The sequence below is a fragment of the Mycolicibacterium novocastrense genome (genome assembly GCF_001499835.1).
Lineage (GTDB): Bacteria > Actinomycetota > Actinomycetes > Mycobacteriales > Mycobacteriaceae > Mycobacterium > Mycobacterium novocastrense.
In genome coordinates, this window is record NZ_LQIH01000018.1 from 1 (window position 1) to 57,095 (window position 57,095).

Consider the following 57,095-nt stretch of genomic DNA (forward strand, 5'->3'; position numbering starts at 1 on the left):
CGAACCCGGAAGCTAAGCCTGCCAGCGCCAATGATACTGCCCAACCCGGGCGGAAAAGTAGGACACCGCCGAACACACATTAGGATTACCCCCCACAATTGCGTGGGGGGTAATTCTATTTCGCGGCAATTCATTTCGTATTATCGCGAGGCTCCTCCATCGGGTAGAAAGGCATACGTGGCTGAAGAAAGAAGGGGCGGCGGCACCGGGGGCCGCCCGCAGCGGTCGGCTCCGCGCAGCTCCGGCCCGAACCGAGCCCGCAGGGCGCAGCCCAAGCCCGACGGCGAGGCTCGTCAGCCGTTGGGCCCGCCGATACCGGAGGGTATCGAGCCCCGCCAGCTCGCGCCTGATGTGCGTGGCGAACTCACAACGCTCGACCGCTCGACTGCCGACTTCGTCGCCCGCCATCTGGTGGCCGCCGGACAACTCATCGATGACGATCCACAGACGGCGCTCGAACACGCGCGCGCCGCGCGCAACCGCGCTGCCCGAATCCCCGCGGTGCGCGAAGCGGTCGGTATCGCCGCGTACCACTGCGGCGACTGGGCGCAGGCACTCGCCGAACTGCGCGCCGCCAGGCGGATGGGTAGCAGATCCTCGCTGCTGGCGTTGATCGCCGACTGCGAACGCGGTCTGGGACGTCCGGAACGCGCGATCGAACTGGCGCGCAGCCCGGAGGCCGCTCAGCTCACCAGTGACGATGCCGACGAACTCAAAATCGTGCTGGCCGGCGCCCGCTCCGATCTCGGGCAGCACGAGCAGGCGTTGGCACTTCTGTCGACGCCGCAGCTGGATCCCAACCGCAAGGGGCAGACCGCGGCACGCCTGTTCTACGTGTACGCCGAAACGCTTCTGGCCCTTGGCCGCACCGAGGATGCGTTGCAGTGGTTCATCAACGCCGCCGCCGCCGACCTCGAGGGCGTGACCGACGCCGAAGAGCGCATCACGGAGCTCTCCTGAGGTGAACACCCTCGCCCACGAGCACGACTGCCTTCTGCTCGATCTCGACGGCACCGTTTTTCGCGGACACGAAGCCACCGTCGGAGCGGTCGACACGCTGGCCGCGATCAGCGCACGCACCCTCTACGTCACCAACAACGCCTCGCGTGAGCCCGCCGACGTCGCGGCGCATCTTCACGCTTTGGGCTTTCGCGCCGCTCCCGAGGACGTCGTCACCAGCGCGCAGAGCGCCGCTCGGCTGCTGGCCGCCCAACTGCCTTCTGGGGCAGTCGTTCTCGTCGTCGGAACCGATGCGCTGGCCAACGAGGTCGTTCGCGTTGGACTCAAACCGGTCCGACAGTGGTCGGATGGGCCGATCGCCGTCGTGCAGGGACACTCACCGCAGACCGGTTGGCCCGATCTGGCCGAGGCGGCTTTGGCCATCCGGGCCGGCGCACTGTGGGTGGCGGCCAATGTCGACCGGACCCTGCCGTCGGAACGAGGACTGTTGCCCGGCAACGGATCCATGGTGGCGGCGCTGCGCGCGGCGACCGACCGCGAACCCCAGGTGGCGGGCAAGCCGCAGCCGACTCTCCTCACCGATGCCTTGGCCCGGGGCAGCTTCCAGACCCCGCTGGTGGTCGGCGATCGCCTCGACACCGACATCGCCGGGGCCAACGCCGCCGGACTGCCCAGCCTGCTCGTGCTCACCGGCGTCAGCACTGCCGTCGACCTCGTCCGGGCACAAACCTCGGAGCGGCCGACCTATCTGGCCGCCGATCTGCGGTCGCTCAGCGAGCCTGCGCACACGCTGCGCATCGGGGCCCATCCGGCCTGGTGCGTCGACGCCGCTGCCTCGACGGTGACGGTGCGCTCCACGGGCCACGATCCCGGCGAGACGCTGTCGGTGGTGCGCGCCCTCGCCGACGCGGTGTGGAACGCCGGCCTCGACGGCCGCTCGGTCAGGATCACCGCCGGAGACGACACCGCCCGACAGGCGCTGCAACGCTGGTCCCTGCTTCCCGAGTCGAATCAGCTAGCGTGAACCTCGATATGAGTACCGATCCCGAACAGATCCGCGCCCGGATCGCGGAGTTGCTGGCCGACCTGCCCGACCCCGCGCAGGAGGGCTCGGGTTTCGCGGAGCTGGCCGATGCCGACGTGGAGCTGCTCGCGGCACGGCTGGAAGAGGCGCACGACGTGCTCGTGCAGGCGCTCGAGTCGGTCGAGAAGGGCTGAGCGCCGTGGCACGGCGCGCGCGAGTGGACGCCGAGTTGGTGCGACGGGGGTTGGCCCGGTCCCGCCAGCAGGCCGCCGAGCTCATCGGCGCGGGACGGGTGAGCATCGATGGTATGCCGGCCGCCAAACCCGCCACCGCCGTCTCGGTCACGGCCCACCTCACCATCGAGGGTGCCGACGAGCGCACCTGGGTGTCGCGGGGCGCGCACAAGCTGATGGGCGCACTGGACGCCTTCGGTCTCCCGGTGGACGGTAAGCGATGCCTGGATGCCGGCGCGTCGACGGGCGGCTTCACCGAAGTGCTCCTCGACCGCGGCGCCCGCCAGGTGATCGCCGCCGACGTCGGCTACGGACAGTTGGCCTGGTCGCTGCGTAACGATCCGCGGGTGAGCGTGCTGGAACGCACCAATGTGCGCGAGCTGACCGCCGACGCGATCGGCGGACCCGTCGACCTGATCGTCGCCGACCTGTCGTTCATCTCACTGTCCACAGTCCTGCCCGCGCTGACGTCGTGCGCGTCACCGGGCGCCGATATCGTTCCCATGGTGAAACCGCAATTCGAGGTCGGCAAGGACCGAGTCGGTGCCGGCGGCGTGGTCACGGATCCGGCCTTGCGCGCCGAGGCGGTCCTCTCGGTGGCCCGCCGCGCGGCCGAACTGCGCTGGCATCCGGTTGCCGTGACCGCCAGTCCGCTTCCCGGGCCCTCCGGCAACGTCGAGTACTTCCTGCACTTGCGCACCGACGGGGGACTGGAAGGGCACGACCTCGAGGGCGCCGTACGCACCGCCGTCGCGGAGGGCCCACAGTGAACACCGACCGCGCGATTCTGATGGTGGTGCACACCGGCCGCGACGAAGTCACCGAGGTCGCCCGACGCGTACAGAAGGTTCTCGGCGACAACGGGATTGGACTCAAGGTCCTGTCGGCCGAAGCGGTCGACCGCGGGCCCGTTCCGCTCTCACCCGACGACATGCGTGCGCTCGGCGCAGAGATCGAAGTGGTTGACGCCGACGAGCGCGCCGCCGAGGGTTGCGAACTCGTCCTCGTCCTCGGCGGCGACGGAACCTTCCTGCGCGCTGCCGAACTCGCTCGCAACGTCGAAATCCCGGTGCTGGGAGTGAATCTCGGCCGCATCGGCTTTCTGGCCGAGGCGGAGGCCGACTCCATCGACACAGTGCTCGACCGGATCGTCAAACGTGACTACCGCGTCGAGGAGCGGATGACACTCGACGTCGTGGTGAGGGTGGACGGCAGGATCGTCGACCGGGGTTGGGCGCTCAACGAAGCCAGCCTCGAAAAGGGGCCCCGGCTCGGAGTCCTCGGAGCCGTGCTGGAAGTCGACGGCCGACCGGTATCGTCGTTCGGCTGCGACGGCGTGCTGGTGGCGACGCCGACCGGGTCGACGGCGTGGGCCTTCTCCGCCGGCGGGCCGATCGTGTGGCCTGAACTCGAGGCAATCCTGGTGGTGCCGAACAACGCTCACGCATTGTTCGCCCGGCCGATGGTCACCAGCCCGGAGGCGGCCATCGCGATCGAGGTCGAGGCGGGAGGCCACGACGCGCTGGTGTTCTGCGATGGACGCCGCGAGATGGTGGTGCCCGCCGGGGGACGCCTGGAAGTGACCCGGTGCGGAACCCCGGTGAAGTGGGTGCGCCTGGACAGCGCACCGTTCACCGACCGCCTGGTGCGCAAGTTCCGGTTGCCGGTCACGGGGTGGCGCGGACAGTAGTGCTATCCGAAATCCGTATCGAGTCGCTGGGTGCGATCAGCGCTGCGACCGCTGAATTCGATCGCGGTTTCACCGTGCTGACCGGCGAGACCGGCACCGGCAAGACGATGGTGGTCACTGGTCTGCACCTGCTCGGCGGCGCACGCGCCGACGCCACCCGGGTTCGCTCCGGGGACAACCGGGCGGTTGTCGAAGGGCGTTTCACGACAACCGAACTCGGTGACGGCGTGGCTTCGCTGGTGGATGAGATCCTCGACAGCTCGGGTGCGGAACGCGACGACGACGGCAGCGTGATCGCTGCCCGCTCGGTCAGCCGCGACGGCCCGTCACGCGCCTATCTCGGCGGCCGCAGCGTGCCGGCCAAATCGCTGAGCAGCTTCACCACCGAACTGCTCACGCTGCACGGGCAGAACGACCAGCTGCGGCTGATGCGTCCCGATGAACAACGCGCCGCGCTCGACCGGTTCGCCGAGGTCGAGACGCAGCTGAAGAAGTACCGCCGCGTGCGCGAGGAGTGGCTGGCGGCCAGGCGCGATCTCTTGGACCGCACGCAGCGGGCGCGGGAACTGGCGCTCGAAGCCGACCGGCTGAAGTTCGGGCTCAATGAAATCGACGCTGCGGCACCGCAACCGGGCGAGGATGCCGCGCTCGTCGACGACATCCGGCGGCTCTCCGAACTCGACTCCTTACGCGAAGCCGCCCAGATCGCTCGGGCCGCGCTCGCGGGGCCCGACGACCCCACGCCCGACGTGGTGTCCGCGACGCACGGTGTAGCACAGGCCAAATCGGCACTGGAGGCCACCGGCGACACCACGTTGACCGCGCTGGCCGAGCAGCTCAGCGAAGCCATCGCGGTGATCACCAATGTCAGCGGGGAACTCGGCAGTTATCTGTCCGGGTTGCCGACCGACACCAGTGCCCTGGAAACCAAGCTGGCTCGGCAGGCCGAACTGCGTTCCCTCACCCGCAAGTACGCCGCCGACATCGATGGTGTGCTCGAGTGGGCCCGGGAGTCCCGGGAACGGCTCGAGCAACTCGACGTGTCCGAGGAAGCGCTCGCCGGTCTGCAGCGCCGGGTCGACGAACTCGAGGAGAAGACCGTCGCCGCGGCCGCCGACCTGACCAAGGCCAGAACCAAGGCGGCCAAAGGTCTCGCCAAGGCGGTGACCGCCGAACTGTCCGGTCTGGCCATGGCGGGTGCCGTGTTCACGGTGTCGGTGGGCCCGCTGCTCGCGCGCGCGGACGACTCCGCGCCGGTCGTGTTGCCGTCGGGTGAGACGGTGCATGCCGGTCGTGACGGCGTCGACAACGTCGAATTCGGCTTCGCCACCAGCGGTACCGATGTGCTCCCGCTGCACAAGAGCGCATCGGGCGGTGAGCTCTCTCGGGTCATGCTGGCACTCGAGGTCGTGCTGTCCTCGTCGGCGGAGGGAACCACGATGGTGTTCGACGAGGTCGATGCCGGGGTCGGGGGCCGGGCCGCGGTGCAGATCGGCCGCCGGTTGGGCCGTTTGGCTCGCACTCATCAGGTCATCGTCGTCACGCACCTGCCGCAGGTCGCCGCTTATGCCGACGTGCATCTCGTCGTCGGGGGCGAGAGCGGGAAAGCCACCGCCGGCGGTGGCGGGAAGAAACCCAGTGGCGTTCGCCGCCTCGAGGACGAGGAGCGGGTGGCCGAGCTGGCGCGCATGCTGGCGGGTCTCGGTGAATCCGACAGCGGCCGGGCCCACGCCCGCGAGCTGCTCGAGGCGGCGCAGAAAGAGCGTGCCGAAGGCGATTAGGCGCCCAGGACCGTGTCGATCAGCGCGGTCAGAAATTCGGAGTCGGCCGGCTCGGTCGTCGCGAGGCGCCGGTAGAACAGCGCGCCCGACATCGCCACCGATGCGGCCTCGGGATCGATGCGCGCCGGGAACTGTCCATCGCCGACACCGGAGGCGATCGTGGCGGTGAGCCGTTGTCGTCGTTGTGCCGAATACGCGTGGAAGAACCGGCGGATGTCCGGTTCGGTCTCCGCAGCGTGTACGAGCGCGGGGATGCATGCGGAGACCGCCGAATCGCTCAGGGCGCGGGCGAGGTGCTTCAGAAGGATCTCGACCTGCCTGCGTGCCGTTCCCGTGGGCGCTTCGCGCTCGGGGTCCGGTTGGACATTGAGGGTCTCGAGTGCATCGGCGATCAGGGCGGCCTTGTCCGGCCAGTGCCGATACAGCGTGCTGCGGCCCACGCGCGCGCGGGCGGCGACGGAGTCCATCCGGAAGCCCGCGTAGCCGGCGTCGGCGAATTCGTCGAGGGCTGCGCGAAGGATCGTCCGACGGGAGTGCTGGACGCGCGGATCATGATGACTTTTCTGGGACACTTATGTATCATAACTGTCAGGAGGTGCAATTATGACGAGCACCAGTGTTCGCTACATCGTGGACGACGTCGATGCCGCCGTCCAGTACTACACCGGCCAGCTGCGCTTCGACGTGGCCATGCGGCCCGGACCCGGATTCGCCATGCTCCGTCGCGACGAGTTGCGGCTGCTGCTGAACTCGCCCGGCGGTGGAGGCGGGGCGGGGGAGTCGCTCAGCGACGGAAGCCGGCCCACCCCCGGCGGCTGGAATCGAATCCAGTTGGAGGTCAACGACCTTGACGAGACCGTCGCCCGACTCGCCGACGCCGGCGTGCCCCTGCGCGGAGACGTCATCACCGGGCGCGGCGGGCGTCAGGCCTTGGTCTCGGATCCGTCCGGCAACCTCGTCGAGCTGTTCGAGCCATACCGCTAAGGTGTTACCTGTGTGACAAAAGGGACAGATGATACGGCGCGCCTCCGACAGATAGCGCGCTAGTCTCGACAAAATCGGCGCATGAAGATGTCAGCGCTGCTATCTCGTAATGCCAGCTCACGTCCGGGCATCACCGGCACCGCCAGAGTCGACCGCGACATCGATCGACTGCTGCGGCGTGTCACCCCCGGCGACATCGTCGTCATCGACGCCCTCGACCTCGACCGCATCACCGCCGATGCGCTCGTCGAGGCCGGCGTAACCGGCGTGGTCAACGCCTCACCCTCCATCTCCGGGAGGTATCCCAACCTCGGGCCCGAGGTTCTGGTCGCCAACGGAATCACCCTGATCGACGACACCGGCGACGACGTCTTCAAGAAGGTCAAAGACGGCGCGCGGGTGCGACTGCACGAGGGCGGCGTCTACACCGGTGACCGTCGCCTGGTGCTGGGCGTCGAGCGCACCGACCACGAGATCCACGAGCTGATGCACGAGGCCAAGAGCGGGTTGGTGGCCCATCTCGAGGCCTTTGCGGGCAACACCATCGAGTTCATCCGCAGCGAGAGCCCGCTGCTGATCGACGGCATCGGCATCCCCGACATCGACGTCGACCTCAACCGGCGCCACGTGGTCATCGTCGCCGAAGACGTCGACGCCGCCATCGACCTCAAGGCGCTCAAACCCTTCATCAAGGAATACCAACCGGTGCTCGTGGGTGTCGGCACCGGCGCCGACGTACTACGCAAGGCGGGCTACCGGCCGCAGCTCATCGTCGGGGACCCCGACAAGATGAGCGCCGAGGTGCTGCGGTCCGGGGCGCAGGTGGTGTTGCCCGCCGACGCCGACGGACACGCCGCCGGTCTCGAACGAATCCAGGACCTCGGGGTGGGGGCGATGACGTTCCCGGCCGCGGGGTCGGCAGCCGATTTGGCCTTGTTGCTGTGCGACCACCACGGCGCGTCGCTGATCGTCACCGCCGGCCACACCGCCAGCATCGAGGAGTTCTTCGACCGGGCCCGCCAGCAGAGCAACCCATCGACGTTTCTGACCCGGCTCAAGGTCGGGGAGAAACTCGTCGACGCCAAAGCCGTTGCCACGCTGTACCGCAGCCGCGTGTCGGGCGGCGCGATCGCGCTGCTGGTGCTCGCGGTGTTGGTCGCGGTGATCGTCGCCCTGTGGGTGGCCCGCGTCGATGCCGCGCTGCTGGACTGGGTCGTGGACTACTGGAACCGCTTCTCGCTGTGGGTCCAGGGCTGGGTCACCTAGGAGCGCGCGATGATATCGCTACGTACACATGCGATTTCGCTTGCGGCGGTGTTCCTTGCGCTTGCCATCGGCGTCGCGCTCGGGTCGGGGATGCTGTCCAACACCGTGCTGTCGGGACTGCGCGATGACAAGCACGAACTGCAGGAGCGGATCAACGCCCTAACCGACGAGCGTAATGCGCTCAATGAAAAGCTCAGCGCGGCAGGGGAATTCGATGCGCAGATGTCACCGCGCATTCTGCGGGAGACACTTGTCGACAAGTCGGTGGTGCTGTTTCGCACTCCCGATGCCGCCGACGACGACGTCGACGCGGTGACACGGCTCGTCGGTCAGGCCGGGGGAACGGTCAGCGGAACGGTCGGGCTGACACCCCAGTTCGTCGAGGCCAACGCCGCCGAGAAGCTGTTGTCGGTCGTCAACTCGCCGATCGTGCCTGCGGGCAGACAGCTCAGCACCACGTCGGTGGACCAGGGCTCCCAAGCCGGCGACCTGCTGGGCATCGCGCTGTTGATCAACCGCGACCCCAAGGTGCAGACCGTCGACGACACCCAACGTGAGACGGTGCTCGCCACGCTGCGCGACACCGGTTTCATCACCTACACCGATCGGGTGGGTGCGGCGAACACCGCGGTGATCGTGACCGGTGGACCGCTGGGCGACGACGCCGGTAACCGAGGCGCCACCGTCGCCCGATTCGCCGGCGGGTTGGCCCCGCACGGTTCGGGCACCGTACTGGTGGGCCGCGACGGCTCGGCATCGGGAACCGCGGCGATCGCCGTCACTCGCTCGGATCCCGCGCTGACAGCGGCTGTGAGCACGGTCGACGACGTGGGCACCGAATCCGGCCGCATCACCTCGGTGCTGGCGCTGGGCGATCTGGCCAACGGTGGCGGGCCCGGCCAGTACGGCATCGGTCAGGGTGCGACGTCGGTCACCGTGCCGCAGTAAGCTCCGCGCCCGCGGAATCCACGACGGCGCGTCACCGACGTTCCAGCCCTCGGCGCGTCACCGACGCTCCAGCCCTCGGCGCGTCACCGACGCGGTGTCGCCCTCGGTGTTAAGGTGGGGTTCCGTGGGTCGGCAGGCCCCAAACTAGGAATCAGCCTAGAAACGCAAGCCCTGCCCGTCGTCACGGAGGTCGTTCTTGCCAGCGTTACGCAAACATCCGCAGACGGCCACCAAGCACCTCTTCGTCACCGGTGGCGTCGTCTCCTCACTCGGCAAGGGACTCACCGCTTCGAGCCTCGGGCAGCTGCTGACCGCGCGCGGCCTGCAGGTGACGATGCAGAAGCTCGACCCGTACCTCAACGTCGACCCCGGCACGATGAACCCGTTCCAGCACGGTGAGGTGTTCGTCACCGAGGACGGCGCCGAAACCGATCTCGACGTGGGCCACTACGAGCGCTTCCTCGATCGCAACCTGTCGGGATCGGCGAACGTGACCACCGGACAGGTGTATTCGACCGTCATCGCCAAGGAACGCCGCGGCGAGTACCTCGGCGACACCGTGCAGGTGATCCCGCACATCACCGACGAGATCAAGGCGCGAATCCTGGAGATGGCCGCGCCGGACGTCGACGGCCGGCGCCCCGATGTGGTGATCACCGAGATCGGCGGCACGGTCGGCGACATCGAATCGCTGCCGTTCCTGGAGGCGGCGCGCCAGGTCCGCCACGAGGTGGGCCGGGAGAACTGCTTCTTCCTGCACTGCTCGCTGGTGCCCTACATGGCGCCGTCGGGTGAACTGAAGACCAAGCCGACTCAGCATTCGGTGGCCGCTCTGCGCAGCATCGGTATCACCCCGGACGCGCTGATCCTGCGCTGCGACCGGGACGTGCCCGAACCGTTGAAGAACAAGATCGCGCTGATGTGTGACGTCGACATCGACGGCGTCATCTCGACCCCGGACGCCCCGTCGATCTACGACATCCCGAAGGTGCTGCACCGCGAGGAACTCGACGCCTACGTCGTGCGCCGGCTGAACCTGCCGTTCCGCGACGTCGACTGGACGCAGTGGAACGATCTGCTTCAGCGGGTACATGAACCGCACGAGACGGTGCGAATCGCGTTGGTGGGCAAGTACATCGACCTGTCGGATGCGTATCTGTCGGTGGCCGAGGCGCTGCGAGCGGGTGGGTTCGCGCACCGGGCGAAGGTGGAGATGCGCTGGGTGGCCTCCGACGACTGCGAGGTCGACGGCGACGCCGCCGCGGCGCTGGCCGACGTGCACGCCGTGCTGATACCCGGCGGCTTCGGCATCCGTGGTATCGAGGGCAAGATCGGCGCGATCCAGTACGCCCGCAAGCGTGGTCTGCCCGTGTTGGGGCTGTGCCTCGGGCTGCAGTGCATCGTGATCGAGGCGGCCCGTTCGGTCGGCATCACCGAGGCCAACTCCGCGGAGTTCGACCCGGCGACCCCGCATCCGGTGATCTCCACCATGGCCGATCAGCGCGATGCCGTTGCGGGGGACGCCGACCTCGGCGGCACCATGCGTCTAGGCGCATATCCGGCTGTGCTGGAACCGGATTCGATCGTGGCACGGGCCTACGACGCCACCGAGGTGTCGGAGCGGCACCGTCACCGTTATGAGGTGAACAACCAGTACCGTGACCGTATCGCCGAGAGCGGACTGCGGTTCTCGGGAACGTCTCCCGACGGTCACCTCGTCGAGTTCGTCGAGTACCCGCGCGAAACGCACCGCTTCATCGTCGGCACCCAGGCGCACCCCGAGCTCAAGAGCAGGCCGACCCGGCCGCATCCGCTGTTCGTCGCGTTCGTGGGAGCGGCCCTCGACTACAAGGCCGAGGAGCGCCTGCCCGGTATGGACATCCCCGAGCAGCGGTCCAACGGCGTCGAGCACGGTGCCGAGGTCGGTGCCCTGCTGCAAGAGCCCGCGACCCGTGGCTGACCACGTCTTCGAGACGGTCTCCTCTGAAACTCTCTACGTCGGAAACATTTTCGCGTTGCGTGCCGACGAGGTACGCATGCCCGGCGGCCACACCGCCCGCCGTGAGGTCGTGGAGCACTACGGCGCCGTCGCCGTGCTGGCGATGGACGAGAACCGCAACATCGCGATGGTCTACCAGTACCGGCACCCGCTGGGGCGTCGCCTCTGGGAGTTACCCGCCGGGCTGCTCGATCTCGGTGGCGAACCGCCGCACGTCACCGCCGCACGCGAACTCGAGGAGGAGGCCGGGCTGACGGCCGCCGATTGGCGCGTGCTGGTCGACCTCGACTCGGCGCCGGGTTTCAGCGACGAGAGCGTGCGGGTGTATCTGGCCACTGGGCTCACCGACGTGGGACGTCCCGAAGCCCGCGACGAGGAAGCGGACCTGACGCTGCGGTGGTATGCGCTCGACGAAGCGGTGCGCATGGTGTTCGCCGGTGACATCGTGAATTCCATTGCGGTGAGCGGGGTTCTGGCCGCTCACGCCGTCACGGACCCCGGCGCGCTGAGGGACGTCGACGCACCGTGGACCGATCGGCCCTCCGCCTTCCGTCGCCGTCAGGGGCACCCGTGACCACTTTCACGTCCGCGCTCGGAGGTCAGGTCCAGGGTTATCTCGACCACCTGGCCATCGAACGCGGGGCGGCCGCCAACACCCTGAGTTCCTATCGCCGCGATCTGCGTCGCTACACCGAATACCTGACCGCGCGCGGCGTCGACGACCTGACCAAGGTGAGCGAATCCGACGTCAGTGAATTCCTGGTCGCGTTGCGCCGGGGGGATGCCGAGGCTGGAACCGCCCCGCTGTCGGCGGTTTCGGCGGCGCGAGCACTGATCGCCGTGCGGGGCCTGCACCGGTTCGCCGCCGCCGAGGGGCTCACCGAGCTGGACGTGGCCTCGCAGGTCAAGCCGCCGACCCCGAGCAGGCGGCTGCCCAAGAGTCTGTCGATCGACGAGGTGTTGGCCCTGCTCGAGGCGGCCGGCGGCGACAGCGACGCCGACAGCCCACTCACGCTGCGCAACCGGGCGCTGCTGGAACTGCTGTACTCGACCGGAGCGCGGATCTCAGAGGCGGTGGGGCTCGACATCGACGACGTCGACACCCATGCGCGCTCGGTGCTGCTTTGCGGCAAGGGCGGCAAGCACCGGCTGGTCCCGATCGGCAGGCCTGCGGTGACCGCGCTCGACGCCTATTTCGTGCGCGGGCGTCCCGATCTTGCGCGCCGCGGACGGGGCACGCCGGCGATCTTCCTCAACGCCCGCGGTGGGCGGCTGTCGCGGCAGAGCGCATGGCAGGTGCTGCAGGACGCCGCCGAACGCGCCGGGATCACCTCCGCGGTGTCACCCCACGTGCTGCGGCACTCGTTCGCCACGCATCTGCTCGACGGCGGCGCCGACGTCCGTGTCGTGCAGGAGTTGCTCGGCCACGCCTCGGTGACGACCACGCAGATCTACACCATGGTCACCGTCAACGCTTTGCGCGAGGTCTGGGCCGGTGCCCATCCGCGGGCGCGCTAGCCGCCGGATGGCGCGTTAACGGGTATATCTCACGTACCGGCTGCATGCGATCCACCGGTTAAGGCACGAAGACAGTCACCGGCCGCCCAGATACTCGGACTCGAGGACCAGGTCGGCCAGCAGCGACTGATACTCCGCGTGGGTCTTGTGCTCGACGGTGTCGAACAACGTGCCCTGCTGTCGGCGCATGTACTCGCGGTACTTCGGCGCGCCGGGAATCTTCACGTTGTCGGCGACGACGACGGAGCCTCGGTGCAGCCAGCCACGGTCGAGGATGCTCTGCAGATCGGACAGGTAGGCGGCCTTGTCGTGGTCGATGAACACCATGTCGAGTGAGCCCGCGCCGAACCCGTGCTCGGAGGCCAGCGTGTCGAGGGTCCGCCCGCCGTCGCCGAGTGTGCCGACCACACAGGTGATGCGGTCCGCGACGCCGGCGTGCGCCCAGACATCCCGGGCGATGTCGGCGTTGGCCTCGGCGAGTTCCACCGAGTAGATCCGCGCCGACGGCGCCGCCCTGGCCAGTCGCAGCGCCCCGTATCCGCAGTAGGTCCCGAGTTCGAGCACCAGGCTCGGATTGCTGCGGCGCACCGCGGCGTCGAGAATCTCGCCCTTCTCGTCGCCGACATTGATCAGGAAGGACTTCTCGTACGCGAACCGGTCGATGGTGGCGAGGACGTCGTCGATGTCACCGCGCCGCGCGTTGGCCACCACATAGTCGCGAAGCGCGGCCTCGCGCCCGTCGCCGACCTGACCAGTGGTGGAGATGTTGCGCACACCGATGGCCAACCGCAGAAATGACCACCTCAGCAGCGGGATCCGTTGCTTCAAGCCCATCTCGCCAGCCTATGACGCGGTGCGGCTCAATCGGCCCCCAACTTGCCCGCGGGTCTGGCTGACCTGGCACGTTCCTGCCGTTAAACTTGCCCGGATGTCCGCCATGCCCGTGAAGTGCCTGACCAGCGACGGTCTGGTATGAGCGACGACGGGGCAGCGGTGGAAGTGGGCCTGACCGGCCGTCCACCGCGGGACATCCCCGAACCGCCGCCGAAGACCGCGCACGGTCCGGCCAAGGTCATCGCGATGTGCAACCAGAAGGGCGGGGTCGGCAAGACCACGTCGACGATCAACCTCGGCGCCAGCCTCGCCGAGTACGGCCGCCGGGTGCTGCTCGTCGACCTCGACCCGCAGGGCGCGCTGTCGGCGGGCCTGGGGGTGCCGCACTACGAACTCGAGCACACGGTGCACAACCTGCTGGTCGAACCGCGGGTGTCGATCGACGATGTGCTGATCCACACGCGGGTCAAGAATCTCGACCTGGTGCCCAGCAACATCGACCTGTCGGCCGCCGAGATCCAGCTGGTGAACGAGGTCGGCCGGGAGCAGTCGCTGGCGCGTGCGCTGTACCCGGTGCTGGACCGCTACGACTACGTCCTGATCGACTGCCAGCCCTCGCTCGGGCTGCTCACCGTCAACGGCCTGGCGTGCAGCGACGGTGTGATCATCCCGACCGAGTGCGAGTTCTTCTCGCTGCGCGGCCTGGCTCTGCTGACCGACACCGTCGACAAGGTCCACGACCGGCTGAACCCGAAACTGTCGATCAGCGGCATCCTGATCACCCGCTACGACCCGCGCACCGTAAACTCTCGCGAAGTCATGGCCCGGGTAGTGGAGCGTTTCGGTGATCTCGTGTTCGACACCGTCATCACCCGCACGGTGCGCTTCCCAGAAACCAGCGTCGCCGGGGAACCGATCACCACATGGGCGCCGAAATCCGGTGGGGCGCAATCGTATCGATCTCTGGCTCGCGAGGTCATCCACCGGTTCGGCGCGTGAATGACCCGGTGACGGAGACCGAAGCCGCGACGACCCCGGATTCGGACGATGCTCCGCAGTCGGGCTTCCAGGTTCGGCTGAGCAATTTCGAGGGCCCGTTCGACCTGCTGTTGCAGCTGATCTTCGCGCACCGCCTCGACGTCACGGAGGTGGCGTTGCACCAGGTGACCGACGAGTTCATCGCCTACACCAAGGCGATCGGCCCGCAGCTCGAACTCGACGAGACCACCGCGTTCCTCGTGATCGCCGCGACCCTGCTCGATCTGAAGGCGGCGCGGCTGCTGCCCGCCGGCGAGGTGCACGACGAAGAGGATCTCGCCCTGCTCGAGGTGCGTGACCTGCTGTTCGCCCGCCTGCTGCAGTACCGCGCGTTCAAGCACGTCGCCGAGATGTTCGCCGAACTGGAGGCCGCGGCGCTGCGCAGCTATCCGCGCGCGGTCGCGCTGGAGGAGCGCTACTCCGAGTTGCTGCCCGAAGTGATGATCGGCGTGGACGCCGAGGCTTTCGCACAGATCGCCGCGGCCGCCTTCACGCCGCGGCCTGTGCCGACGGTGAGCACCGAGCATCTGCACCACGCGGCGGTGTCGGTGCCCGAGCAGATCGGTAATCTGATGGCACTGCTGGAGAGCCGCGGGATCGGCCAGTGGGCGTCCTTCCGAGATCTGGTCGCCGACTGTGAAGCGCCGATCGAGATCGTCGGGCGGTTCCTGGCGCTGCTCGAGCTCTACCGCGCTCGGGCGGTAGCATTCGAACAACCTGAAGCGCTTGGTGTGCTGCAGATTTCGTGGACCGGCGAGCGGCCGACACACCAACACCTGGCGGTGGAAGAAGATCAGTATGGATAGCGAAGACCACGACAACCTCGACGGGGTCGCGACGGACCTCGACCACGAGGGCGTCGCGGCCGACGCCACCGATCTCGGGATCGACGTCGCCGAACCGCCCGAACTGGAGGACGGTGAACTCGGTTCGGTGCTCGAGGCGCTGCTGTTGGTGGTCGACACCCCGGCGACCGTGGAGCAACTGGCGCTGGCGATCGAGCAGCCGCCGTACCGCGTCGCGGCCAAGCTGCAGGCGATGGCGCAGGAGTACACCGCCCGCGACAGCGGTATCGACCTACGCGAGGCCGGCGGCGGGTGGCGGATGTACACGCGCTCGCGCTACGCCCCGTACGTGGAACGGCTGCTGCTCGACGGGGCCCGCTCCAAGCTGACGCGCGCGGCGCTGGAGACGCTGGCCGTGGTGGCCTACCGGCAACCGGTGACTCGAGCCCGGGTGAGCGCGGTGCGCGGTGTCAACGTCGACGCGGTGATACGCACCCTGGTGGCCCGCGGCCTGATAACCGAGGCGGGCGCCGATCCCGACACCGGCGCGGTGACGTTCGCCACCACCGAACTCTTCCTGGAACGGTTGGGCCTGACGTCGCTGGCCGACCTCCCCGACATCGCGCCGCTGCTACCCGACGTCGACGTCATCGACGACCTCAGCGAAACCCTCGACGAGGACCCGCGTTTCATGAAACTCAGCGGCGCTCCGGCGCCCGAACAACCGCTGTCGTTCGACGTGGACACCGATGCACATGGCTGAACCCGAAGGCGTGCGACTACAGAAAGTGTTGTCGCAGGCGGGAATTGCGTCGCGCCGGGTCGCCGAGAAGATGATCAGAGACGGTCGTGTCGAGGTCGACGACCGCGTCGTCACCGAGCTGGGCACCCGCGTCGACCCCGACGTTTCGGTGATCCGGGTCGACGGCGCCCGGGTGACGCTCGACGACACCCTAGTGCACCTGGCGATCAACAAACCCAGGGGCATGCATTCGACGATGTCCGACGACCGGGGCCGCCCATGCATCGGTGACCTCGTCGAGCACCGGGTTCGGGGTAACAAGAAGCTGTTTCACGTCGGCCGCCTCGACGCCGACACCGAGGGGCTGATGCTGCTCACCAACGACGGGGAGCTGGCTCACCGGCTGATGCACCCGTCGTTCGAGGTGCCCAAGACCTACCTGGCGACCGTGCTGGGCGCGGTGCCGCGCGGAGTGGGCCGCGAACTGCGCAACGGCGTCGAACTCGACGACGGGCCGGCGCGGGTCGACGATTTCGCTGTCGTCGACAAGGTTCCCGGCAAGACGCTCGTGCGGGTCACCCTGCACGAAGGCCGCAAGCGGATCGTGCGTCGAATGCTCGCGGCGGTCGGCCATCCGGTGCAGGAACTGGTACGAACCGACATCGGCACCGTCACTCTCGGCGATCAGCGTCCCGGCAGCATCCGGGTGCTGACGCAGAAAGAGCTCGGCGAGTTGTACAAGGCGGTCGGCCTGTGACGTCACTGGTCATCGCCGTCGACGGTCCAGCGGGTACCGGAAAGTCAACGGTGTCAAGGGGTTTGGCGCGTGAGCTGAACGCGCGCTACCTCGATACCGGGGCAATGTACCGGATCGTCACGCTGGCCGTGCTGCGTGCAGGTGTCGATTTGACCGACACCGAAGCCGTCGCGGCAACGGCCGCGGACGCCGAGCTGGCGGTCGGGTACGACCCTGATGAAGACCGCTCTTACCTTGCCGGAGAAGATGTTTCGACCGAGATTCGCGGCGCCGCGGTGACCACGGCGGTGTCCGCGGTCTCGGCGGTGCCCGCCGTGCGCACCCGACTCGTCGACCTGCAGCGCAAGCTGGCCTCCGGCCAGGATTGCGTCGTCGTCGAGGGCCGCGACATCGGGACGGTGGTGCTGCCGGACGCCGACCTCAAGATCTTCTTGACCGCATCGGCCGAAGAGCGTGCGCGACGCCGCAACGACCAGAACAAGGCGACCGGTCTGGACGACGACTACGAAGCGGTGCTGGCCGATGTCAAGCGACGCGACCACCTCGACTCGACGCGGGCGGTGTCGCCCCTGCGGCCCGCCGACGACGCCGTCATCGTCGACACCAGTGCGATGACGCAGCCCGAGGTGATCGAGCATCTGACGCACCTGGTGCGGGAGCGGGCAGGAGCGCAGCGATGAGCGAGGACGGCACCTGGGTTGACGAAAGCGATTGGGAGATCGCAGAAGATGTCGCCGAAGCCATCGAGGAGGCCGCGGCAGCGCCGCCCGTCGTTGCCGTCGTCGGACGACCGAACGTCGGCAAGTCGACGTTGGTGAATCGCATCCTGGGCCGGCGCGAAGCCGTCGTGCAGGACGTGCCCGGGGTGACCCGCGACCGAGTGTCCTACGACGCGTTGTGGTCGGGCCGCAGGTTCATTCTGCAGGACACCGGCGGCTGGGAGCCCGACGCCAAGGGTCTGCAACAGCTGGTGGCCGAGCAGGCGTCGGTGGCGATGCGAACCGCCGACGCGATCATCTTCGTCGTCGACGCGGTCGTGGGCGCCACCACCGCGGACGAGGCGGCAGCGAAACTGCTGCAGCGCTCCGGCAAGCCGGTGTTCCTGGCGGCCAACAAGGTCGACAGCGAGCGCGGGGAGGCCGATGCCGCGATGCTGTGGTCGCTTGGGCTTGGAGAGCCGCACCCGATCAGCGCCATACACGGCCGGGGAGTGGCCGATCTGCTCGACACCGTGATCGACGCTCTGCCTGCGGTGTCGGAGATGGCAGGCGGCGGGGGCGGACCGCGCCGCGTCGCGCTGGTGGGCAAGCCGAACGTGGGAAAGAGCTCGCTGCTGAACCGGCTGGCAGGTGATCAGCGTTCCGTCGTCCACGACGTCGCGGGCACCACGGTCGATCCGGTCGACTCGTTGATCGAGATGGACGGCAAGCTGTGGCGGTTCGTCGACACCGCGGGTCTGCGCCGCAAGGTCGGACAGGCGAGCGGGCACGAGTTCTACGCGTCGGTGCGCACGCACGGCGCGATCGACGCCGCCGAGGTGGCGATCGTGCTGATCGACGCCTCTCAACCGCTGACCGAGCAGGATCAACGCGTGCTGTCGATGGTGATCGAGGCGGGCCGGGCGCTGGTGCTGGCGTTCAACAAGTGGGACCTGGTCGACGAGGACCGGCGCTACCTGCTGGACCGTGAGATCGACCGCGAGCTCGTGCAGCTGCAGTGGGCGCCGCGGGTGAACATCTCGGCCAAGACGGGCCGCGCGGTGCAGAAACTGGTGCCCGCGCTCGAGAAGTCACTCGAGTCGTGGGACACCCGCGTCCCGACGGGCCGGTTGAACACGTTCCTCAAGGAAGTGGTGGCGGCGCATCCGCCGCCGGTGCGCGGAGGTAAGCAACCCCGGATCTTGTTTGCCACCCAGGCGACCGCACGCCCGCCGACGTTCGTGCTGTTCACCTCGGGATTTTTGGAGGCCGGATACCGGCGTTTCCTGGAACGGCGACTGCGCGAGACATTCGGCTTCGAGGGCAGCCCGATCCGGATCAACGTGCGGATGCGCGAGAAGCGCGGCCCCCGCTCCCGGTGATTCATGGAGTCGCACCGGCGGTAGGCGCCGCTGCCGCTCCACAAATCGACGATTAGCCTTGCCCAAGTGCCCGTCGTCGACATGGTTCTCATCGCGTTGGCGGGCCTGGGAGCGGGTGCAATCAACACGCTCGTCGGCTCCGGCACGCTGATCACGTTCCCGACGCTGGTGACGCTCGGGTTTCCTCCCGTGACGGCCACGATGTCGAATGCGATCGGGCTGGTGGCCGGGAGTGTCTCAGGTACCTGGGGCTATCGCCGCGAACTGCGCGGACAGTGGGATCGACTGCGGTGGCAGCTCCCCGCCTCGTTCGTAGGAGCGGGGCTGGGTGCGTGGCTGCTGTTGCACCTGCCGGAGACGGTGTTCGATCGGGTCGTGCCGGTGCTGCTGATCGCCGCGCTGGTGTTGGTGGTGATCGGTCCGCGGATCCAGTCCTATGCGCGGGCGCGCGCCGAGGCGGCCGGGCAGTCCGCAGAGCATGTGTCACGTACGCGGATGGCCGCGGTGGTGTTCGCAACCTTCGCGATCGGGGTCTACGGCGGGTACTTCACCGCCGCGCAGGGGATCATGCTGATGGCCGCGATGGGTGCGCTGCTGCCCGAGGACATGCAGCGGATGAACGCCGCCAAGAACTTGCTGTCGTTGGTGGTCAACGTGGTCGCGGCGGTGGCATACACAATGGTCGCGTTCGAGCGGATCAGCTGGGTGGCGGCGGGCCTCATCGCGGCCGGTTCGTTGGTCGGCGGCTTCCTCGGCGCCCACTATGGACGGCGGCTGTCGCCGAACGCGTTGCGCGCCGTGATCGTGATCGTGGGAATGATCGGGTTGTATCGATTGCTGAGCGTCTAGACGGCTTGGGTATGGTTACGGAAACCGCTGACCAGGAAAGGGGAGACGGGTGGCCGAACGCCAATTCCACACCGCGCCGTCTGCCCTTTGCGCGCTGGAGCCGTTCTGGCCGTCGCGCCGGGTCATCGCCTTCGACGAGTGGTGTCGCGCGCGCATCTGATCCGCGCCCACCTGTCCGTCCGGTCGGCCGCCCCGCCGCGCTGACCACTTCCGAAAGCAGTCGAACCTGTGCGTTCGCTTCTGATCTTCGCGCTCGTCGGTGTCGGAGCGCAGCTGGTGGACGGCGCGCTGGGCATGGCCTTCGGCGTGACCGCCTCGACGCTGCTGGTGCTCAGTGGCCTCGGAGCCGCCCAAGCGAGCGCCGCGGTGCACCTGGCGGAGGTCGGCACGACGCTGGCTTCGGGTCTGTCGCACTGGCGGTTCAAGAACCTCGACTGGTCGATCGTGTTGAAGCTGGGCGTGCCCGGTGCGATCGGCGCATTCGCGGGTGCGACCGTGCTGTCGTCGCTGTCGACCGAGCATGCCGCGCCGCTGATGGCGGCGATCCTGGTGGCCATCGGGGTTTACGTGTTGCTGCGGTTCTCGCTGCGCAACCCTCCGGTGTTGCGGCACGGCGAGACGCCGCATACGGCGAAGTTCCTCAGCCCGCTCGGATTGTTCGGCGGATTCATCGACGCGTCCGGAGGCGGCGGCTGGGGTCCGGTGACCACGAGCACGCTGCTGTCCCGCGGTAAGACGGCGCCGCGCACGGTGATCGGGTCGGTCAGCGCCTCGGAGTTCCTGGTGGCGGCGTCGGCGTCGGTCGGTTTCGGTGTGGGGCTGCGCGAGGAGTTCGTCGAGAACCTGCCGGTGGTGCTCGGTCTCGCGGTGGGTGGGGTGATCGCCGCCCCGTTCGCGGCCTGGCTCGTCAGCCGGATCCGCCCCGCCCTACTGGGAACCGCGGTCGGCGGTGTCATCGTGTTGACCAACAGCCAGAAGCTGGTGCACTACTTCGGTATTGAATGGCCGTGGTCGACAGGCGTCTACACGCTGATCGTGATCGGCTGGGCCGCAGCGCTTTACGTGGCTTGGCGGTACCGGCGGTCGGTGGAGCCGGTGCCTGCCGCCGACGAGGCGGCAAGCGTCGCGGTCGGCAGGTGAGCGGACCCGCTCTCGGCGAGATCGCGCCGGGTGGCGGTTGGGATTGCAGGGCGCGCCTGCGGTAGCATTTCGACCTGCTGCCGGCGATCCCGGCGGCACCGCGGGCTGTGGCGCAGTTTGGTAGCGCACTTGACTGGGGGTCAAGTGGTCGCAGGTTCAAATCCTGTCAGCCCGACTTTCGAATCACACTGTGACCTGGGGTGATGCCCCCTCAAGCGGAAGCATTCGCGCGTCGTGATCTAAGGCCAGTGTCGCCCAGCGGGACCACACCGAACCTCCTGCCTGAGCCAGCCTCGCGCGTACTTACCCTTGATGAAGGGTTGCGTTCACACAGACCGCCGCTGGCGGCTCGGCAACGGAGGGTGCGATGCCGAAGGATCTCGAGGTCGATCCGATCGATCTCCACATGTCCGCTGATCACATGGACATGCATCATTCGGACCTGCTTGCCGCGCACAGCGCTGCCAACAGCGCGATCGAGGGGGCTCAAGTGGGCTGGGTCGGCGCCTCGGCATCGGCTCTGCAGGCGAAGTTCGCGGAGTGGCACGAGGCCACCGAAACGATGGCGGACGACATCGCCGCGCACGGCGCAGCGTTCCGATCGGCCGCCTCCGAGTATCAGATCCGCGATGCGGAGGGCGCGGCGGCGCTCAACGACCAACTCTGATGACGCTGACCCTCGCCGACGTCGAACGATGGGATGCGGGCGCGGTACGAGAAGTGTCATCGGCGCTGGCCAAGCGTGGCGCGAGCGCCGAGGAGGTCCGATCCGGTTTGACCAAGTTGCCCATGGTCGGCACCTGGCAGGGATCTGGCGGCGATGCGGCTCGAGCCTCGCTCGACAAGCTCTCGGCGTATCTCGCCGGCCACGGCCTGGAGATGGCGCGCCTGTCGTCGGCCACCGGAGAGGCCGCCGACGAGATCGAGCGGATCAAGGCCGGCCTGCAACGACTCAAAGACGATGCGCAACGCCTCGGTTTCGCGATCGATACGTCCACCGGCGAGGTGACGCCACTGCATCCGGACATGGTCGGCGACCCGATCTACGCACTACAGCAAGCCGACCTCGAAGTCCGGGTCACCGAGTTGCTGACCGCGGCCGAAACGGCCGACTCCGACCTGGCCCGCGCCATCACCACCGCCGGTGAAGCACCGGCCGACCAGCCTCCGATTCCCGATCCGCTGTCTACACCCTTGCCGGACGATCCGGAGCAGTTCCACGACTTCTGGCAGCGGCTCACCCCCGAGCAGAAAGACCTGCTGTATCGGCGCGACCACACGATCGGCAACCGCGACGGGATGCCCGCTGTCGACCGCGACTACTTCAACCGACTGGCGCTCGCCGATGAGCTGAAGCAGGCCCAGTCGGCGCAGACCACCGCGGACACACTGCGCAACGAACACCCCGACTGGGCAGCTGGACAGAACATCCCGCCACCGAACAAACCGGGCGCGATCTTCGACGAACGGCTGAGATACGAAGCGTGGCAACGCCGGTACGACGCGGCGCGAGCCGGCGCCGACGCGCTCCCGGATCTGGCCGCCGTCGACCGGGCGATCGAGGAACCCGGCCGCAAACTACTCCTGCTCGACACCAAGTCCGGCGAGATGGTTCACGCCGCGGTAGCCATCGGCGACCCGGATACCGCCGACAAGGTCGCGGTGACCGCCCCCGGGCTCAACACGACCGTGCGCGACAGCCTGGTGGGCATGACCGAAGAGGCGGTCAACCTCCAACGCGAAACCTACCGACAGCTCAGCCTGTCACCGGGTCACGAACTCGATTCGGTGTCGACGATCGCCTGGATCGGGTACGACACCCCGCAGATCCCCGGATTCGACGACACGGGCGCATCGCTGACCGGCGCCTGGGACGTCAGCCACGGCCAGCTCGCACAGGCCGGTGCCAGGGATCTCGCCGGTTTCTACGACGGCCTCACCGCCAGCCACGAGGGCGTGCCGGCCCAACTCACCGCGATCGGCCACTCGTATGGGTCGTTGACCACCGGACTCGCTCTGCAAGAGCCCGGCGACCACGGCGTGACCGATGCGATCTTCTACGGTTCGCCAGGCATCATGGCGACAACTCCCGGTGAGCTGCAGCTCCCCGACGGCCACGTCTTCACCATGCAGGCGCCGGACGACCCCATTCGGCATGTCTTCGACGCGCCCTGGCTGCACGCGGCCACGCCGCTGCTACCCGAGCCGTTCGAGACCCTCGCCGAATCAACGCTTCGGACAATGGAACTCACCGGGGCCGGGCAGTTCGGTCCGGACCCGGCCGCCAATCCGAACTTCACACACCTCGAAACCGGTGCGGTGAGCGTCCCCGACGGCAGCGGCGGGACGTTCAGCCTCGGTGCGGCACAAGGCCACAGCGAGTACCCCCGGTTCGGCGACGACGGGATGCCACGCACGACCAACTACAACATCGCCGCGGTGGTCGCGGGCCTACAAGACGACGCCATCCGGCAGAAGTGAGGCGGACGAGATGCACCGATCCTTGGGCGCTGGCATCAGCGTGGTGACGACAGGCCTTCTACTACTAGCGACAGGATGCGACGTGTCAGACCGAGATCCCGCCCCCTCGCCGACCTCGTCCGTCGAGGCGCGCGACCAACTCAACGCGTTGCCGTCCCTGGAGGAAACCCAGGCTCAGATAGTGGCCGTCATCGACGAGATCAAGGCGACCGCGTCCGCGCAGCAAGCCGGCCTCAGCTGGCAGTCCCTGCACGGTGAGACCCGGGGTAATTGCGAGGGACCGTTCGCGAACACCGATGGCAAGCGTCTGTTCCTGCCCGATGCCGTCGCCTCGGCCCAGCTCTCGGACACCCAGTGGGCGGCGGTTCTGGAAACCGCGCGGCAGTCGGCGGCACGGCTCGGCGCCACCGATGAACAGGTCATGCAGGACAGCCCGCGACATCACGACGTGTGGTTCACCGGGCCGGCGGGCCTGTCTGTCAAGGTCGCCTACAAGGGCAACCTGGTGATCTCCGGCTTCACCGGTTGCCGACTGCCCGAAGAGAAGCGGACGGCCACCTAACCCGAGACGCGCTCACCAGCGAGCGGCCACCTTCTCCGCGATCTGTGTGGCGATCCGCACGGCTGAGTCGCCCGGATTGGCGCTGCACGTGTTCACGTCGATGATGACGTTGTTCTCCAGCGCGACGGCATGCCCGCAGGCCCACCCCGGCGCAGCGGCCTCCTGCAGGGTGGCGACGGTGCTCAGCACGTCGTCGGCGTGGGTGATCGGCCCGACCGTCCACTTCGTCCCGCTCTGCAGATGGGTGTAGTCGTGGCAGGCCGGCCACTGCTGCGCGGACGCGTCGAGAAAGCCTTGCGCCTGCTTCACGAGCGGATACAGCACGACGGCCTGCTTCACATAGTGCGCGAACTTGTCGCCGTCGTTCAGGCTCTGGTCCCGCGACGCTTGGAACCCGCTGTCAGCGTAGACCGGAGCCTCCGCCGCCCCGTCGATGCCGAGGCATTCCTGCGGTTCCATCGTCGCGCTGTTGTCCGACATCGAACTCTGAGCGCTGGTGACCTCCAGGGTCTGCGAGCCCATCGCGGCGTTCAACTCAGCGGGATTGAGCAGCAGTTCATCTAACTCGCGCTCCACGAGAGGGCGCGGAATCAACGTACGGGTGGGCGTGGTCGTGACCGCATTGCCGACCGAGCTGGCACACCCGGCGACCAGAAGACAGACCATCGTGGCACCGAATGCCGTCACTGGTTGGCGCATGTGTTCCTCCCCACGGCAGCCGTCTCCAACCGATCAACGCGCGGCGATGTCCCCAACAACGCCGCTCGTGGAGCAATGGTGCAGCAGGGCGGCCGCCGACCGTACGAAGTATCACGGCGTTTCTGATAACGATGGGCGCTGCTTCTGATAACGATTGATGCGTCGCATGCAGCGCCGGAGCGCGACCGGAGAACGACACAGCCTGGGGGAACGCACCGCACCCGTTGCGCGAGAGCGGGATTCGCCAACCGTCGGGCAACCTCAGTCGGACTTTTTGTCGTCGTCGTCGTCGTCAGAGCCCTCGTCGTCGGAGCCCTCGTCATCATCGGAGTCGTCGTCATCGTCATCCGAGCCGTCGTCATCGTCATCCGAGTCGTCAGACTCGTCCTCGTCGTCGGATCGGGGGGAGTCGTCGAGTTTGTCTGCGAATTTCGTCAGCGCCCGTGCCAGCTGGCGCGCTTCGTGCGGCTCGAGAGAATCCCCGAACAACACCTCGCCATCGTCATTGGTGCGTTCGATGTAGACCCTGTTCTCCTTGGCCGCAACATTCCACTGACCGGACTCGGGCTCTGCCATCATTGCCGCCTCTCGCAAGTGAACAGTTTGGCCTCGTATACCCACCCAGATTCGCTGTCACGCAACTCACGACGCAGGCGGCACGCGTTAGCTTCTTTCGCAAGCAGTTGATCCCCCGGCCTTACCGCGGAGATAGAAAAACCTCCCCACACACGGACGGAATCTGACCTCGCGGCGATTACGGAGCCCCCCGCCGACTCGCAATCATTTCTCTCAACACCCCGCACCACCCCCGAGAGGACCCGACATGACCACCACACACGCTCGACGGACCCGACTCCAGTACGCCGCCACGCTCGTCGGCGCCTTGGCCGTCTTCGTCTTCGCCCCGGCGACCGCTTTCGCCGTCGACAATGAGCCCACGCCCGGCAGCGGCGGATGCACCTACACCGACGCCGACGGTTACGACATCCCGATCGACGATGGGCAGGACGTCTTCGTCGACGGCAAGATCGTCTCCTGCCGCGGCGGCAAGATCGTGATCACCACTGCGCCTCAGCGCAATCCAGTCAACGTGCGCCCGGCGTTGCCCGCCGGCAAGCTGCCGGTGCTCACCCGGCTGCCCTGAAACCCCTCCCCACAATCGGCCCGTCACCTCACGGTGGCGGGCCGATTCAGTACGCGATCGGCGTGGCCGGGGGAAGATCCGCAGTACATTCGCCGCATGCCGAATTGTGGCGGCACGCTTCCGCCGGGAAAGCCAAGTGGCCGGTGACGTAGCGGTCATCGGTGCGGGCCCCGGCGGGCTCGTCGCAGCACGCTGGCTCATCGCTCAGGGATTCGAGCCGACGATCTACGAGCGCGGCGCCGCCTTGGGCGGTCAGTGGACCGGGGAGCAAGGCCGCAGCGGCGTGTGGCCGACCATGCACACCAACACAAGTCGCGTCCTCACCGCGTTCAGCGACCTCGATCCCGGGGCAGGTCCCGTCTTTCCACCCGCGGTCGAGATCCTTCGTTACCTCCACCGGTACGCCGAGATGTTCGACCTGTCACGACGAATCCGGTTCCTCACGCCGGTGGCCGGCATCCGCCGCGACGACGGCCGGTGGCTGGTCGGCAGTGCGGGCGGTGAGGAAAGCTACGAGCGCGTCGTCGTGGCCACCGGGCGGTTCCAGTCACCCCTCGTTCCGGCTGTCGACGGGTTGGACGGCTTCACCGGTCCACTTGGCGCGGTACCGACCTTCGACTATCGGGATCCGACGCCCTACTGCGACAAGCGTGTCCTGGTGGCCGGATGCGCCGTCAGCGCGTTGGAGATCGCCGCCGAATTGGCCCAGCGCGGGGCCGCGCGCGTTGTGGTCACCCAGCGCCGTCAGCGCTACGTGCTGCCGAAGTTTGCCGCGGGTGTGCCGTCCGACCACCGAATCTTCACCCGGTACCTGGCGCTGGCCGACGAGCAACTGCCTTTCGCCGAGGTCGACCGTCAGCTCAAGGAGATCGTCGTCGAAGCCGGGGGAATGCCGCAGCAGTATGGTGCACCGGCACCCGATGCCTCACTGGTTTCCGCAGGAGTCACGCTGAGCCAGCATTACCTACCACTGGTGGGGGAGGGCCGGATCGAGGTGCGCCCGTGGATGAGGTCGGTGGCCGGTGCGACGGTGACGTTCGCCGACGGGCATGCCGAGCAGTTCGACGGCATCCTGCTCGGCACCGGTTTCGGTCTCTCGATGCCGTTCCTGCACAACGAGATCCACGCAGCCCTCGATACAGACGACGTCCACCTCGACACCGATCGCCACACCTTCCATCCCGACCTGCCCGGCTTGGCGTTCATGGGGATGTGGGATCAGTCCGGCGGGTACTTCGTGCCGCTGGAGTTGCAGGCCCGCTGGATCGCCTACGCGTGGGGCGGCACGATCCCGGCTCCGAGTGCTGCCGGCCAACGAAGTGCGATCGAGGTGTACCGGTTGCGCCGTGGCCTGCCTCAGAAGACCCGGATGAATCTCGTGGCGTTGACCTTCGCTCGGGCCGCAGGCGTCGAACCGGCGATCCAGAACTGGCCCGAGCTTCACCGCGCCCTGTTGTTCGGCCCGCTGGCCCCGAGCTGCTTCCGCCTCGAGGGTCCCGACGCGTTGGAGGATGCGCCTGCGCGGTTCGCCCGTGATGCCGCGGCGTTCGGCGCGATCACCTCGCCTGCTCTGACAGACCGCGAACGCGCCTACTGCGCGTTGTTCGGGGCGCCCGCGTCACGTAGTACTACTCAAGCCGAGCCGCGGCCGGCCGGGGCATCCTGAACTCATGCCGCTCACCAAGCCCCTGTCCGGCGCCGACGAACTGGCCGCCGACACCCCGCCGACCCGCGACCGCGCCGTCGACGTCGCCCGTCTGGCCGCGCTCATCGTGGTCATGTTCGGCCACTGCGCGCTGCTGCTGGCCACCATCGACTCCGGCGGGGTGCGGATCGGCAACATCCTCGGAGAGATCCCCGCTCTCGCCCCGGTGACGTGGATCGTGCAGGTCATGCCCCTGTTCTTCCTCGCCGGAGGCGCCGCGGGGGCATACGGCTGGCACGCGGGCAAGTCGTGGGGGACCTGGCTGGTCGCCCGTGCGCAGCGATTGTGCCGGCCGGTCTTCTGGTACCTGGCGGCCTGGACGGTCGGACTTCTCGCGGTGCGACTGACCCTCGGCCCGGACTCCGCCGCGGACCTCGGCCGCGAGTCCGTCGCGCTGTTGTGGTTTTTGGGCGTGTACCTGGTCGTGCTCGCGTTCGTCCCCGCCCTGACGCGGCTGACGACGGGCCGCGACGTCGCGGTGGTGGTGGCCGGCCTGCTGGCCGCCACCGCGGTCGTCGACACCATCCGGCTTTCGGTCGGTGCTCCGATGGCCGGAGTCGCGAACTTCGTCATCGTCTGGCTCATCCCGGTCGTGCTGGGCGTCGGATATGCGCGACGGTTGATCGGCCCGCGTGTCGCGCTCGCGGTGGCGGCCGGTGCGCTCCTCGCACAGACGGTCTTGGCGATGGTCGGGCCCTACGAGGTCTCGCTCGTCGTCACCGGAACCGAGCAGCTGTCGAACGTCTCGCCGCCCACCCTGCTTCTCGCGTTGCACTGCACGTGGGTGTCCGCAGCGTTCATCGCGTGCGCGGGGGCGATCCAGCGGTGGGCTCAGCGGCCACGGGTCTGGTACGTCGTCGCGGTCGGCAATCGGGGAGCGATGACGCTGTACCTGTGGCACATCGTGGCCATCGCCATCGCCGCGTTCTCACTGCACGCCGTCGGCCTCGACGCGTATGACGTTGACGCACCGTACTTTTGGGCACTGCTCGCTCTTCGCGCCGCGGTGTTCGCCGTCGTGATGTTCGCTCTGTTCCGGCTGCTCTCGCCGCTGGAGCATCGCCGCCTGCCGTGGTGGGACGCGCCGGTCGGCGCCACCGGTGCACGGTCGCTCGTCGCCGGTGTGCTGATCGTGCTGGCCGGCGTGGCGCTGGTGCTGCTGGCCAAGAACGGGCTCACCGGGGCCTTCGGGTGGACGATGCTGGGTTGCTTTACGGCGTCGACTGCTTCGGCGCGGGCCATGGCACGGGCTTCGGCCGAGGCCTGACCTGCTGGGGCCACCAGAACCATCGGCCGAGCAGCGCGGCGATCGAAGGCGTCATGAACGCGCGGATCACCAGTGTGTCGAAGAGCAGTCCCATGCCGATCGTCGTGCCCATCTGCGCCACCACGGTCAGTTCGCTGACCATCATCGACATCATCGTGAACGCGAACACCAGACCCGCCGCTGTCACGACCGACCCGCTGCCGCCCATGGCCCGGATGATCCCGGTGTTGATGCCTGCGGGCAGTTCCTCCTTCAACCGCGCGACCAACAGCAGGTTGTAGTCCGCGCCGACCGCCAACAGGATGATCACCGCCATGGCCATGACCATGAACTGCAGTTCGATGCCGAGAATGTGCTGCCACACCAGGATCGACAAGCCGAAGGACGCACCGAGGGACAACACGACGGTGCCCACGATCACCGCGGCCGCGATGACGCTGCGCGTGATGATCAGCATGATCGTGAAGATCAGCGCCAGCGCGAGGATGCCCGCGATCATCAGGTCGTAGTTGTTGCCTTCCTGCATGTCCTTGAACGCCGCGGCGGTCCCGCCGACGTAGATCGTCGACCCTTCCAGGGGCGTGCCTTTGATGGCTTCCTTCGCGGCCTGCTTGATCGCATCGATTCGTTCGATGCCGTCGGCGCTTAGCGGGTCACCCTCGTGCTGGACGATCATCCGCACGGCACGACCGTTGGGCGAGATGAAGTTCTCCATGCCGCGCCTGAATTCCTCGTTGTCGAAGATCTCAGGCGGCAGATAGAACGTGTCGTCGTTCCACGAGTCGTTGAAGGCGTCGCCCATCGCCGACTGGTTCTCGCTCATGGCGGCCTGCTGATCCTGCAGGCCCCCTTGCGAGGCGTGCATCGTCAGCATCATCGTGCGCATCGTGCGCATCGACTCGATCTGCTCGGGCATCAGCGCCAGCAGCTGCGGCATCAGCGCATCGAGACGCTCCAGGTCCGGAACCAGGTCCTGGACATTGTCGGTCAGCTTGTTCGTGCCGTCGATGACGTCGAAGATCGACCGTATCGTCGAGCAGACCGGGATGTTGAAACAGTGCGGTTCCCAGTAGAAGTAGCTCCGGATCGGGCGCATGAAGTCGTCGAGATTGGCGATGTAATCCCGCAATTCGGCGGTGTCGGCGGCCATCGTCTTGGTCTTCTCCACCATGCTGTGGGTGGTCGCGTTCATCTCGCCCATCAACGCCATCATCCGCGTCATGGTGTCGATGGTCTTCTGCATCTCATCGGCCTGCACGAGCATGTCGGCCATGCGGTCCTGGGTGTACTTGCGGTTCAAGTCCTGGCCGACGCCGCCGAGGCTCATTTGCGCTGGGATGGTGCTGAATTCGATCGGTTTACCGTTGGGGCGGGTGATGGTCTGGACCCGCGAGATGCCCGGCACCCGAAAGACCGCCTTGGCGATCTTGTCGATCACCAGGAAGTCGGCCGAGTTGCGCAGGTCGTGATCGGTCTCGATGAGCAGCAACTCGGGATTCATGGTGGCCGGGGAAAAGTGCCGTTCGGCAGCGGCGAAGCCCTGGTTGGCCGGCAGATCGGCCGGCAGATACAGGCGGTCGTTGTAGTTGGGTTGATACCCGGGCAACGTCAACAACCCGACCAGTGACAACGCGACGGTCGCCAGCAACACCGGCCCGGGCCAGCGGACGATCGCGGCGCCGATCTTGCGCCAACCGCGGATACGCATGGCGCGCTTGGGTTCCAGCAGGCCGAAACGGGTCGCGATCGTGATGATCGCCGGGCCGAGCGTCAGCGCCACCAACACCGCGGTGGTCATTCCCACCGCGAGCGGAACACCCAGCGACTGGAAGTACGGCAGGCGGGTGAACGACAGGCAGAAGGTGGCGCCCGCGATCGTCATACCCGAGCCCAACACCACATGGGCGGTGCCGCGGAACATGGTGTGGAACGCCGTTTCTCGGTCCTGACCGAGCGTGCGGGCTTCCTGGTATCGCCCGATGAGGAAGATCGCGTAGTCGGTGGACGCCGCGATCGCCAGCGTCACGAGTAGGTTCGTCGCGAACGTCGACAGGCCGATCAGGTCGTGGTACCCGAGGAAAGCCACCACTCCACGCGTGGCCGCCAGCGCCAGGAACACCATCACCAGCGTGATGAGCATGGTCCCGATCGACCGGTAGACCAGCAACAGCATCGTGATGATGACCGCGAATGTGGCGTATTCGATGATGCGAATGCTGCGGTCGCTGGCGATCTGCTGGTCGGCGACCAGGGCCGACCCGCCGGTGACGAAGACCTTCACCCCCTGGGGAGGGGGAATGCTGTCGACGATGCTCTTGACGGCTTCGACGGACTCGTTGGACAGGGCCTCGCCCATGTTGCCGGCCAGGTAGGCCTGGACGTAGACGGCCTTGCCGTCGGCGCTGACGGCCGCGGCCTCCGTCAGCGGGTCGCCCCAGAAGTCCTGGACGTGCTCGACGTGCTTGTTGTCGGCTTCGAGCCTGTCGACGAGTTCGTCGTAGTACCGGCGTGCGTCGTCGCCCAAGGGCTGCTCGCCTTCGAGGACGATCATCGCCGAGCTGTCGGATTTGAACTCTTCGAACACGTGGCCGACGCGTTGCATCGCGATCACCGACGGGGCCTCCGCCGGGCTCATCGACACCGAGCGCATCTGGCCGACGACCTCGAGCTGCGGCACGGTCACGTTGAGCAGTGCGATCAGCGCGATCCAGCCGACGATGATGGGAAGGGCCAGCCGCCGGATCCACTTGGCGAGTTGAGACCGTTCGGAGTGCGCGGCGTGTTCGGTTGAAGGCGCGGTGGGAGCGCTCACCAGGAATTCACCTCGGCGGAGCTCCTCCCTAGAGTGTTAGGACCGCCTTAGTTCCTACCAGATAAGAGCCTGGGACCGGTAGTCAGATCCGCCCCGCAGCGAACTCCGCAGCTTGGTTAACCAATCCGGCCTGGACATAGGCGACGTGTGCGCCCATGTCGCGTCCCCCTTCGAAACAGATCGGGTCGTTCGGCACACACAGGTCGATCGTCTTGGCCGCGTAGTCGGGCCCCACAGACGGCAGCGGCCCGGGTGACAGCCGATCGGCAAAGCTGCTGCGCGGCCCGCCGAACAGGGCGACAGCGGCGACGTGCGGAGCGACCGTCGGGGGCATCTCCGCGGTGGCGACATCCATCACCGCGGCACCCTGGGAGTAGCCACCGAGCACCATCCTTGTCGCGGGGCAGCCTGCGGCCATCGATTGCACGTGGGCGCGGGTGTCCTCTGCGCCTGCGCGGGTGCTCACCGCAAAGTCGCGAGTGGCGGGGTAGTCGACGGCGTACACACCGACGGACCGGTCACCCAACCTCGACCGCACGGTGTCGACGAAGGCTTGTCCGATGCCGCCCACTCCCGGCGGCTCGGTGGTCCCGCGCGCGAAGACGATCTCGACCTCTGGACACGGGGCGGCCTCGGCAGCGGGCACACCGATCAGTGCGGACAACATGACCGCGGCGGGAAGAAGTGCCGCGCGACTGGTGAATGCGCTCATACGGGTATTTCGCCGCGCGGGTCGCGGATGTGACACCACGGCGGACACGGCTAATGAGCGGTTAACAGAGCCGGCGGCGGGCAAAGGTAGTCCGACGGGCCGGTCGCCAGTCGCTCGCGCAGCTTTCGAGATGCCGCGCACCGCGAAGCAACTTATGCTCGCTTCGCTGATCCCGGCTGAACAGTGAAGCTGCGGCGGGATCCAGGCGGGAAGGGAGGCGGCGTGGACACGGTGCTCGGGCTGTCGATGACATCGACCGGTATCGCGTGGGTCCTGCTCGAAGGCCAGGATGCCGATGCCAAGACGGTGGACCACGACCACTTCGCCGTCGTCGCCGACGTGGCGACCGACGGGGACATCTCCACCCACCAAGCAGCGGTGCGGGGCGCGCGGGCGATCGCCTCGGCCAGTGGCCATCGGGTGGACACGGTCTACATGACATGGAGCGCCGATGTCGGCGCGAAGGCCGAACTGCTCCGAAAGTCGTTGCTCGACATGGGATTTGCAAGGGTAACCACGGTACGGATGGCGGATGCCGCTCGAACCTGGGCCCGGGAGACCGGGCCCGACGACGAATTCGACGGGTGCGCGGTGTGCGTGGTGGAGTCCTCTGCCGTCACGGTGGTGTCGGTGCTGGGTGACAACGTCGGTACCGCGATGACGCACATGCGCGAAAGCGCGGACGGCCTGGCCCGGTGGCTCACCGGCTTCTTCGACGACGAGGAGATGCAGCCGCGGCGGCTCTACCTGATCGGCGCCCGCGGGGACCTGGAGCTGATATCCGGGCCTTTGGATCAGGCCCTCGGTGTCCCGGTCGTCTCATCCGACGACGTCCAACTCGCACTCGCCCGCGGCGCCGCACTGTCGGGCCCGGCAATCAGCGTCGCGGCGCCGCCCCCACCAGCGGGGGAGTCAAGGCAGCTGCGTTCGCGTCGGCGATTGAGTCCGCACGGCCGGGCTGCGATGTTGCTCGGGGCGGGCGTGATCGCCCTGTTCGCCTTCGGCCCGGAGCTCGCCCGCTGGGACTCGCCGGAAGCCAGGGTCGACCCGTCGGCAGAAACGTCGGCTGTGGAACCCGCTGCCGCGGTGACGGACGTCGGCCCGTCGATGAGCGTGCACGCCGTGCCGTCGCGGCCCGTCGTCCCGATCGTGGTCAAGGAGGTGATCGCCAAACCGGTGGCGGCACCGGCCATGTCGACCCCGCTACCGTCGACGAGCGACGTCGCAGAGGGGACCGCCGTCGCGCCGGAGGTCGCGGCGCAGCAGGTCACCGAAACGGTGGAGCCGCAGGTTGAAGCCGTTCAGGAGCCGCCTGCAGCCGTGGCTATCGCGCAGGCAGAACCCGCGTCCCCGCAGCCCGCTCCGCAAAACCCGGTGGCGCCGCCGCCGGCCTTCGTGCCGGCTCCCGACCCCGTCCAGCTGGCGCTGAGCCCGCTGTTCGGCGGGCTGCCCTGAGCCGGGCGGCTACGGCGTCGTGGTCCAGTTCCAGATCTCAGGCTGGCTCGGCGGGTAGTTCATGCACACGTCGGTCGCATGCGCGACGACACCCTTGTTGTTGAAGAACAGCTTGGCCCAGTTACCCCACCGGGTGGCCATCTGCTCGTAGAACACGTTGGTCGCGGTGTTCTCCGCGTACTGCCGGCGGCCCGCGTAGTCCAGCGAGAAGAACCAGTAGATCCGGTCGCGGGCACCCTTTTGCACGTCCGCGGGCCGGTTCCGGTAGTCGATCATGTAGCGCTCGAAGTAGAACGGGTCCTCATCGCGAACGGCGGCCATGTACTGGTCGACCGTGCAGGGGGTCCTCATGATCCGGTTCGGGATCGGGTAGTCGTCGGTGGCGTCGGCGGCCGCGGTGGCCGGGAAGATCATCGCCGCGCAGCCGAAGGAGGCCAGCGCAATGGTGGCTTTACGGAACACTTTCGGACTCCTAGCTCTGCCGGTTACGGGCTTGGTCGAGGGTCGGAAGCAGGTCGGGGCAGTAGAAGCGCAGCGCTCCGGCCAGGAACTTCCACGACTGGTCGGTGCTGTTCTGACCCCGTGCCAGCTGCTTCTGGACGAACTGTGCCGAGGCGAACGCATCGCGGTCGACACCCTTGCGTATGCGCTTGCAGGTGATCTTGCCGATCCAGGCGTTGTAGTCCTTCTGCCCGTAGATGCCGTATGTGTGCAACTCGTTGCTGAAGTCGGTGTCGATGTCCTGCGCTTGGGCGGGTGCGGCCAGCACCAGCGCCGCCGCTGCGGCAGCAACCCCACTGATCAGTCGTTTCATGACTGTGCTCCTTCCCCCCCTGACGGCGTCAGTTCCCTCGGTTTCGGCCACGGTACAGGCACTGGACGTTCTCGCACCCGCTGTGGCCACCAGAACCACTTACCCATGAGCGCCGCGATGGACGGCGTCATGAATGCCCGGATGACAAGAGTATCGAACAACAGGCCGAGTCCGATGGTCGTTCCGACCTGTCCGATGACTGTCAATTCGCTGACGGCCATCGACATCATCGTGAAGGCGAACACCAACCCGGCCGAGGTCACGACCGAACCGCTGCCGCCCATCGCCCGGATGATCCCGGTCTTGATTCCGGCGTGTAGTTCTTCTTTCAACCGGGAGACCAGGAGCAGGTTGTAGTCGGCGCCGACCGCCAACAGGATGATGATCGCCATCGCCATCACCATCCAGTGCAGCTCGATGCCCAGGATGTGCTGCCAGATCAGGATCGACAGACCGAACGACGCGCCGAGCGAGATCACGACCGTGCCGACGATCACCGCGGCGGCGACGACTGCGCGGGTCAGGATGAGCATGATCGTGAAGATCAGTGCGAGCGCGAGGATGGCCGCGATCATCAGGTCATAGCTGTTGCCGTCCGACATGTCCTTGTAGACCGCGGCGGTGCCGGCCAGATAGATCGTGGAGCCCTCCAGCGGCGTGCCTTTGATGGCCTCCTTGGCCGCCTGCTTGATCGCGTCGATGCGCGCGATGCCCTCGGGGGTCATCGGGTCACCGTCGTGGGCGATGATGAAGCGCACCGACTTGCCGTCCGGGGAGATGAAGTTCTCCATGCCCTTCTTGAACTCTTCGTTGTCGAAGACCTCCGGCGGCAGGTAGAAGGAGTCGTCGTTCATCGACGCATCGAAGGCATCACCCATGGCAGTCGAGTTCTCCTGCATGGCTGCCATCTGGTCCTGCAGACCCTTTTGCGACGAGTACATCGTCAGCATCATCGTCCGCATCGTCTTCATCGTTTCAATCATCGGCGGCATCAGCGTGACCATCTGCGGCATCAGCTGATCCAGCCGCTCCATATCGGGCAGCAGGGCCTGGATGTCGTCGGTCATCGTGTTGATGCCGTCGAGGGTGTCGAAGACCGATCGGAACGCCCAGCAGATCGGGATGTTGAAGCAGTGCGGTTCCCAGTAGAAGTAGCTGCGGATCGGCCGGAAGAAGTCGTCGAAGTTGGCGATGTTGTCGCGCAACTCGGCCACGTCGACCGTCATGTCCTTCATCTTCGTGACCATGCTGTGCGTGGTCGCGGCCATCTCCTCGGTGAGCTTGGACATCCGCTCCATGTTCGCGATGGTCTTGGACATCTCGTCGGCCTGCACCAACATGTCAGCCATCCGGTCCTGCAGGTACTTCTGGTTCATCTGCTGGGTGGTGCCCTGCATGCTGATCTGGAACGGGATCGACGTGTGCTCGATGGGTTTACCGTCGGGCCGGGTGATGGCCTGCACGCGGGAGATCCCGGGCACGCGGAAGATCTGCTTGGCGATCTTGTCGATGACCAGGAAGTCGGCGGAGTTGCGCAGGTCGTGGTCGCTCTCGATCATCAGCAACTCGGGGTTCATCCGCGCCGGCGAGAAGTGCCTGTCCGCGGCGGCGTAGCCCTCGTTGGCCGGCAGGTCGGCGGGCAGGTAGTTGCGGTCGTTGTAGTTGGTCCGGTACCCCGGCAGCGCCAGGAGGCCCACCAGCGACAGGGCCACCGTCGCGACCAGGATCGGTCCGGGCCACCGCACGACGGCCGCGCCGACCTTGCGCCAGCCCCGCACCCGCATCGCCCGCCTGGGTTCGAGCACCTTGCCGAACCGGCTGGCGAGGCTGATGATCGCCGGACCCAACGTCAGCGACGCCACCACCGAGGTCACCATGCCGACCGCCAGCGGCACGCCCATCGTCTGGAAGTACGGCAGCCGGGTGAAACTCAAGCAGAACAGCGCGCCCGCAATCGTCAGACCGGAGCCCAACACCACGTGCGCCGTGCCGTGGAACATCGTGTAGTACGCGGTTTCTCGGTCTTCTCCGGCTCCGCGCGCCTCCTGGTAGCGGCCGGTGAGGAAGATCGCGTAGTCGGTTCCCGCGGCGATCGCCAACGTCACCAACAAGTTGGTCGCGAACGGGGACAGCCCGATGATCTCGTGGTAGCCGAGGAACGCCACCACGCCGCGGGCCGCGGTCAACTGCAGGACGACCATCACCAACGTCAGAAGGACGGTGACGATCGACCGGTACACCAGCAGCAGCATCGTGATGATCACGGTGAACGTGAGGGCCTCGATGACCCGCATGCTGCGGTCGCTGGCGATGTGTTGGTCGGCGGCAAGGGCGGCGGGTCCGGTCACGTAGACCTTCACGCCGGGCGGTGGCTGCATGCCCGCGACCAGGTCCTGGACCGCCTCGACCGATTCGTTGGCCAGCGCCTCGCCCTGGTTGCCGGACAGGTACACCTGCACGTAGGCGGCTTTACCGTCGCTGCTCTGCGCGCCGGAGGCGGTGAGTGGATCGCTCCAGAAGTCCTGAACGCTCTGGACGTGCTTCTTGTCGGCTTCGAGCTTGGCGACCATCTCGCCGTAGAAGGCGCGGGTGTCCTCACCGAGGGGCTGCTCGCCCTCGAGCACGATCATCGCCGAGCTGTCGGAGTCGTACTCCTGGAAGACGTGGCCGACGCGCTTCATCGCGATCATCGACGGCGCGAAATCCGGGCTCATCGAGACGGCGCGCTCCTGGCCGACTGTTTCCAGTTGCGGCACAGTCACATTGAGCAGCGCGATCAGTGCGACCCAAACCAGGATGATCGGAACCGCGAAGGTGCGGATCGTCCGTGCGATGAAGGGGCGCTTGGCGCGCCGAAGGGGAGGGAAGGCGTCCGTCGGGGCCTCGTTCGTCGGTGAGGTCATGCGGATTTCACAAAGCAGAAGGTTTGGGCGTTCACGCCGGTGGAGGTTCTTTCGTCCTTGATTTCGTCATCGACGGTGATTCGGCAGGTGATGGTCTGGCCGTCTCCCTGGGCGACGATGTTGGGCGCGGCCGACGGCGCCGTGGTCTGCAGCGTCAGCGTCCAGGGCAGCGACGCGCCGTCGATCCGTTGCGGCCGGGCGTCGAGGTCCAAATAGTTGATGTCCGCATACGATCCGCTGCCGAAGATCTCGTACTTGATGACCTTCGGGTCGAACGGTTCGGGGTCCTCGGCGAACACCCGGGGGGTGACGATGATGCCTTCGGCGCCGAAGAAGGTCCGGATGCGGCTGACCGTGAAACCCGCGATGGCCACCACGACGATGATGACGATGGGCAGCCAGACCTTTCTCGCCTTCCGGAGCATTACTGCGCCCGCCCGATGCAACCCATATCCGCCCTCAAATCTTATTCGTCGTTGTGCATGCGTCTCTGCGTAACTTAGCCCGTATAAGTTCTCATTTGGCCCTAGGTTAACTCAAGTCGGAGTGCTGCTGGTCACCCGTGCGTTCGCAGTGTGGGCCAGCTCACGATCACTTGATTTCGAAGCGGTCCAGGTAGCGTCCGATGAACGCTTGCGCCTCGGCATGACCTCGGGTTATGCCCAGCCCCCGTTCGAGAAGGACGATGCGGGCCAAGCTGGTGATGATCATAGACATGACTACGGGCGGGAATGCCTCGACGTCTGCGCCGTGCGCCGTCATCGCCGCGGCCACGACGCTTTCTTCGACGCCTCCGAACCGCTCTGCGTAGGCCGCAATCTCACTGCGGATGGCCTTGCGATGGTTCGCCAGGGCCATGAACTCCATGAACAGCCGCGCCCCGTGGGTGCTGTTGAGGCGCCACAGCGCGTGCAGGGGTTCGTCCGCACCGGCCGCTTCACGCTGACGGGACAGGTTCGCCTCGGCGCCTTCGCGCAGGACGGCAAGGAACAGGTCGTCCATGCTCGGGAAGTAGTAGTGCACCAGCGCGGGCTTCACCCCCGCCCGGGCGGCCACCCTCCTGGACGTGGCTGCGGCGTACCCCTCGTCGAGCATGACCTGGGCCGTCGCCTCGATCAGAGCCGAGCGCGCGGCGGACTCCCGACCACCCCTTGACCGCTCGACGACGGGGCTGCTAGACATGGCGCCAGCCTAGATGTTGGGCGATCGCCCAACAAGTGAGGGGAGCTGCGGCGATGGCGGGTCGGGTAGCAGACAAGGTCGCGTTCGTCACCGGTGCGGCACGGGGCCAGGGGCGCAGCCACGCGGTGCGGTTGGCGCAGGAGGGCGCCGACATCATCGCGGTCGACATCTGCCGCGGTTTCGCGGACTCGACCGCACCGGCGGCCACACCCGAGAACCTCGCCGAGACCGCCGACATGGTCAAGAACCTCGACCGCCGCGTCGTCACGGCCGAAGTGGACGTCCGCGACTTCGAGGCGCTGAAGTCCGCCGTCGACAACGGCGTGGAACAGCTGGGCGGCCTCGACATCGTCGTGGCCAACGCGGGTATCGGCACCACCGGCGTGAAGCTGCACAAGATGGACGAGGACCGCTTCGACGAGACGATCGATGTCAACCTCGGCGGCGTGTGGAAGACCGTCAAAGCGGCGGTTCCACATCTTCTCGCCGGCGGCCGGGGCGGCTCGATCATCCTCACCAGCTCGGTCGGCGGCACCAAGGCCTACCCGCAGGTGGGCCACTACATCGCCGCGAAGCACGGTGTCGTCGGTCTGATGCGCACCTTCGCCGTCGAACTCGGAGCGCACTCGATCCGGGTCAACAGCGTGCACCCGACCCATGTGTGCACGCCGCTGTTGATGAACGAACCGACATACCGGCTGTTTCGTCCGGACCTTCAGAATCCGGGACCCGATGACCTCGCGCCGATCTGCCAGTCGTTCCACTACCTTCCGATCCCCTGGGTGGAGCCGGTCGACATCAGCAACGCCGTGCTGTTCCTCGCGTCCGACGAAGCCCGCTACATCACCGGCGTGACTCTGCCCGTCGACGCCGGCAGCCTCCTGAAGTAGGGAGAACCGATGACCGCTGTTGACGAGAAGGCCCACGGCAGCGCCGTTTACTACGACCCGTACCGGGTGGACATCGTCGCGGACCCGTATCCGACGTATGCCCGCCTGCGCGAGGAAGCCCCGCTCTACTACAACGAGCCCTACGACTTCTGGGCGTTGTCCCGCCACGATGACGTCGAGCGCGCACTGCTGGACTGGCAGACGTTCTCCAACAGCCGGGGAGACATCCTCGAACTCATCCAGTCGGAGTTCGAGATGCCCAAAGGCGTGATGATGATGGAGGATCCGCCGGTTCACACGATGCTGCGCGGCTTGATGTCGCGGGTGTTCACCCCGCGCCGAATGGCCGCGCTCGAGGACCAGATCCGCCAGTACTGCGTCAACTGCCTCAATCCGCTGGTCGGCTCCGATCGCTTCGACATCATCGCCGAACTCGCGTCGATGATGCCCATGCGCGTCATCGGCATGTTGCTCGGCATCCCCGAATCCGAGCAGGTGTCGGTGCGCGACGCCAACGACGCGAGCCTGCGCACCAAGCCCGGCTCACCCATGAAGGTGGTACGCGCGGACAAGATCGCCGACGGCAGCATCTACGCCGAATACGTTGACTGGCGCGCGAAGAACCCCTCCGACGACTTGATGACCGCCCTTCTCAACGTCGAGTTCACCGACGAGAACGGCGTGACGCGCAAGCTGACCCGCAAGGAGGTCCTGCATTACACGCAGGTCGTCGCGGGCGCCGGCAACGAGACCACGGGCCGACTCATCGGGTGGCTGGCCAAAGTCCTCGCCGAGCACCCCGATCAGCGCCGCGAAGTGGTGCAGGACCGGTCGCTGCTGCAGCGTGTGGTCGACGAGACGTTGCGATACGAGCCGACCGGTCACAACGTGGCGCGTTTGGTCACAAGGGATTTCGAGGCGCACGGGCAGACCGTGCCGGCGGGCAGTGCGATACTCCTGATGTTCGGGGCGGCCAACCGGGATCCGCGCCGCTACGACAATCCGGACACGTTCGACATCCACCGCGACAACATCAGCCACATCACGTTCGGCAAAGGGGTGCACTACTGCCTGGGCGCCAACCTCGCCCGGCTGGAGGGGCGGGTCGCGCTCGACGAACTGCTCAACCGGTGGCCGGAGTGGGACATCGACCCCGAGACCGCGCGTCTGGCGCCGACGTCGACGGTCCGCGGCTGGGAACGGCTCGACGTCGTATTGCCCTGAGGCGGGCGGCAATGCGTTAACGGGTGGATCTCACGCACCTGGTGCGGGCTATCAACCCGCTAAGCGACGATTCCGGGCCCCGCTGGTTTGCGGCGGCCCGATTCTGGGCAAGCTCGACGCATGAACAAGATCGTTTCTCGTGGGATGATCCTCGCCGCGGCCGCCGGCCCGATCGCGGCCTTTTCCATCGCAACGGCGGCAAGCGGCTCGGCTCAACCGATCAACTGTCCGAGCGGGCAGTGGTGGGATCCGGTCGCGAACGTGTGTCGCGGCCCGGTGGCGAACGTTCCGCTGGCCTGCGCCCCCGGCGAGTACTGGAACCCGATCTCCAACGTCTGCCGTCCCCTCGGGCAGTACTAGTCGCGGCATACCGGGCGACCGTCACGAGGCGCCCGCGCAACTGAGCCGGGGCCCAGCCGCCGGCGCGCTAGTCGAGCGCGAAATCGATGACACCGCGGATGAGTTCACCGTTCAGCAGGTCCTGGTAGGCGGTGTTGATATCGTCCAGTCGGTACCTGCGGGTGATCATCTCGTCGAGTTGGAGCAGGCCCGACTGGTAGAGACCGGCCAGCCGGCTGATGTCGGCTCGCGGGTTACACGAACCGAACACGGTGCCGACGAGGTTCTTGTTCCAGAGGATGAAGTCCTGCAGCGCGATCGTGACTCCTCGCGTCGTCTGGGCCGTCATCCCGGTCAGTACGCAAGTTCCGCCCTTGCGCGTGAGTTTCAGGTAGGCGTTGACGTCCTCGCCGGCGATCAGCGACGGCGCAACCACCACGCCGTCCGCCATGACCCCGTCGGTGAGGTCGCGGACGAGATCGAGCGCTTCTGTGACGGTCGAAACACTCTGTGTGGCACCGAACTGCAGCGCCGCCTTCCGTTTGAACTCGACGGGATCGACGGCCACGATCTGCGCGGCGCCGTTGATCCGCGCGCCCTGGATAGCCGCGGTTCCGATGCCACCCGCCCCGATGACCACGACGGTGTCACCGCCGCGCACAGCGGCTCGGTTGGCTGCCGAGCCATAGCCGGTCGGGACGGCACAGGACAGCAGCGCACTCGCGACGAGGGGCACGCGCGGGTCGATCTTGACCAGCGAGTGCACCGAGACCACGGTGTGCCTGGCGAAAGCACCGACCTTCGACAGATGCCCGAGCGGGCTGCCGTCGAGGGAGTGATGGCGGAACGTCTGGTCGGTCGGCATCCCGGGGGCCATGGTGCCTGCGCCCTCGTCGCACAGATACTCCATCCCCGAGGCGCACCAGCGGCATCGGCCGCACACCGCGACAAACGACATCACGACGTGATCGCCGACCTCGAATTCCACTACACCCTCGCCGATTTCGACCACAGTGCCGGAGCCCTCGTGGCCGCCGATCATCGGGAACATCGGCGTCAGACCGTACTGGCGGGCGACCTCGTTGGAAACCGACATGTCACCTTTGAGGATGTGATCGTCGGAGTGACACAACCCGGCGGCGGCCATTTCGACGAGCACCTCGCCGGCCCGCGGGGGGTCCAACTCGAAGTCTTCGACCGACCACGGACCGCCGACGTCGTACAGGATCGCGGCCCGGCTCCTCATCCGGTCGGGCGGAAGGTGACCGGAAGGTGTATGGGGGAGCGGAACGGCAGGCCGGCGAGCCGGGTGTCGTCGTCGACCTGTAACTCGAAATCCGTTGCGCGATCGAACAAGCTGGTCAACATCACCCGGGTCTCCACTCGGGCCAGATGCATTCCCAGACAGCTGTGCAGCCCACCGGCGAACGAGGTGTGAGCACGCCGCGGGCGGTGGATGTCGAACACATTCGCGTTGTCCCAACGCTTTTCGTCGCGGTTTGCCGAACCGATACAGAGGTTGACCTGTGCACCCTGCGGTATGGGGACACCGTGGATCTCCACATCGCACGTCGTGGACCTCGGAACCGTCACCAACGGCGTCTCGAAACGCAATCCCTCCTCGAACGCGGCGGGGATCAACTCGCGGTTGCGTTGGACCGCATCGAGTTGGTCAGGGTGCGTCAACAGCAGATACAGCAGGTTGCCCGACGACCGGTACGTGGTCTCGAGCCCGGCGGGAAGCAGCAGCCGCAGAAACGAGATGATCGCCTCGTCGGTCAGCCGTTCGCCGTCGATCTCGGCGCCGACCAGGTCGCCGATGACGTCGTCGGTCATCCTGCGGCGCCGTTGGTCCACCTGGTCCTGGAAGTAGGTGCCGAGTTCGACCGAAGCGGCCAATCCTGCCTCGATGTCCTCGGTGATCGAGATCAGTTCGAGCGAGAGGCGGCGGAACAGCTCCAGGTCGTCTTGCGGGAGCCCGAGCAGCTCCGCGGTGACGCGGGTCGGGAACTCGAAGGTCACCGCCTTGACCAGATCGACCTCGCCGTCGTCGATGAACTCGTCGACCAACTTCTCGCAGATCGGCACGATGACCTCGGGCTCCCACTGGGCCAGCGCGGTCTGCCGGAACGCCTTGGCCACCAGGCTGCGGTGGTCGTGATGTTGCTTGCCGTGCATCCCGAGGATCGTTGGGCCGAACACCAACTCGATGGTGCGGTGGTACACCTCCGAGCCGTAGACGTCGCTGTCGCGGAAGGCGTTGTACACGCTGTCGAAGTCGAACAGCGTCCATTCCTCTGGTGGCAGCAGCTCCGGCGGCACGCTCGAGGTGTCCATGATGGTGCCGCGCCAGACCGGTTCGGTTCTGCGCATGCGCTCGAAAAACGCGTAGGGATCGCTCGCCACATCGGGAACGGTCTGGTCATCCGAACGGGTGCTGATCGTCACCTTGCCTCCCGGCAGCGGGGTTGGCGCTCTACCCGCCTATCTTTACTATTTTAGGTAACCTAGGTCAAGGTAACCGAGAGGACGTGATGCGGCGCCGACCGGTGTGTGCCATCGAGGACCTGCCGCCAGGAAGCATGAAGTTGGTGCAGGCAGGAAAGTTCGGCGTGGGCGTCTACAACATCGACGGTTCGCTGTACGCGATCGCCAACTACTGCTCCCACGAGGGTGCGCCCCTGTGCGCCGGATACGTCCGGGGCACCACCGAGTATGCGCCCGAACTCCCGGACCGGGTTCGCCATGTGCGCACCGGCCGGATCATCCGATGCCCTTGGCATCAATGGGAATTCGACATCCCGACCGGCCTCAACGTGGCCGACCCGACGAAACGGGTGCGCACCTACGAGGTCGAGGTCGCCGACGGGCAGGTGTACCTGACCGCATGACCGTCATCGACGCATCCGTGCAGCCGCACTTCCGCTACAACGCCGAGATCCGGCGCTACCTGGCCGAGCCGCACAAACTTCGTGCGATACCCGACGTCGAGCAGCAGTGGTATCAGGCGCCGGGCGGGGACTACCGGCCGGATCTGTACGACGACGGCTATCCGGGATCGGACCCCGACGTCGTGGCACGCCACCTGTTCGACGAGGGCGGAGTGGACTACGCGATCCTCAACCCGTTGACCAGAGGCAACATCGCCGACTATCTGCTCAACAGCCGCATCTGCGCTGCGGTCAACGACTGGCTGCTCGACCGTTGGCTCGAACCCGACGGCACCGGACGATTCCGCGGCACCATCCGGGTCAACCCCGAGGACGTCAGGGGCGCGGTCGCCGAGATCGAGCGGTTGGCCGACCATCCGAGGATGGTTCAGGTCGGCGTCCCCATGCAGTCGCGTGAGCCGTACGGCAAGCCGATGTTCGAGCCGATCTGGGAGGCCGCCGCGGCGCACGGGCTTCCGGTCGCAGTGCGCATCAACGGCGGTAACGGTGTCGACCACGCGCCGACGTTCGCCGGGCACGCACACACCTATCCCGGATATGCGTCGTTCATGCCGCTCAACGGTTTCGTCCATCTGGCGACGCTGATCATCGAGGGGATGTTCGGCAGGCACACCGGCCTGAAGTTCGTCTTCGCCGACGGCGGCTATGACATCCTCACCCCGCTGATGTGGCGACTGGACACGTTCTGGATGTCGGTACGGGACCAGACCCCCTGGGTCGATCGCCATCCCAGCGAGTACCTACGCAACCATGTCCGGTTCTGTACGTCGGCTTTCGACGGTCCGACCGCCGAAGGCCAGGCCGCGCGCTGGATGGACTTCACCGACAAGGCGGATCTGGTGATGTACGGATCGAGTTATCCGCATTGGTCGGCGATCACACCGGCCGATGCGGTGCGCGGCCTCAACGAGTACCAACGCGATAACCTGCTGTGGCGCAACGCCAGTGAGCTGTATGCGCTGGAGGCCGAGGTGACGGTGACATGACAGCCATCGCATCGGCTCCACACGCCTCGGCCGTCGACGTCTCGGTCACGATCGTCGACACCGATGTCCACCCGATGCCGGTATCGGTCGAGACCCTCAAGTCGTATGCGCCGCCGAAGTGGCGGGACACGCTGTGGCCGACGGGAAACGCCGTGTCGCCGGTGCCGCATTTCTACGACACGCCCGACTCCTACAAGACGAACTCGCTGCGCGTCGACGCCGGCCCACCGGGCGGTGGATTACCGGGCAGTGACCCCGACTTCGCCGCCAAACAGTTGCTGGTCGACGCCGGCGTGAGCATCGCTGTGCTGGAACCGATGTGCGACGCGCAGCTTCCGCAGGCCGAACACATCCTCAAGGCGACCTACAACGACTGGCTGGCCGACGTGTGGCTGGGGGGCGCCAACTGGCATGGTCGCTGGCGCGGAACGATCAGCGTGACGGCGCAGGATCCGCACGCCGCCGCCACCGAAGTCGAACGCTGGGCGGGGCACCCCTACATGGCCGAGGTGCTGGTGACGCCGCAGACCCGCGGAATCCCGTTCGGCAGCCCACATTTCGATCCTCTGTATCGCGCAGCGGCCCGGCACGGCTTACCGATCGCCACACATCTGATGGGCCAGACGCCGTTTGAGCTGATCCCGATCTATCCCGTGGGCAACCCCGCACACTGGCACGACTTCTTCGCGTCCTGGCCGCTGCTGTACGTCTCGCATCTGATGAGCCTGGTCTTCGACGGGGCGTTCGACCGGCATCCGGATCTTCGCGTGGTTTTCGTCGAAGGTGGCTTCACCTGGGCGATGCCGGTCATGTGGCGGATGGACCGCATCTGGGAGCAACGCAGATCCGATCTGCCGCACGTGAAGCGTCGACCGTCCGAGTACGTGCGAGAACACGTGCGCTTCACCACGCAGCCGTTGGAGGAGGTCCACGTCGGCGTCTACCGCGAGTACCTCGAGATGATGGACCTCGGCGACAATTTGATGTTCTCCACCGACTACCCGCATTGGAGCTACGACTCGCCGGAGTGGGCTGTCCGCCGTTTCCCCGCCGACCAACGCGAGCGCATCATGCGTGGTAACGCCACCGCGCTGTACAAGCTGCCCTCGACGGTCAAGTCTCTGTAGAGATTCCGGCGCGACGTTGCGCTTCGAGCGGGACGATCGGCGGGCGGGCGGAGGGCCCCCGCGTGATTGCGTGCAGTCGGATTTCGGGGACGTCGACCGCCGGGTCGACGGTGTCGAGCCAGGCGACGGCGTCGGCCACGTCCGCGGCTCGGATCGCGTACATCTCGAAGGGCACATCCTGCAGCATCTCGGTTTCGACCGGGCCGGGCGTGACCACATGCACGTTGATCCCGTCGCGGTCGACCTCCTGCGCGAGCGCGCCTGCGAACGCGTTCATGCCCGCCTTCGCCGCCGAGTAGGCGGTACGGGCCCGCATCGGCTCATGCGCGGCCGAGGACGAGATGAACACGAACCGGGAACCGGCCCGCATCCGCGGCAGCGCAGCCGATGTCACCACGAAACAGGAATCGAGGTTCGCCGACATCGTCGCCCGCCACTGTTCGAAAGTCTGCTTGCGCGCGTAGGTTCCACCGAGAACACCCGAAGCGTGCACGAGTAGGTCGATGGTTCCCGCGGCTTCGACCGCGGGACCGAACCCCGATGGCAGGCTAGCGTCGGCCACGACGTAGCGCGCACCAATCTCCTCGGCGGCGGCCCGCAACGGCGCCTCCCGACGCGCCGTCAAGACGACGTCGTAGCCGATTTCGGCGAGCTTACGGCCGCATGCCTTCCCGATGCCACCGCTGCCGCCGGTGATCAAAGCCGTCCGCATACAGTGCCTTTCGCGGCCATTCAGTGCTTACGCTGTGCCAGCGCCTGGGGTGAGAGGGCGACGATCCGCTGTTCGGGATCACCGGCCAACAGGTAGGTCTGGGTGTCGGCGACGTGCTTGGCGGCCAGTTTACGAGCCCGTTCGGCGTCTCCGGCCTCGATGGCGTCGGTGATCTTGGTGTGCACGCTCAGCGCGATGCGGCGCCGCTTCATCGACGGGTACTCACCTTTGGCGGCGGTTTCATTGGCCCACCAATTCAAGTGGCCGGTCCACAGCGTCTCGAGGCTGCCGACCACCGCGACCATCGTGTGATTGCCGCAGCCGCGGACGATCTCGTCGTGGAACTGCCCGCCGATTTCGGTGAATCGCGCACCGTCCTCGATGTTCTCCTCCATCGCGGCGTTGTATTCGCGAAGTTTGGGGACGAGCGTCTTTGCCCGATCGGGGCGCCGCGCGGCGAGCGCAGCACACATCGGGTCGAGTTCCTGAAGTGCGGTACCCAGGTCGGCCAGCGGGACATAGTCGCTCTGCAACAACAATCCGAGCATGTAGGCGGCGTTGGCCTTGGCCGGTGCGTGCACCACGGCGCCACCGCGGTTACCGCGCCGCACCGAGACCAATCCCTCAGTCTCGAGTATCCGCAACGCTTCCCGCAGCGAGACCAGGCTGACGTTGAACTGCTCGACGAGCACTTCCTGCCGCGGAAGCAGGTCGCCATCGACGAGCTCACCCTCGATGATCTGCCGACGAAGTTCGTCAGCGACGATCTCCGCGGTCCTGCGGGATCCCAGCCGGCGGCGCGCCTCGGGCCCGATACCCAGTGTTGTCATGTCTTAGCAATATTAACAGTGATAGCGCCACCAGCCGGCGGCCCCGCATCTGCCAATAGTTATTAAGATGGCGAAAAACCTGGAGGTGCGCGTGGGTGAACGTGTGAGTGCCACCGTTCCTACCCCACTGGACGATGTGCGGGTCATCGAGGTCAGCGACCGCATCGCCGGTGCGTACTGCGGCAAGCTTCTCGCCGACGCGGGCGCCGACGTGGTCAAGGTCGAACCACCCGAAGGCGACCCGCTGCGCCGCGTCACGGCCACCGGAGCCACCCTTGACGACAGCACCGACTCGCCACTGTTCAGCTATCTCAACGCCGGAAAGCGTGGTGTCACAGCCATTTCGGGCGACCTACTCGCCGGGGCCGACATCATCGTGGTGACGGGGGACCAGTCAGCGGCGCGCCGCAACGGTGTCGACCCCGCCGCGCTGCTGGCGGTCGCGCCCGGATGCAGCGTCGTCTCGATCTCGGATTTCGGTTGGACGGGGCCGTGGTCTGGCCGGCCCGCCACCGAATTCACGCTGCAGGCGGCATCGGGCCTGACCGGTTTCCGTGGCGATCCAGCGGGTCCGCCGATTTCGATCGGCGGAGATCTGGGGGAGTACATGGGCGGGATATGGGCCGCCTACGGTGCATTGGCTCTTCGTCGGCGCGTCCGTGCCGGCGGCGCCGGCGGCCACCTCGACATGTCGATGCTCGAGGCGATCACGCTGATGCAGAGCGGGGAGTGGCTGCATTCGGCTCTGCTACAGGTCCCGCCGGTGCGGCGGTCGGTGGAGGTGCCGTCGATCGAACCCGCCAAGGACGGCTACGTCGGCATCAGCATGGTCACCGGCCAGCAGTGGCTGGACTTCGCCGCGATGGTCGACTGTCCGGAGTTGACCGAGATCGCGCAGTTGCAATTCCAGATCGGCCGTTGGGATTACCGCGACTGGATCCGCGAACGCATCGGCCCGTGGATGAGGGAACGCACAGTCGCCGAAATCGTCGAACTGGGACAACTGTTCCGGTTGCCGCTCGCGCCGTTGGGTAACGGCGCCACGATTCCGTCGATGGATCACCTTCGCGAACGCGGGGTCTACGTCGACAACCCGGCCGGATTCCGCCAGCCGCGGCCCCCGTGGCTGATGTCGAGGGCGCGTCCCGCCCCGGTCGGCACCTCACCCGCCGTCGGAGGGAGCGACGGTGAATCGCTCTGGGAGCCAAGGGTGTCACGCGCCGACCAGGCTACGACCGAACGCATGCCGCTGGCGGGTGTGCGGGTCGTCGACTTCACCGCGTTCTGGGCCGGTCCGGCGGCCACCCATTCGCTGGCCGCGTTCGGCGCCGACGTCATCAAGATCGAATCGGTCCAGCGCCCGGACGGCATCCGCTATTCGGGCGGGATGCGCAAGGATGTCGACGACTGGTGGGAATACGGCTGGGTGTTCCACGCGATGAACACCAACAAGCGGTCGGTGACCCTGGACCTGCAGTCCGATGAGGGGCTGCGGCTGGTTCGGCGCCTGATCGCCCGGGCCGACGTCGTGGTGGAGAATTTCTCGCCGCGCGTGGTGGAGCAATTCGGCTTGGGCGCAGAGGCCCTGCTCGCCCTCAATCCGCGGCTGGTCGTGGTTCGGATGCCTGCGTTCGGATTGGCCGGCCCGTGGCGGGACCGCGTCGGATTCGCTCCGACCATGGAGCAGATCGCCGGCCTGGCGTGGGTCACCGGGCTGCCCGACGGTCCGCCGATCGCTCCGCGCGGAGCCTGCGATCCGCTCGCCGGGGCCCACGCCGCCTTCGCGACGCTCGCCGCACTCGAGTTCGCCGACCGTACGGGCGATGGCCAACTCGTCGAGGTGCCGATGATCGAGGCGGTGTTGAACGTGACGGCCGTCCAGACCATCGAATACGAGGTGTTCGGGCGGGTGATGGAGCGGCGAGGCAACCGGGGACAGGGCGCGGCCGTGCAGGACGTCTATCGGTGTGCGGGGGACGACGGCTGGATCGCACTCGCCGCGCGCACCGAAGACGAACAGGCCGCACTGGCCGACGTCACCGGCGGAGCGGACCTCCAGACCTGGCTCGCCACCCGCGACGCGGCGGCCGCCGCGGAGGCGCTGACACGCGCGGGTGTGCCCGCCGCGGTCGTGGTGTCGCCCTCGCTCGTAACCGAGAACCCGCAGCTACGACACCGCGGGTTCTTCGAACACCTGGACCATTCGAGTACCGGGGGCAACCTCTACCCTTGTCCGCCGTTCACCCGGCTGCCCGGCAGCCAACGATGGCTCAAGCGCCCGCCTCCCACACTCGGCGAGCACAACGCCGAGGTCCTCACCGCGTTGTGCGGCCTGACCGAAGGTGACCTGGAGCGACTCGAAGTTCAGGGCGTCATCGGGACACGACCGAAGGGGTTGTGAATTCAGCGGGCCCGCAACGAGATCGGCATCGAGTGGAAGATCGTCATGTTGTTGGCGAGGGTCGGATAGGTGACCTCGGCCGGTCCGAGAGCGATCTCGTCGGCGCGGCACAGCACCTCGTCGAGCACAGCGCGGATCTCCGCCCGGGCCAGCATCGCTCCGAGGCAGTGGTGTGGTCCGCCACCGCCGAATGCCACGTGGGGGTTGTCCGCACGGCCGACGTCGAACGTGAACGGGTCGGCGAAGGCGTCCTCGTCGCGGTTGGCAGACCGCAACATGGACACCACGCGTTCGCCCCGGGAAATTGTGACGCCGTCGATCTCGACGTCCACCTTGGTGACCCGGCTCCAGAACGCCACCGGTGACGACCAGCGCAGCACCTCTTCGACCGCCGTCTGGCGCACGGACGGATCGGTGCGGTAGCGCTGGATCTGCGCGGGGTTGTCGACGAACGCCCGCAGGCCGTAGGCCAACGCGTTCTTGGTGGTGTCACTACCCGCGAACGCGATCACGAAGAAGAAAATGTCGAGTTCGGCGGCGGGAATCGACAGTTGCTCACCGTTCTCGTCGGTCACGACCGCCGTGGCCAAGGTGCTCCAGATGTCATCGGTCGGGTGCCGGCGCTTCTCGGCGGTCAGTTGCGCCGCGTAGGTGAAGACCTTGCCGAACAGTTCGGAGTGCTGTTGCTCGGCTTGCTGGTCCGTCGACGCCGAATTGGCCTGCAGGATCAGGTCGAAGGTGTCGAAGATCTCCGGCCTGTCCGACTCGGGGATTCCGACGATGTCCCCGATCACCGACATCGGAAGTGCGTCGGCGACGTCGGCGATCCAGTCACCGCCGCCGCGCTCGAGGAGGCCCTCGATCATCGCGGCCGCCCGCGAGCGGATGTCCTGCTCGAGCTTTCCGATCGCCTTGGGCGTGAACGCGTGTGACATCACCCGGCGCCGCTTGAGCAGATCGGGCGGATCCATGTTGATGATCGTCGGGAACGCCCCCACGGCGCCCACTCCTTGGATCAACGGCCCCTCGGCGGCGGTGAACGATTCGGTGTCGCGGTGGATGCGGTGAGCGTGATGCAACTTGGTGGTCATCCAGAAGTCGCGCTTCAGCGTCGCCGCGACCCGTTCGGTGAGCTCGTGCTTGAAGACGGGCCGCTCGCGCCGCAGTTGCGTGAAGAGCTCATCGGGAAAACCGTTCTGCCACAATGCCGGATCGGAAAGGTCGACCGGGGCGGTCGTCGTCATGCGCGGTTCCCTTCGCCGTCCTTGACCCAGAATGCCTAAAATAGTAAAAATAGGCAACGGACAGCGCCGCTGACCCCGGCTGGTGCGTGCGCGGACGGAGTTGCGATGACGGATACGGTCGACGATCCCACCCTCGACCCGTCGGAGCGCGAATTCGGGCCCAGCGGTATCAGCTTGTCCACCTACCGGTTCCCCACGGGGTGGTTCATCGTCGGATTCTCCTCCGATCTGGGACCCGGTCAGGTCAAGCGCGCCCACTATTTCGGCGAGGAGCTGGTGATCTTCCGGACTCAACCCGGCCGGGTCAACGTGCTGGACGCCTACTGCCAGCATTTGGGCGCCAACATGGGCGTCGGCGGCACCGTCGAGGGCGAGCACATCGTCTGCCCCTGGCACGGCTGGCACTGGACCGGTGAAGGCACCAACGCGCTGATTCCCTACAGCAAGATCGGCTGCAAACAGAATGTGCGGATCAAGCGCTATCCCTGCACCGAGTGGTACGGCTTCATCTTGGTCTGGCACGAACGCCACGGCCGCGCCCCGTACTGGCAGCCGCCGGTGTTGCCTGAACTCGAGACCGACGAGTACTACCCCCTGCACCCCCACACCCGGATGGTCAACCGGGTCAAGGTGCACGCCCAGATGATCATCGAGAACGCGGCCGACCCGTACCACGTCCAATACGTGCACAAGGCCGCCAATCCCGCCAACACCGCGTCGTTCGAAGTGTCCGGGTACCACCTGCACGCGACGGTGAACGCGAATTTCGGTGGGGGACGGGCCAAGACGTGGCTCACCCCGAACGGGCCCGTGGACGCAAAGATCATCTACGACAACTACTCGCTCGGCCTCGGGGTGGTGCGCTTCCCCTCGGAGTTGGTCGCCACCGTCCAGGTGACGGGCCAGACCCCGGTCGACGAGGATTACACCGACTACTTCTACACCCAGGCGTCGGTCCGCGAACCGGGCGAGACCGGCGACAAGCCCACGGGTCGTGCGGCGAAGTTCTTGCAGTTGCAGCAGGAGGTCATCAAACAGGACTTCTTCACCTGGGAGAACATGAAGTACCTGGAGAAGCCGAACCTCGCACCCGAGGAGGCCCGTGACTACGCCGCGCTGCGACGTTGGGCGCATCGCTTCTATCCGGGTGCCGAACCGTCGGCGACCGACTTCGGGTACACGGCCAGCGGTGAACCCGACCCGTCGGCAGCGGACGCTTGATGCCCGCAGGCAGGGCGTCGTGCATCGAGCCCGCGTCATTCGGCGTCGAACGTTTCACGGTCGCTTCGGTTCTCGACCGCCGTGCCGACCAGTTCGGCGATCAGGTGATGATGTCGATCGACGGCACCCCGATCACGTTCGCCCAGATGCGCGACCGGTCCTGCGCCGCGGCGGGCATGCTGGCCGACCGCGGCGTGCGCCGGGGTGACACCGTCGCGCTGTTCGCCGGGACCTGCGCCGAGTGGGTGTACTTCTGGCTCGGAGCCGCCCGGTTGGGTGCGGTCAGCGCTGCGGTCAACGCCGCCAACAAGGGCGACTTCCTGACACACGCGCTCAACGTGTCGCGGGCCCGGCTGGTCGTGGCCGACGACGCCCGCCGTGCTCGACTCGCCGAGGTGGCCGACGACCTCGACGCCCCGGCCGCGACCCTGCTGATCGACGATTCGGTCGGCACCGAGTTGAGCGGACCCCACGACGTCACCTATCCGGTGGTGCGCACAGACGCGGACGACGTGGGAGCGCTGTTCTTCACCTCGGGAACCACCGGACCCTCGAAGGCGGTGGCGACCACATGGCACTACCTGTTCGTCGCGGCCGCCACCGTGGCATCGGCGTGGGAGTACGGCCGGGGTGACGTGATCTGGACGGCCATGCCGCTGTTTCACCTCAGCGCAGCCCCGACGGTGCTGGCGCCGATGCTCGTCGGCGGCACCAGCGTGCTGGCCAGCGCCTTCCACCCCGCCGATGTGTCAGATGAGTTGCGAGCCTGTGGCGCAGCGGGGTTCGCCGGGGCGGGTGCGATGGTGTCGATGCTGTGGAATCTGCCGCCAGCCCCGAGCGACGCGCAGCTCGGAATCCGGTTCATCTCGGCCGCCCCCATTTCGGCCCAGCTGTACCGCGCGATCGAGGAGCGGTACCGGTGCCGCGTGGTGACGATGTACGGAATGACCGAAGCGTTCCCGATCGCCTACAAGGCGGTTTCGGACGACGGCGTTGCGGGTACGTCTGGACCAGTCAACCCGGCCTTCGAGGTCCGCATCGTCGACGGGGACGGGCATCCCGTTGCCCCCGGCGTGACGGGTGAGATCGCGTGCCGGCCGCGGACAGCGCATGTGATGAGCGAGGGGTATGTGTCGTCCGCGCCCGGGCACCGCGGCCTGCGGATCGAGCCCCACCCGGAGTGGTTCCGCACAGGCGATCTGGGTGTCCTCGACAACGACCAGAACCTGACATTCGTCGACCGCGCCAAGGACTCGCTTCGCAGGCGAGGCGAGAATGTGTCGTCGGTCGAGCTCGAGCAGGTGGTGATGCGGCACCCGGCGGTCGCCGAAGCCGCCGCGATCGCCGTCCCGAGCGAGTTGGGTGAGGACGACATCCTCGTCGTCGTGGCCCTTCGTCCCGGCGTGACGGTGGACCTTCCAGAACTCCTGGACTTCTGCGCCGCGCGCATGCCGTACTTCTGCGTGCCTCGGTATCTCGAAGTGCTGGACGAGATTCCGAAGAACGTCATCGGGCGGGTGCGAAAGGACGTCCTGCGGCAACGCGGCCTGAGCGCGGCGGTGTGGGATCGAGAAGCCCACGGCTACCTGTTGAGTCGGTGAAGGAGTCAGACGATGGCATTGAGCTACCAACAGCAGTACGTGCTCGACGGGCTGGCGGGCCGGGCGGGCATCCTCAACCTCGACGCCAGGCACAACCGGTTGTTCTCCAGCGGTGATCTGGCCGGATGGCTCGCCACCTTCCGGCACTCCGGTGCGACATACACCAGGGGCGAGGAGTCCTTCACCAACCTTGCGGAGGCATTCGACGGCGGCAGCGGCCGTCGACTCGTCACCGTTGACCACGACATCACCGTCGACGGCGTCGAAGCGACTCAACAGTGCGTCGCATTGCTGTTCTGCGACAACGCACTCGAGGCCACCGGCAGCTACACCGACCGCCTCGTCTACGAGCGCGGCGGGTGGTATTTCGCCTCGCGTCGACTGGCCTGGGACTCGGTTCCGCATGAGAGCGCGCTACCGGGGTGACCGAGACCCTCCGGTACGAGCTGGCGTTTGGCACATACGAAGACGCGTTGCGGATGGTCGGCACGCGCACACAGCCGCGGTACGCCGGGACCGCGGTGAGTGCGGCCCGCATCCAGCACTTCGCGGCCATGGTTCGCGACTCCAATCCGGGGTACTGGGACGAGGATTTCGCCCGCCGCCAGTGGGGCGGTCTGCTCGCCCCACCCGCTCTGTTGATGGGGTGGCTGATTCCACCTCCGTGGCTGCCGAACGGCCGATCACCGGTCGCGGCGATCGCACTCCGCGTTCCGCTGCCCGGGACCACGTTCATCAACGCCGCCAACGACGCCGAGTATCCGTGCGCGATCGTGGAAGGCGATCGCTTGCACCTGGTCGAGGAGGTCGTCTCGGTTTCGCCACTGAAGCGGACCCGCCATGGGGCCGGTCACTTCGTCCAGACCTGCGACGAGTTCCGCCGCGACGACGGAACATTGGTCGCCGTCAACCGCAACACCTTGTTCCGGTTCACCCCCGAGGAACAGCCGTGAGGACACCGCCCGGGGTGGACTGGGAGCGGGTCGCGGTTGGATCGGAGCTGCCCGAACTGGTGGACCACATCGACTACCAGCGGGTCGTGATGAACTCCGGTGCCACGTGGGATTACTTTGCGGCACACTACGACCCGCGCTACGCCGAACAGCACGGCCATCCGACGATCTTCGTCAACACGATGCACATCGCCGGATTCATCGACCGAATCGCCACCGACTGGGCCGGCCCCTGCAGCCGCGTGGTGCGCCGCAAGATCACCCTGCTGGGATCCATCTACGCCGGTGACTCGATGGTGGGTCGCGGGTGCGTCGTGGCGAAACGGCATACCGGCCTGATCGATCTGCAGATCACCGTGTCCAATCAACGCGGAGAGCTGTGCTGCCCGGCGGAGCTGACACTCGAGCTGTCACGCTAGCTCGGGCAGCTTTTCCGCGCTGATGGTCGTCTGCAACTCGACATACTCCGACAGTCCCTCCGCGCCGAACTCGCGACCGATTCCGGACTGCTTGAACCCGCCGAACGGCATGGTCGTATCGAGCGTGTACATGTTGATTCCGTAGGTTCCGGTGCGAATCTCTGCGGCGATGTCGAGCCCGTGCGCGACGTCGGCCGTCCAGACCGAGCCGGCCAGCCCGTAGTCGCTGTCGTTGGCGATCCGGATGGCGTCGCGTTCGTCGGAGTAGGTGAGCACGGTCAGCACCGGCCCGAAGATCTCCTCGCGGGCGATGCGCATCTCGTTGGTCACGTCGGTGAACAGCGTCGGCTGGACGTACCACCCCCGGTCATGGGGTGTGTCGGTGCCGCCCAACACCATTCGCGCGCCCTCGGCGAGTCCCGCGTCGATGTATCCGTGCACCCGCTGCTGTTGGCGCTGCGCCACCAGTGGTCCGATGTCGGTGGCATCGTCGGCGGGATCACCCACCGCAAGCCCCGACATCATCGCGCTCAGCGCTTCCACCACGTCGTCGTGGCGGCGTTCGCTCACCAGGATCCGCGTCTGCGCCACGCACGCCTGCCCGTTGTTCATCAGGCTTGCCGTCTTCAAATGCTCGACGGTGCGCTCGATGTCGGCGTCGTCGAGGATGATCGCCGCGGACTTGCCGCCCAACTCGAGGCTGACGCGTTTGAGTTGCTCGCCGCACACGGCGGCGATATGGCGTCCGGTGGCCGACGAACCGGTGAACGAGATCTTGTCCACGCCGGGGTGATGCACCAGGCGCTCACCGGTGTCGCGTCCGCCGGGAAGGATCGACACGACTCCGTCGGGAAGGTCGACCTCCTCGAGCATCTCCGCCAGCCACATCGCGTCGATGGGCGTCTCGGGCGCCGGTTTGACCACGACGGTGCAGCCCGCGATGAGCGCCGGGATCATCTTCGGCATGATCAGGAACTGCGGGACGTTCCACGGCACGATCGCACCCACCACGCCGACGGGTGCGCGCCGTATCTGCACGTCGCCGAACAACCCGGGCCGCCGCTCGACCCACGGAAACTCCCGCGCGGTGGCCAGGCCCAGATGTATCTGGGCGAGCGCACCGGTGGCCTGCCCCAGCCGGCTGAAGCTGCGCGGTGAACCCATCTCCGCGGTGATGAGGTCGGCCATCTCGTCGGTGTGGGCCGCGTAGACCGTCGCGAGCTTCTCGACCTTCTCCATGCGCTCGTCGACGCTCATCCGCGGCCACGGCCCCTCATCGAAAGCCTTGCGCGCGGCCTGCACCGCGCGGTCGACGTCCTGCGCGGCGGCCTCGGGTGTTTCGCCGATCTGCTCCTCGGTGTGCGGCGAGATGACCGCGATACGGTGTCCGGTGGCCGGCGTCTGCCATCGGCCGCCGATGAAAAGCCGTTCGTAGCTCAGCGATCTCACGACGGCGCCTCCTCGATCACCGGGCGAGCTCCGCAGATGTCCGCATCGCGCCACACCATGCGGCGGCCGCCAAAGTCGCTATTTGTGCAAACATAACAAAATTGGCGGGCCCGGGGCGCGGGCGCGAGTCCCCGAAATGGCATTCCAGCAGCCGTCGACTCGAACTTTCCCTGCCGGAATGCCATTTCGCGATCGATCCGGTGCGGGCGGGCGTATCGTCCGCTCTGGGACGGCGGTGAGAGGGAGGTCGTCGATGGCGCTCGTGAAGTGGACGTCACTCCGCCCGGTTGCGCGATGGGCAGCAGCGACAGTGGCCGCCGCGATGCTTCCGGCCCTCGCGGCCGGGAGTGTAAGCCCGTCCGCGCAGGCCTTTTCGGATCCGAG

General features: G+C 67.0%; 57 protein-coding genes and 1 tRNA gene (1 of these 58 running past the window's edge). 41 read left to right on the plus strand and 17 right to left on the minus strand.

Annotation, left to right across the window (positions count from 1 at the left end; genetic code table 11):
- Positions 1–177: 177 nt before the first annotated feature.
- Genes AU072_RS14600 through recN form a run of 6 tightly spaced genes read left to right on the plus strand, consistent with a single transcriptional unit; the run spans position 178 to position 5,688 of the window.
- On the plus strand, positions 178–960 hold the full coding sequence (locus tag AU072_RS14600) for a tetratricopeptide repeat protein (RefSeq protein ID WP_082680874.1): 783 nt from the start codon (positions 178–180) through the stop codon (positions 958–960).
- A gap of 1 nt (position 961) precedes the next feature.
- On the plus strand, positions 962–1,984 hold the full coding sequence (locus AU072_RS14605; protein WP_064414444.1) for an HAD-IIA family hydrolase: 1,023 nt from the start codon (positions 962–964) through the stop codon (positions 1,982–1,984).
- An 8-nt stretch (positions 1,985–1,992) separates the two neighbouring features.
- Complete coding sequence (locus tag AU072_RS14610; protein WP_064414514.1) at positions 1,993–2,178, plus strand: hypothetical protein; 186 nt, start codon at positions 1,993–1,995, stop codon at positions 2,176–2,178.
- A gap of 5 nt (positions 2,179–2,183) precedes the next feature.
- Entirely contained in the window at positions 2,184–2,987 is an 804-nt protein-coding gene (locus AU072_RS14615; RefSeq protein ID WP_064414445.1) for a TlyA family RNA methyltransferase, read from the plus strand.
- Positions 2,988–3,007: 20 nt separating this feature from the next.
- Complete coding sequence (locus tag AU072_RS14620; protein WP_064414515.1) at positions 3,008–3,907, plus strand: NAD kinase; 900 nt, start codon at positions 3,008–3,010, stop codon at positions 3,905–3,907.
- Positions 3,907–5,688, plus strand: a complete 1,782-nt coding sequence (gene recN, locus AU072_RS14625; protein WP_064414446.1) for a DNA repair protein RecN — start codon at positions 3,907–3,909, stop codon at positions 5,686–5,688. Before AU072_RS14620 ends, recN begins: the two co-directional genes overlap by 1 nt.
- On the opposite strand, the gene AU072_RS14630 is transcribed toward recN, so the two are convergent.
- The gene (locus tag AU072_RS14630; RefSeq protein ID WP_064414447.1) at positions 5,685–6,260 is read right to left on the minus strand and encodes a TetR/AcrR family transcriptional regulator; all 576 of its coding nucleotides are present in this window, start codon (positions 6,258–6,260) and stop codon (positions 5,685–5,687) included. The genes recN and AU072_RS14630 overlap by 4 nt on opposite strands.
- Before the next feature lie 31 nt (positions 6,261–6,291).
- Between AU072_RS14630 and AU072_RS14635 the strand changes: the two genes are divergently transcribed.
- The 6 genes from AU072_RS14635 to xerD all read left to right on the plus strand — a co-directional run bounded on the left by AU072_RS14635 (position 6,292) and on the right by xerD (position 12,403).
- A complete protein-coding gene (locus AU072_RS14635) occupies positions 6,292–6,672 on the plus strand; it encodes a VOC family protein (protein ID WP_064414448.1) in 381 nt (126 codons plus the stop codon).
- A gap of 81 nt (positions 6,673–6,753) precedes the next feature.
- On the plus strand, positions 6,754–7,938 hold the full coding sequence (gene steA / locus AU072_RS14640) for a putative cytokinetic ring protein SteA (protein ID WP_064414449.1): 1,185 nt from the start codon (positions 6,754–6,756) through the stop codon (positions 7,936–7,938).
- A 9-nt stretch (positions 7,939–7,947) separates the two neighbouring features.
- The gene (locus AU072_RS14645; RefSeq protein ID WP_064414450.1) at positions 7,948–8,886 is read left to right on the plus strand and encodes a copper transporter; all 939 of its coding nucleotides are present in this window, start codon (positions 7,948–7,950) and stop codon (positions 8,884–8,886) included.
- A gap of 196 nt (positions 8,887–9,082) precedes the next feature.
- Positions 9,083–10,846: a CTP synthase gene (locus AU072_RS14650; protein WP_064414451.1), complete on the plus strand. Its 1,764-nt coding sequence runs from the start codon at positions 9,083–9,085 to the stop codon at positions 10,844–10,846.
- Positions 10,839–11,459, plus strand: coding sequence for an NUDIX domain-containing protein (locus AU072_RS14655; protein WP_064414452.1), 621 nt, complete (start codon positions 10,839–10,841; stop codon positions 11,457–11,459). The genes AU072_RS14650 and AU072_RS14655 overlap by 8 nt, the downstream gene beginning before the upstream one ends.
- Positions 11,456–12,403 carry a site-specific tyrosine recombinase XerD gene (gene xerD, locus AU072_RS14660; protein ID WP_064414453.1) on the plus strand — a complete coding sequence of 316 codons (948 nt, stop codon included), beginning with the start codon at positions 11,456–11,458 and terminating at the stop codon, positions 12,401–12,403. Before AU072_RS14655 ends, xerD begins: the two co-directional genes overlap by 4 nt.
- Positions 12,404–12,478: 75 nt before the next feature.
- Here the strand turns inward: xerD and AU072_RS14665 are convergent, their stop codons facing one another.
- Positions 12,479–13,237 (minus strand): O-methyltransferase, encoded by a 759-nt coding sequence (locus tag AU072_RS14665; protein ID WP_064414454.1) that lies wholly within the window; start codon positions 13,235–13,237, stop codon positions 12,479–12,481.
- Between the two features lie 138 nt (positions 13,238–13,375).
- Here AU072_RS14665 and AU072_RS14670 point away from each other — a divergent pair, with 138 nt between their 5' ends.
- The 12 genes from AU072_RS14670 to AU072_RS14725 all read left to right on the plus strand — a co-directional run bounded on the left by AU072_RS14670 (position 13,376) and on the right by AU072_RS14725 (position 23,671).
- Positions 13,376–14,236, plus strand: coding sequence for a ParA family protein (locus AU072_RS14670; protein WP_064414455.1), 861 nt, complete (start codon positions 13,376–13,378; stop codon positions 14,234–14,236).
- 8 nt (positions 14,237–14,244) lie between these two features.
- The gene (locus tag AU072_RS14675) at positions 14,245–15,081 is read left to right on the plus strand and encodes a segregation/condensation protein A (RefSeq protein ID WP_064396540.1); all 837 of its coding nucleotides are present in this window, start codon (positions 14,245–14,247) and stop codon (positions 15,079–15,081) included.
- The gene (gene scpB / locus AU072_RS14680; protein WP_064414456.1) at positions 15,074–15,823 is read left to right on the plus strand and encodes an SMC-Scp complex subunit ScpB; all 750 of its coding nucleotides are present in this window, start codon (positions 15,074–15,076) and stop codon (positions 15,821–15,823) included. Before AU072_RS14675 ends, scpB begins: the two co-directional genes overlap by 8 nt.
- Positions 15,816–16,559, plus strand: coding sequence for a pseudouridine synthase (locus tag AU072_RS14685; RefSeq protein WP_064414457.1), 744 nt, complete (start codon positions 15,816–15,818; stop codon positions 16,557–16,559). Before scpB ends, AU072_RS14685 begins: the two co-directional genes overlap by 8 nt.
- A complete protein-coding gene (gene cmk / locus AU072_RS14690; protein WP_064414458.1) occupies positions 16,556–17,239 on the plus strand; it encodes a (d)CMP kinase in 684 nt (227 codons plus the stop codon). Before AU072_RS14685 ends, cmk begins: the two co-directional genes overlap by 4 nt.
- On the plus strand, positions 17,236–18,639 hold the full coding sequence (der, locus tag AU072_RS14695; RefSeq protein WP_064414459.1) for a ribosome biogenesis GTPase Der: 1,404 nt from the start codon (positions 17,236–17,238) through the stop codon (positions 18,637–18,639). Before cmk ends, der begins: the two co-directional genes overlap by 4 nt.
- A gap of 81 nt (positions 18,640–18,720) precedes the next feature.
- On the plus strand, positions 18,721–19,488 hold the full coding sequence (locus AU072_RS14700; protein WP_082680882.1) for a sulfite exporter TauE/SafE family protein: 768 nt from the start codon (positions 18,721–18,723) through the stop codon (positions 19,486–19,488).
- A 228-nt stretch (positions 19,489–19,716) separates the two neighbouring features.
- Entirely contained in the window at positions 19,717–20,628 is a 912-nt protein-coding gene (locus AU072_RS14705) for a sulfite exporter TauE/SafE family protein (protein ID WP_064414461.1), read from the plus strand.
- Positions 20,629–20,729: 101 nt separating this feature from the next.
- A tRNA-Pro gene (locus AU072_RS14710) sits at positions 20,730–20,803 on the plus strand.
- Between the two features lie 192 nt (positions 20,804–20,995).
- Entirely contained in the window at positions 20,996–21,295 is a 300-nt protein-coding gene (locus AU072_RS14715; RefSeq protein ID WP_064414462.1) for a WXG100 family type VII secretion target, read from the plus strand.
- The gene (locus AU072_RS14720; protein ID WP_064414463.1) at positions 21,295–23,109 is read left to right on the plus strand and encodes an alpha/beta hydrolase; all 1,815 of its coding nucleotides are present in this window, start codon (positions 21,295–21,297) and stop codon (positions 23,107–23,109) included. The genes AU072_RS14715 and AU072_RS14720 overlap by 1 nt, the downstream gene beginning before the upstream one ends.
- Before the next feature lie 82 nt (positions 23,110–23,191).
- Complete coding sequence (locus AU072_RS14725) at positions 23,192–23,671, plus strand: LppA family lipoprotein (RefSeq protein ID WP_064414464.1); 480 nt, start codon at positions 23,192–23,194, stop codon at positions 23,669–23,671.
- Between the two features lie 12 nt (positions 23,672–23,683).
- Here AU072_RS14725 and AU072_RS14730 read toward each other — a convergent pair whose 3' ends face one another.
- Positions 23,684–24,370, minus strand: a complete 687-nt coding sequence (locus tag AU072_RS14730; RefSeq protein WP_064414465.1) for a sensor domain-containing protein — start codon at positions 24,368–24,370, stop codon at positions 23,684–23,686.
- 261 nt (positions 24,371–24,631) lie between these two features.
- Positions 24,632–24,946 (minus strand): hypothetical protein, encoded by a 315-nt coding sequence (locus AU072_RS28320; RefSeq protein WP_064414516.1) that lies wholly within the window; start codon positions 24,944–24,946, stop codon positions 24,632–24,634.
- 247 nt (positions 24,947–25,193) lie between these two features.
- Here AU072_RS28320 and AU072_RS14740 point away from each other — a divergent pair, with 247 nt between their 5' ends.
- The 3 genes from AU072_RS14740 (at position 25,194) to AU072_RS14750 (ending at position 28,486) form a co-directional block, all read left to right on the plus strand.
- Positions 25,194–25,514, plus strand: a complete 321-nt coding sequence (locus tag AU072_RS14740) for a hypothetical protein (RefSeq protein ID WP_064414466.1) — start codon at positions 25,194–25,196, stop codon at positions 25,512–25,514.
- Positions 25,515–25,650: 136 nt separating this feature from the next.
- Entirely contained in the window at positions 25,651–27,180 is a 1,530-nt protein-coding gene (locus tag AU072_RS14745) for a flavin-containing monooxygenase (protein ID WP_082680877.1), read from the plus strand.
- Positions 27,181–27,184: 4 nt separating this feature from the next.
- On the plus strand, positions 27,185–28,486 hold the full coding sequence (locus tag AU072_RS14750; protein ID WP_064414467.1) for an acyltransferase family protein: 1,302 nt from the start codon (positions 27,185–27,187) through the stop codon (positions 28,484–28,486).
- Here the strand turns inward: AU072_RS14750 and AU072_RS14755 are convergent.
- A complete protein-coding gene (locus tag AU072_RS14755) occupies positions 28,431–31,298 on the minus strand; it encodes an MMPL/RND family transporter (protein ID WP_082680878.1) in 2,868 nt (955 codons plus the stop codon). The genes AU072_RS14750 and AU072_RS14755 overlap by 56 nt on opposite strands.
- 82 nt (positions 31,299–31,380) lie before the next feature.
- Positions 31,381–32,010: a cutinase family protein gene (locus tag AU072_RS14760; RefSeq protein ID WP_064414469.1), complete on the minus strand. Its 630-nt coding sequence runs from the start codon at positions 32,008–32,010 to the stop codon at positions 31,381–31,383.
- 222 nt (positions 32,011–32,232) lie between these two features.
- On the opposite strand from AU072_RS14760, the gene AU072_RS14765 reads away from it, so the two are divergent.
- On the plus strand, positions 32,233–33,465 hold the full coding sequence (locus tag AU072_RS14765) for a DUF7159 family protein (RefSeq protein ID WP_064414470.1): 1,233 nt from the start codon (positions 32,233–32,235) through the stop codon (positions 33,463–33,465).
- A gap of 9 nt (positions 33,466–33,474) precedes the next feature.
- Here the strand turns inward: AU072_RS14765 and AU072_RS14770 are convergent, their stop codons facing one another.
- The 5 genes from AU072_RS14770 to AU072_RS14790 form a co-directional block, all read right to left on the minus strand.
- The gene (locus AU072_RS14770) at positions 33,475–33,927 is read right to left on the minus strand and encodes a DUF5078 domain-containing protein (RefSeq protein WP_407937604.1); all 453 of its coding nucleotides are present in this window, start codon (positions 33,925–33,927) and stop codon (positions 33,475–33,477) included.
- A 10-nt stretch (positions 33,928–33,937) separates the two neighbouring features.
- Positions 33,938–34,279, minus strand: coding sequence for a DUF732 domain-containing protein (locus AU072_RS14775; protein ID WP_064414471.1), 342 nt, complete (start codon positions 34,277–34,279; stop codon positions 33,938–33,940).
- Positions 34,276–37,182 (minus strand): MMPL/RND family transporter, encoded by a 2,907-nt coding sequence (locus AU072_RS14780; protein ID WP_064414472.1) that lies wholly within the window; start codon positions 37,180–37,182, stop codon positions 34,276–34,278. Before AU072_RS14780 ends, AU072_RS14775 begins: the two co-directional genes overlap by 4 nt.
- Positions 37,179–37,607, minus strand: a complete 429-nt coding sequence (locus tag AU072_RS14785) for an MmpS family transport accessory protein (RefSeq protein ID WP_064414473.1) — start codon at positions 37,605–37,607, stop codon at positions 37,179–37,181. Before AU072_RS14785 ends, AU072_RS14780 begins: the two co-directional genes overlap by 4 nt.
- Before the next feature lie 166 nt (positions 37,608–37,773).
- The gene (locus AU072_RS14790) at positions 37,774–38,364 is read right to left on the minus strand and encodes a TetR/AcrR family transcriptional regulator (protein WP_082680879.1); all 591 of its coding nucleotides are present in this window, start codon (positions 38,362–38,364) and stop codon (positions 37,774–37,776) included.
- A gap of 53 nt (positions 38,365–38,417) precedes the next feature.
- Between AU072_RS14790 and AU072_RS14795 the strand changes: the two genes are divergently transcribed.
- The 3 genes from AU072_RS14795 to AU072_RS14805 all read left to right on the plus strand — a co-directional run bounded on the left by AU072_RS14795 (position 38,418) and on the right by AU072_RS14805 (position 40,838).
- Positions 38,418–39,254, plus strand: a complete 837-nt coding sequence (locus AU072_RS14795; RefSeq protein ID WP_064414474.1) for a mycofactocin-coupled SDR family oxidoreductase — start codon at positions 38,418–38,420, stop codon at positions 39,252–39,254.
- Between the two features lie 9 nt (positions 39,255–39,263).
- Entirely contained in the window at positions 39,264–40,478 is a 1,215-nt protein-coding gene (locus AU072_RS14800; RefSeq protein WP_064414475.1) for a cytochrome P450, read from the plus strand.
- A gap of 120 nt (positions 40,479–40,598) precedes the next feature.
- Complete coding sequence (locus tag AU072_RS14805) at positions 40,599–40,838, plus strand: hypothetical protein (protein WP_064414476.1); 240 nt, start codon at positions 40,599–40,601, stop codon at positions 40,836–40,838.
- Between the two features lie 67 nt (positions 40,839–40,905).
- Here the strand turns inward: AU072_RS14805 and AU072_RS14810 are convergent, their stop codons facing one another.
- Positions 40,906–42,063, minus strand: a complete 1,158-nt coding sequence (locus AU072_RS14810) for a Zn-dependent alcohol dehydrogenase (protein ID WP_064414477.1) — start codon at positions 42,061–42,063, stop codon at positions 40,906–40,908.
- Complete coding sequence (locus tag AU072_RS14815) at positions 42,060–43,265, minus strand: cytochrome P450 (RefSeq protein ID WP_064414478.1); 1,206 nt, start codon at positions 43,263–43,265, stop codon at positions 42,060–42,062. The genes AU072_RS14810 and AU072_RS14815 overlap by 4 nt, the downstream gene beginning before the upstream one ends.
- 86 nt (positions 43,266–43,351) lie before the next feature.
- Between AU072_RS14815 and AU072_RS14820 the strand changes: the two genes are divergently transcribed.
- From AU072_RS14820 to AU072_RS14830, 3 genes are read left to right on the plus strand one after another with little or no spacing between them, the layout of a single operon-like run.
- Complete coding sequence (locus AU072_RS14820; RefSeq protein WP_064414479.1) at positions 43,352–43,708, plus strand: Rieske (2Fe-2S) protein; 357 nt, start codon at positions 43,352–43,354, stop codon at positions 43,706–43,708.
- Positions 43,705–44,754 (plus strand): amidohydrolase family protein, encoded by a 1,050-nt coding sequence (locus AU072_RS14825; protein WP_064414480.1) that lies wholly within the window; start codon positions 43,705–43,707, stop codon positions 44,752–44,754. Before AU072_RS14820 ends, AU072_RS14825 begins: the two co-directional genes overlap by 4 nt.
- On the plus strand, positions 44,751–45,881 hold the full coding sequence (locus AU072_RS14830; RefSeq protein ID WP_064414481.1) for an amidohydrolase family protein: 1,131 nt from the start codon (positions 44,751–44,753) through the stop codon (positions 45,879–45,881). The genes AU072_RS14825 and AU072_RS14830 overlap by 4 nt, the downstream gene beginning before the upstream one ends.
- Here AU072_RS14830 and AU072_RS14835 read toward each other — a convergent pair.
- Together AU072_RS14835 and AU072_RS14840 are read right to left on the minus strand one after the other, a co-directional pair.
- On the minus strand, positions 45,868–46,593 hold the full coding sequence (locus AU072_RS14835) for an SDR family NAD(P)-dependent oxidoreductase (protein WP_064414482.1): 726 nt from the start codon (positions 46,591–46,593) through the stop codon (positions 45,868–45,870). The two genes, AU072_RS14830 and AU072_RS14835, sit on opposite strands and share 14 nt — an antisense overlap.
- A 20-nt stretch (positions 46,594–46,613) precedes the next feature.
- Complete coding sequence (locus tag AU072_RS14840; RefSeq protein ID WP_064414483.1) at positions 46,614–47,423, minus strand: FadR/GntR family transcriptional regulator; 810 nt, start codon at positions 47,421–47,423, stop codon at positions 46,614–46,616.
- Between the two features lie 67 nt (positions 47,424–47,490).
- Here AU072_RS14840 and AU072_RS14845 point away from each other — a divergent pair, with 67 nt between their 5' ends.
- Positions 47,491–49,824, plus strand: a complete 2,334-nt coding sequence (locus AU072_RS14845) for a CaiB/BaiF CoA transferase family protein (protein ID WP_082680880.1) — start codon at positions 47,491–47,493, stop codon at positions 49,822–49,824.
- Between the two features lie 2 nt (positions 49,825–49,826).
- On the opposite strand, the gene AU072_RS14850 is transcribed toward AU072_RS14845, so the two are convergent.
- The gene (locus AU072_RS14850; RefSeq protein WP_064414484.1) at positions 49,827–51,068 is read right to left on the minus strand and encodes a cytochrome P450; all 1,242 of its coding nucleotides are present in this window, start codon (positions 51,066–51,068) and stop codon (positions 49,827–49,829) included.
- Between the two features lie 105 nt (positions 51,069–51,173).
- Between AU072_RS14850 and AU072_RS14855 the strand changes: the two genes are divergently transcribed.
- The 5 genes from AU072_RS14855 to AU072_RS14875 are packed head-to-tail and all read left to right on the plus strand — an operon-like array spanning position 51,174 to position 55,262.
- Positions 51,174–52,289: an aromatic ring-hydroxylating oxygenase subunit alpha gene (locus AU072_RS14855; protein WP_064414485.1), complete on the plus strand. Its 1,116-nt coding sequence runs from the start codon at positions 51,174–51,176 to the stop codon at positions 52,287–52,289.
- Positions 52,289–53,890: an AMP-binding protein gene (locus AU072_RS14860; protein ID WP_064414486.1), complete on the plus strand. Its 1,602-nt coding sequence runs from the start codon at positions 52,289–52,291 to the stop codon at positions 53,888–53,890. Before AU072_RS14855 ends, AU072_RS14860 begins: the two co-directional genes overlap by 1 nt.
- A gap of 12 nt (positions 53,891–53,902) precedes the next feature.
- Positions 53,903–54,316, plus strand: coding sequence for a nuclear transport factor 2 family protein (locus tag AU072_RS14865; protein WP_064414487.1), 414 nt, complete (start codon positions 53,903–53,905; stop codon positions 54,314–54,316).
- Between the two features lie 53 nt (positions 54,317–54,369).
- Positions 54,370–54,843, plus strand: coding sequence for an FAS1-like dehydratase domain-containing protein (locus AU072_RS14870; RefSeq protein ID WP_064414519.1), 474 nt, complete (start codon positions 54,370–54,372; stop codon positions 54,841–54,843).
- Complete coding sequence (locus AU072_RS14875) at positions 54,840–55,262, plus strand: hotdog family protein (protein ID WP_064414488.1); 423 nt, start codon at positions 54,840–54,842, stop codon at positions 55,260–55,262. Before AU072_RS14870 ends, AU072_RS14875 begins: the two co-directional genes overlap by 4 nt.
- Here AU072_RS14875 and AU072_RS14880 read toward each other — a convergent pair.
- Positions 55,254–56,711, minus strand: coding sequence for an aldehyde dehydrogenase (locus AU072_RS14880; RefSeq protein WP_064414489.1), 1,458 nt, complete (start codon positions 56,709–56,711; stop codon positions 55,254–55,256). The genes AU072_RS14875 and AU072_RS14880 overlap by 9 nt on opposite strands.
- 253 nt (positions 56,712–56,964) lie before the next feature.
- Between AU072_RS14880 and AU072_RS14885 the strand changes: the two genes are divergently transcribed.
- On the plus strand, positions 56,965–57,095 hold the start of the coding sequence (locus tag AU072_RS14885; protein ID WP_064414490.1) for an alpha/beta hydrolase. It continues 871 nt past the right edge of the window; 131 of the gene's 1,002 nt are visible here — the first part of the coding sequence; it begins with the start codon at positions 56,965–56,967; its stop codon lies off the right edge, out of view.

Excerpts from the sequence above, each read along its gene's own strand:
- AU072_RS14610 (WP_064414514.1), top strand. The coding sequence starts at position 1,993 with ATGAGTACCGATCCCGAACAGATCCGCGCCCGGATCGCGGAGTTGCTG.
- AU072_RS14620 (WP_064414515.1), top strand. The coding sequence starts at position 3,008 with ATGGTGGTGCACACCGGCCGCGACGAAGTCACCGAGGTCGCCCGACGC.
- AU072_RS14635 (WP_064414448.1), top strand. The coding sequence starts at position 6,292 with ATGACGAGCACCAGTGTTCGCTACATCGTGGACGACGTCGATGCCGCC.
- steA (WP_064414449.1), top strand. The coding sequence starts at position 6,754 with ATGAAGATGTCAGCGCTGCTATCTCGTAATGCCAGCTCACGTCCGGGC.
- AU072_RS14645 (WP_064414450.1), top strand. The coding sequence starts at position 7,948 with ATGATATCGCTACGTACACATGCGATTTCGCTTGCGGCGGTGTTCCTT.
- AU072_RS14665 (WP_064414454.1), bottom strand. The coding sequence starts at position 13,237 with ATGGGCTTGAAGCAACGGATCCCGCTGCTGAGGTGGTCATTTCTGCGG.
- AU072_RS14670 (WP_064414455.1), top strand. The coding sequence starts at position 13,376 with ATGAGCGACGACGGGGCAGCGGTGGAAGTGGGCCTGACCGGCCGTCCA.
- scpB (WP_064414456.1), top strand. The coding sequence starts at position 15,074 with ATGGATAGCGAAGACCACGACAACCTCGACGGGGTCGCGACGGACCTC.
- AU072_RS14685 (WP_064414457.1), top strand. The coding sequence starts at position 15,816 with ATGGCTGAACCCGAAGGCGTGCGACTACAGAAAGTGTTGTCGCAGGCG.
- der (WP_064414459.1), top strand. The coding sequence starts at position 17,236 with ATGAGCGAGGACGGCACCTGGGTTGACGAAAGCGATTGGGAGATCGCA.
- AU072_RS14700 (WP_082680882.1), top strand. The coding sequence starts at position 18,721 with ATGGTTCTCATCGCGTTGGCGGGCCTGGGAGCGGGTGCAATCAACACG.
- AU072_RS14715 (WP_064414462.1), top strand. The coding sequence starts at position 20,996 with ATGCCGAAGGATCTCGAGGTCGATCCGATCGATCTCCACATGTCCGCT.
- AU072_RS14720 (WP_064414463.1), top strand. The coding sequence starts at position 21,295 with ATGACGCTGACCCTCGCCGACGTCGAACGATGGGATGCGGGCGCGGTA.
- AU072_RS14730 (WP_064414465.1), bottom strand. The coding sequence starts at position 24,370 with ATGCGCCAACCAGTGACGGCATTCGGTGCCACGATGGTCTGTCTTCTG.
- AU072_RS28320 (WP_064414516.1), bottom strand. The coding sequence starts at position 24,946 with ATGGCAGAGCCCGAGTCCGGTCAGTGGAATGTTGCGGCCAAGGAGAAC.
- AU072_RS14740 (WP_064414466.1), top strand. The coding sequence starts at position 25,194 with ATGACCACCACACACGCTCGACGGACCCGACTCCAGTACGCCGCCACG.
- AU072_RS14750 (WP_064414467.1), top strand. The coding sequence starts at position 27,185 with ATGCCGCTCACCAAGCCCCTGTCCGGCGCCGACGAACTGGCCGCCGAC.
- AU072_RS14760 (WP_064414469.1), bottom strand. The coding sequence starts at position 32,010 with ATGAGCGCATTCACCAGTCGCGCGGCACTTCTTCCCGCCGCGGTCATG.
- AU072_RS14775 (WP_064414471.1), bottom strand. The coding sequence starts at position 34,279 with ATGAAACGACTGATCAGTGGGGTTGCTGCCGCAGCGGCGGCGCTGGTG.
- AU072_RS14780 (WP_064414472.1), bottom strand. The coding sequence starts at position 37,182 with ATGACCTCACCGACGAACGAGGCCCCGACGGACGCCTTCCCTCCCCTT.
- AU072_RS14785 (WP_064414473.1), bottom strand. The coding sequence starts at position 37,607 with ATGCTCCGGAAGGCGAGAAAGGTCTGGCTGCCCATCGTCATCATCGTC.
- AU072_RS14790 (WP_082680879.1), bottom strand. The coding sequence starts at position 38,364 with ATGTCTAGCAGCCCCGTCGTCGAGCGGTCAAGGGGTGGTCGGGAGTCC.
- AU072_RS14795 (WP_064414474.1), top strand. The coding sequence starts at position 38,418 with ATGGCGGGTCGGGTAGCAGACAAGGTCGCGTTCGTCACCGGTGCGGCA.
- AU072_RS14800 (WP_064414475.1), top strand. The coding sequence starts at position 39,264 with ATGACCGCTGTTGACGAGAAGGCCCACGGCAGCGCCGTTTACTACGAC.
- AU072_RS14805 (WP_064414476.1), top strand. The coding sequence starts at position 40,599 with ATGAACAAGATCGTTTCTCGTGGGATGATCCTCGCCGCGGCCGCCGGC.
- AU072_RS14810 (WP_064414477.1), bottom strand. The coding sequence starts at position 42,063 with ATGAGGAGCCGGGCCGCGATCCTGTACGACGTCGGCGGTCCGTGGTCG.
- AU072_RS14820 (WP_064414479.1), top strand. The coding sequence starts at position 43,352 with ATGCGGCGCCGACCGGTGTGTGCCATCGAGGACCTGCCGCCAGGAAGC.
- AU072_RS14825 (WP_064414480.1), top strand. The coding sequence starts at position 43,705 with ATGACCGTCATCGACGCATCCGTGCAGCCGCACTTCCGCTACAACGCC.
- AU072_RS14830 (WP_064414481.1), top strand. The coding sequence starts at position 44,751 with ATGACAGCCATCGCATCGGCTCCACACGCCTCGGCCGTCGACGTCTCG.
- AU072_RS14835 (WP_064414482.1), bottom strand. The coding sequence starts at position 46,593 with ATGCGGACGGCTTTGATCACCGGCGGCAGCGGTGGCATCGGGAAGGCA.
- AU072_RS14840 (WP_064414483.1), bottom strand. The coding sequence starts at position 47,423 with ATGACAACACTGGGTATCGGGCCCGAGGCGCGCCGCCGGCTGGGATCC.
- AU072_RS14845 (WP_082680880.1), top strand. The coding sequence starts at position 47,491 with ATGGCGAAAAACCTGGAGGTGCGCGTGGGTGAACGTGTGAGTGCCACC.
- AU072_RS14850 (WP_064414484.1), bottom strand. The coding sequence starts at position 51,068 with ATGACGACGACCGCCCCGGTCGACCTTTCCGATCCGGCATTGTGGCAG.
- AU072_RS14855 (WP_064414485.1), top strand. The coding sequence starts at position 51,174 with ATGACGGATACGGTCGACGATCCCACCCTCGACCCGTCGGAGCGCGAA.
- AU072_RS14860 (WP_064414486.1), top strand. The coding sequence starts at position 52,289 with ATGCCCGCAGGCAGGGCGTCGTGCATCGAGCCCGCGTCATTCGGCGTC.
- AU072_RS14865 (WP_064414487.1), top strand. The coding sequence starts at position 53,903 with ATGGCATTGAGCTACCAACAGCAGTACGTGCTCGACGGGCTGGCGGGC.
- AU072_RS14870 (WP_064414519.1), top strand. The coding sequence starts at position 54,370 with ATGGTCGGCACGCGCACACAGCCGCGGTACGCCGGGACCGCGGTGAGT.